The 57,671-nt window shown below is 42.5% G+C and carries 29 protein-coding genes (2 of these 29 cut by a window edge); 28 read left to right on the top strand and 1 reads right to left on the bottom strand.

Annotated elements, in window-relative coordinates:
• The 3 genes from SY85_RS24690 to SY85_RS24700 all read left to right on the top strand — a co-directional run.
• On the top strand, window positions 1-5,416 hold the 3' portion of the coding sequence (locus tag SY85_RS24690) for a T9SS type B sorting domain-containing protein (protein ID WP_066409026.1). 2,171 nt of this gene lie to the left of the window's left edge; 5,416 of the gene's 7,587 nt are visible here — the last part of the coding sequence; its start codon lies beyond the left edge, outside the window; the stop codon is at window positions 5,414-5,416.
• Between the two features lie 12 nt (window positions 5,417-5,428).
• Window positions 5,429-9,604, top strand: coding sequence for a PKD domain-containing protein (locus SY85_RS24695; protein WP_066409030.1), 4,176 nt, complete (start codon window positions 5,429-5,431; stop codon window positions 9,602-9,604).
• Window positions 9,605-9,764: 160 nt separating this feature from the next.
• The gene (locus SY85_RS24700) at window positions 9,765-13,103 is read left to right on the top strand and encodes a T9SS type B sorting domain-containing protein (protein WP_158513033.1); all 3,339 of its coding nucleotides are present in this window, start codon (window positions 9,765-9,767) and stop codon (window positions 13,101-13,103) included.
• A gap of 178 nt (window positions 13,104-13,281) precedes the next feature.
• Here SY85_RS24700 and SY85_RS24705 read toward each other — a convergent pair whose 3' ends face one another.
• A complete protein-coding gene (locus SY85_RS24705; protein ID WP_066409034.1) occupies window positions 13,282-14,322 on the bottom strand; it encodes an IS110 family RNA-guided transposase in 1,041 nt (346 codons plus the stop codon).
• Between the two features lie 933 nt (window positions 14,323-15,255).
• Here SY85_RS24705 and SY85_RS24710 point away from each other — a divergent pair.
• The 25 genes from SY85_RS24710 to SY85_RS24830 all read left to right on the top strand — a co-directional run.
• Window positions 15,256-16,260 (top strand): PorP/SprF family type IX secretion system membrane protein, encoded by a 1,005-nt coding sequence (locus SY85_RS24710; protein WP_066410145.1) that lies wholly within the window; start codon window positions 15,256-15,258, stop codon window positions 16,258-16,260.
• 65 nt (window positions 16,261-16,325) lie between these two features.
• On the top strand, window positions 16,326-18,317 hold the full coding sequence (locus SY85_RS24715; RefSeq protein WP_066409037.1) for an OmpA family protein: 1,992 nt from the start codon (window positions 16,326-16,328) through the stop codon (window positions 18,315-18,317).
• Window positions 18,318-18,436: 119 nt separating this feature from the next.
• Window positions 18,437-19,039, top strand: a complete 603-nt coding sequence (locus tag SY85_RS24720; protein ID WP_066409039.1) for a hypothetical protein — start codon at window positions 18,437-18,439, stop codon at window positions 19,037-19,039.
• 273 nt (window positions 19,040-19,312) lie between these two features.
• The gene (locus SY85_RS24725; protein WP_066409041.1) at window positions 19,313-20,326 is read left to right on the top strand and encodes a PorP/SprF family type IX secretion system membrane protein; all 1,014 of its coding nucleotides are present in this window, start codon (window positions 19,313-19,315) and stop codon (window positions 20,324-20,326) included.
• A gap of 748 nt (window positions 20,327-21,074) precedes the next feature.
• On the top strand, window positions 21,075-24,221 hold the full coding sequence (locus SY85_RS24730) for a SusC/RagA family TonB-linked outer membrane protein (protein WP_066409044.1): 3,147 nt from the start codon (window positions 21,075-21,077) through the stop codon (window positions 24,219-24,221).
• A 29-nt stretch (window positions 24,222-24,250) separates the two neighbouring features.
• Entirely contained in the window at window positions 24,251-25,606 is a 1,356-nt protein-coding gene (locus SY85_RS24735; protein ID WP_158513034.1) for a RagB/SusD family nutrient uptake outer membrane protein, read from the top strand.
• Between the two features lie 52 nt (window positions 25,607-25,658).
• A complete protein-coding gene (locus tag SY85_RS24740) occupies window positions 25,659-28,871 on the top strand; it encodes a SusC/RagA family TonB-linked outer membrane protein (RefSeq protein ID WP_158513035.1) in 3,213 nt (1,070 codons plus the stop codon).
• Window positions 28,872-28,880: 9 nt separating this feature from the next.
• Window positions 28,881-30,389, top strand: a complete 1,509-nt coding sequence (locus tag SY85_RS24745) for a RagB/SusD family nutrient uptake outer membrane protein (RefSeq protein ID WP_066409050.1) — start codon at window positions 28,881-28,883, stop codon at window positions 30,387-30,389.
• 36 nt (window positions 30,390-30,425) lie between these two features.
• Window positions 30,426-31,205 (top strand): DUF4843 domain-containing protein, encoded by a 780-nt coding sequence (locus SY85_RS24750; RefSeq protein ID WP_158513036.1) that lies wholly within the window; start codon window positions 30,426-30,428, stop codon window positions 31,203-31,205.
• A gap of 39 nt (window positions 31,206-31,244) precedes the next feature.
• Window positions 31,245-32,957, top strand: a complete 1,713-nt coding sequence (locus SY85_RS24755; RefSeq protein ID WP_066409054.1) for a PKD-like family lipoprotein — start codon at window positions 31,245-31,247, stop codon at window positions 32,955-32,957.
• A 991-nt stretch (window positions 32,958-33,948) separates the two neighbouring features.
• The gene (locus SY85_RS24760) at window positions 33,949-36,426 is read left to right on the top strand and encodes a zinc-dependent metalloprotease (RefSeq protein WP_066409056.1); all 2,478 of its coding nucleotides are present in this window, start codon (window positions 33,949-33,951) and stop codon (window positions 36,424-36,426) included.
• Between the two features lie 88 nt (window positions 36,427-36,514).
• Window positions 36,515-38,977: a zinc-dependent metalloprotease gene (locus SY85_RS24765; RefSeq protein WP_226999103.1), complete on the top strand. Its 2,463-nt coding sequence runs from the start codon at window positions 36,515-36,517 to the stop codon at window positions 38,975-38,977.
• A 189-nt stretch (window positions 38,978-39,166) separates the two neighbouring features.
• Window positions 39,167-40,591, top strand: a complete 1,425-nt coding sequence (locus tag SY85_RS24770; RefSeq protein ID WP_066409060.1) for a TlpA family protein disulfide reductase — start codon at window positions 39,167-39,169, stop codon at window positions 40,589-40,591.
• Window positions 40,575-42,353, top strand: coding sequence for a TlpA family protein disulfide reductase (locus SY85_RS24775; protein ID WP_066409067.1), 1,779 nt, complete (start codon window positions 40,575-40,577; stop codon window positions 42,351-42,353). Before SY85_RS24770 ends, SY85_RS24775 begins: the two co-directional genes overlap by 17 nt.
• Window positions 42,354-42,880: 527 nt before the next feature.
• On the top strand, window positions 42,881-43,483 hold the full coding sequence (locus SY85_RS24780; protein WP_066409069.1) for an RNA polymerase sigma factor: 603 nt from the start codon (window positions 42,881-42,883) through the stop codon (window positions 43,481-43,483).
• Between the two features lie 105 nt (window positions 43,484-43,588).
• Complete coding sequence (locus SY85_RS24785; protein WP_066409071.1) at window positions 43,589-44,788, top strand: FecR family protein; 1,200 nt, start codon at window positions 43,589-43,591, stop codon at window positions 44,786-44,788.
• 114 nt (window positions 44,789-44,902) lie between these two features.
• Window positions 44,903-48,289, top strand: coding sequence for a SusC/RagA family TonB-linked outer membrane protein (locus SY85_RS24790; RefSeq protein ID WP_082886692.1), 3,387 nt, complete (start codon window positions 44,903-44,905; stop codon window positions 48,287-48,289).
• Window positions 48,290-48,325: 36 nt separating this feature from the next.
• Complete coding sequence (locus tag SY85_RS24795; RefSeq protein ID WP_066409073.1) at window positions 48,326-49,750, top strand: RagB/SusD family nutrient uptake outer membrane protein; 1,425 nt, start codon at window positions 48,326-48,328, stop codon at window positions 49,748-49,750.
• A 41-nt stretch (window positions 49,751-49,791) separates the two neighbouring features.
• Window positions 49,792-50,532, top strand: a complete 741-nt coding sequence (locus SY85_RS24800) for a DUF4843 domain-containing protein (protein ID WP_066409075.1) — start codon at window positions 49,792-49,794, stop codon at window positions 50,530-50,532.
• 47 nt (window positions 50,533-50,579) lie between these two features.
• A complete protein-coding gene (locus SY85_RS24805; protein WP_066409078.1) occupies window positions 50,580-52,094 on the top strand; it encodes a PKD-like family lipoprotein in 1,515 nt (504 codons plus the stop codon).
• 82 nt (window positions 52,095-52,176) lie between these two features.
• Complete coding sequence (locus SY85_RS24810; RefSeq protein WP_066409080.1) at window positions 52,177-53,280, top strand: TlpA disulfide reductase family protein; 1,104 nt, start codon at window positions 52,177-52,179, stop codon at window positions 53,278-53,280.
• 115 nt (window positions 53,281-53,395) lie between these two features.
• Complete coding sequence (locus SY85_RS24815) at window positions 53,396-55,543, top strand: S46 family peptidase (protein ID WP_066409086.1); 2,148 nt, start codon at window positions 53,396-53,398, stop codon at window positions 55,541-55,543.
• A 168-nt stretch (window positions 55,544-55,711) separates the two neighbouring features.
• Window positions 55,712-56,839, top strand: a complete 1,128-nt coding sequence (locus SY85_RS24820) for a TlpA disulfide reductase family protein (RefSeq protein ID WP_066409089.1) — start codon at window positions 55,712-55,714, stop codon at window positions 56,837-56,839.
• A gap of 297 nt (window positions 56,840-57,136) precedes the next feature.
• Window positions 57,137-57,589: a protein-disulfide reductase DsbD domain-containing protein gene (locus SY85_RS24825; RefSeq protein ID WP_066409091.1), complete on the top strand. Its 453-nt coding sequence runs from the start codon at window positions 57,137-57,139 to the stop codon at window positions 57,587-57,589.
• A 14-nt stretch (window positions 57,590-57,603) separates the two neighbouring features.
• Window positions 57,604-57,671 carry the beginning of a protein-disulfide reductase DsbD family protein gene (locus tag SY85_RS24830; RefSeq protein WP_066409093.1) on the top strand. 1,951 nt of this gene lie beyond the right edge of the window, so the window shows 68 of its 2,019 coding nt (coding positions 1-68); the start codon lies at window positions 57,604-57,606; its stop codon lies off the right edge, out of view.

Genomic DNA, 57,671 nt, shown 5'->3' on the forward strand with positions numbered 1-57,671 from the left:
TGATAGCTTGGATTATAACAACTATTACATGGGTTCAAATCCAACATACGCAATCGGTTTTTATAACGGTACTACGTATAATACGCTTGCAACTTGGAGTGCTGCTGCTAAAATTGATGTTCATTCGTTGAGTGTAAACCCGCTTTACACAGATGCTGCAGCTGGTAATTTCAAGCCTCTTTCCAATATATTAAATGATAAAGGAGCACCGGTAGGCATTGCAAATGATATATTGCTAACAGTCCGTAGTAGCAGTACACCTGATATTGGTGCGTATGAATATTCACTGGCAGGTTGTTTAACCAATTTTGCTCCTGGTAATGCATTTTCCAATGTAGGCCAAACCACTTGCCCTAATAAATCGGTTACACTAAACCTGAAAAATTATGATGCAGGCTCTGGTCTTACTTTCAAATGGGAATCAGCACCTTCTGGCAGTGGACCCTGGACCGCAATCAGTGGTAACCTGGGCGACCCTGTATTTACCTTTACTATGGGCGCATCCACCCTTTATTATCGTGCTGCAGTAAGCTGTAATGGCGGATCGCCAAGGTATAGCGATGTGATTCAAATTGTTTCAGGTGCAGCCTTCCCGGCAGGTAATTATACCATTGATAATTCACAGCCTACAGATCCATCTGGTACAAAGAATTTTAATTCATTTAAAGAGGCGGTAGACGCTATTACCTGTGGTATTGCAGGCCCTGTGGTCTTTAATGTAAAACCGGGTAATACCGCTGGTTTATATACTGAGCAGATCCGTATCCCTGCTATTAATGGTACATCTGCTGTGAATACAGTAACGTTTAAAAGCTTTGATGATAACGTTGCTACAGCCGAATTGAAGTTCTCTCCCTCTGGCCCCGGCTCTAACTATGTGGTACTGTTGGATAGTGCGCGTCACATTAATTTCAAGAAGCTGACTGTTACTTCTACCAATGCCTTATATGGACGTGTAATAGAGGTTGCAGGAACTGTATATAGTGATAGTATCGTTAACTGTCTGATCAAAGCACCTGTGCCTGCCACTAATGATACCACAACGAAAATGGCTGCTATCTACGGTGGTACAAATTTACAAGGAGGTAGCCTTGTGTTCAAAGGAAATACCATTACCAATGGTGCCAAAGGAATTTACCTGGCTGGTCCTTCTGCAGCTGTATTTACCAATAATAACGTAATAGAGGAAAATACGTTTACGGGTACCTATCATCAGCCAATTTTTGCATTGAACACCAGCAATATCAGGATCAATAAGAATGTAATAACATTAAATACGTCGTTTTCAACCACCTCGTTCAACCAAGCCATATATGGTATTTACACCAATAATTGCGATAGTGCATTACAGATAATAGGTAACCAGGTTACCGTCAGCAATAATGCAGGTAACTTATATGGTATCTATATGACGTTAAATGAGGCAACGGCATCTAACCGGGCTAAGGTGATGAATAATAAAATCATAGCTAACTCCGGTTTGACTGGATCCTCCGTTAGACAAATTGGTATGGCTACTGACAATATTTATAATACGGATATTGTCAATAACGTCATTTCCGTTTCAGCAGCAGTTCCAGGTACAAGTAATAGTGCTTATTGTGCTGCCTTTCGTTCAGCTAATGCCTTTAATGTAAATATTTATAACAATTCACTGCTGAATACCTCGCCAGCAACTGGAGCTACCAATGTATACAATGTGGCCTTGGAAATAGACATGCAGTCTGGTAAGCAAGCATCTTCATTGTATGGCGGTATTCAAAGGATCTATAACAATGTTATCGCTAACCGCGGTGGCGGTCCGGCAATGTCTCACCTGTATACGGTGGGTTTTGTAAAAAGTGATTATAACCTGATTTATGCAGCTGGGCCTGTTTTAGTGAATACACTTCCTACCTCTGTGCCTTTTGGAAAAAAATATACTGCATGGGCTGCGTGGCGTGATTCGTCTGGAATAGAGATCAATTCAATTGTAGCAGATCCTGCATTTATTAGTAATAATGATTTACAACCGAATACCGCTGATCCTAACTCCTGGATTATGCATGGGCGTGGTATTCAGATTAGCGGTAATACCACGGATTATAATGGTAATCCAAGAGCCGTTAACTTAACCGATGGCGTACCCGATTTAGGTGCGTATGAATTCCCTGCTCCAGCAGTAGCGCCTCCATACTTAACCGCAACGCCTGCTACACCGGCACCGGGAGTTACACAAATCTTTTCATTGGCTACCGATACTGTGGCCCGTATTACCTGGGCACCAGGATCTACGGTACCAACCAATGTTAAGTTGAAACGCTATTCAGGTGTATTGCCAGCAGGAATGGCTGCTACAGAAAAATCGCTGTACTATTATGTAGATGCAGAAGTTACTGGCAGCGGAACCTACAAATATGATACAAAGCAATACTTCTATAACTCTTGGCTAAACAACTTACCTATTAAGTCGTTTATTAAGCTGGGTAAAACAAATGCTGCTGGCACATGGGCAGCTAATGCTACCAGTACAATAGATTCATTTAACAATATTATTAGTGATACCGTACAGACATATATCGGGAAGTTTACCGGTATGACAGATGGATTGGCTCCAGCCCAACCTGTATATGTAACTACTGCGGATAGTTCTAATAAAGGAACCCGTTTCTGGTTGCCATATGCATTGTATGCCGATTTCTTAAATAGCAACGCTCAAAAACTGAAAATCTACCTGGCTTCTGATAAACCAGCCCAGGTTACAGTGAAGGTTAATGGAACGGCTTACAGCAAAACCTATACGGTTGCTGCTAATACAACTGTACTGACGGATGAAATACCAAAAACAGGTCCAAATGATGCCCGCATAACCGATGAAGGTTGGTTTAAAACAGGCGTTAGCATTGAAAGTACAGAACCTATTACGGCCTATATGTCTTTACAAACAAACCTTGGTTATAATTTGGGTAGTGCTATGTTGTTACCAACTGGTGCATATGGAACGGCTTACCAGGCGCTTGGTTACAGACAGCATTCAGGTTATCCTGGTCCACAGCAGGGCGCATCGTGGGTTAACATTGTTGCTGATAATGATAATACGGTTATCGAAATCACACCTTCTAATCCTACCAGGGGTGGACGTTCAGCTGGTGTTCCATTCCGGGTAACGCTTAACAGAGGAGAGGTTTACCAATTGATAGGTGCATACAAAAGATCGTATACGCAGGCAGAACATGGCGGACCATTTAATACGACATCGTATGAAGGATATGAGCTGTCGGGTACTACTGTACTAGCAGTTCCAAACTCAGAGGGCAAATGCTTACCTATAGGCGTATTCTCGGGAAGTTCAAATACCACCATTACCTGTGATGAAAATAATCATCAGCCAGGGTCAGATAAATATCTATTCCAGCAAAACTATTCAGACCAGGCTTGGGGTAAATATTATCTAACGGCACCACTTTCTACCATAAATTATGTTAATGAGCGCTTTTATCATGTTTATAGAGTAATGGTAAAAGATCCAGCCACTGTGGTAAAACGCAATGGTGTAGTGTTAACGAATAAGATTAATAACTGGTATGAATTCAGCAGTAACGTTGCAGAATATATTGAAGCAGATAAGCCTGTGATGATGGCGCAGTATAATCCTTATAATCTCTCTTGTTTTAATGATACGTATGCTGCTCCAAGAATGAGCGAAAGCATGATCTACCTGACGCCATTAGGGCATGGTATTAAGAAGACCACCTTCTACAGGAGTACAGTAGGTGTGACTGGCAGTGTTACTCCTTATGCTTATCTGACAGTGATCATTCCTGATCAAGGGCTTTCTTCACTGAAGATTGACGGAAGTGCAACAATTGACTCTGTTTACGCGCATCCGAATAAGCCTGGTTATTCTGTTGTAACAAAGCGTCTTGCCAATGCTGATGCAATTTCATCAGTTGAAAGTGACACCACCTTTACAGCAACAGTGCATGCTCCGGGTCAAAATGGTTTCTATTTTTATAATGTTGGTATGCAGATACCTAGAATTAAGTTTGAAGGTCAGGCTATCAAAAACGTGCAAAACGTAAGCACGCCATCAAATGCTTATACCTGCGCCAAAACACCATTCAAGGCTACTGTTTTACTGCCTGTAAAAGCTAAAACGTTGACTTGGAAATTGAGTGAAGCAACTGGTGTAACACCATCTACCAATGTAACAGAATCGAATCCCGTACCTGTTAATAAAGTAGAGATCAACTTCCAGGAATACTATGTATATACACTAGACCAGTCTATCAGTTTTGCTAACATTGGAAATTATACGATCCCGGTTAGTGCTACTTATGCTCAAGATGCCAACTCTTGTGATAAGAATGTAGATGGCAAGATCGATATTACAGTGATTGATGCGCCAACAGTAGACTATACGAAAACGTATACGGGTTGTATCGACGCTACTGCAGGTTTTGCCGGTACTGGTTCTGGCAGTAATGGTGTAGCGTTGGATCGTTGGAGCTGGAGCTTTGGTGATAATACCACTGCCGCTACACAAAACGCTACGAAAAAATTCAATGCGCCAGGAACCTTTAATGTAGCCTTACAAGCTATTGCTACGGATGGTTGCGTAGGTAACGTGAAGAAAGATGTAGTGGTAAATGCTTTACCAACGGTAAGCTTTGTAAAAGATAGCTTAGCCATCTGTACGGGTACCAATGCTACACTTGCTATTAGCAATCCGGCTACTAATGCTACATATAGCTGGTACGATCAGCCTACTGGTGGTACGGCTACTGCTACTGGAGTATCGTACACCAATAGCTATACCGCCAAGAAATACTTCTATGTAGGTGCTGTACTAAATGGTTGTTCTTCTGTAGGCCGTACAAAGGCAGTGGTAGCTATCAAGCCTGATGTTACCGCACCAACAGTAGCTGTAAATAATGTTGGAATCAACACTGTAAGCTTTACTTGGGAAGCTGTGGCCAATGCCAATGGTTACGAGGTGTCTACTGATGGTGGCGCTACCTGGACAACACCTTCTTCAGGAAGTACAGGCTTATCGCATACCATCAATGGCTTACGTTCCTTCCAAACCGTTTCATTACAAGTACGTAGCATAGGCGATTGTAACACAGTGAAGTCAAACGTAGCATCTGCTACCACGCTTTCAGACAAAGTATATGTACCTAACAGCTTTACACCAAATGCCGATGGCCTGAACGATGTATTACAGGTATACGTAACCGGTGCTAAAGAAGTACAGTTGATGGTTTTCAACCAGTGGGGCCAGAAAGTATTCGAGTCCAACAGCGTTTCAAAAGGATGGGATGGAACGGTTAATGGTAAAAAGCAACCATCGGGCGTATACCTATATACTTGTAAAGTAGTATTGGCCAATGGTGAAGTGGTTGAAAAACATGGTTCTGTAAACCTGGTACGTTAAGCATAAATTCCTATGACTAGAATACGCCAACACCTAATTATTCTTATACTGGTCCTATCCAGTGTGTCTGTAGCTGCCCAAAACTTCAGTAATCGAGGAAAGGAGTTTTGGGTGGGCTATGGCCATACGGTTCAAATGGAAGATTTACCTTTACCGATTGAGTCTCAGGAAATGGTATTGTATTTCAGTGCAGAGGAAGCAGCACATGTAACGGTAACCATTAAGGGGACAAGCTATAAAGAAGAATATGATGTGCCGGCTAATTCGGTGATAACCAGTAAGATCATTCCTCGTGGAAAATATGGGCCGCCACCAACCAGTGTCGATGCGCGTTTATGGTCGCCAGATGTTACATTAGGCGGTACAAATTCTCAGGGCCTATTTAATAGACATGGAATCCACATAGTAAGTACAGTGCCTATTGTAGCGTATGCTCATATATATTTGAGTAATAGTTCTGCAGCTACGATGTTAATGCCAGTAGAATCCTGGGGCTATGCTTACAGCGTCTTGGCGCCAAGAATGGCAACGAATTATGGATATGCACCAGGTTCTAAATTAAGTGCTTATTCCTGGATGTATGTAGTAGCTAAAGAAGATGATACAAAGATCCGTATAACACCATCTGCCCCTATCAGGAGCGGACAAGCGCCTGGTGTGCCCTTTGATGTAACCCTTCAGAAAGGAGATATTTACCAGATCATGGCAGATAAAACTGGGTATCCTCTATTTCAATACGACCTGGGAGGTACTACGGTTAGATCCATTGCCAACAGTAAGGGAGAATGCCTACCTATTGCCACTTTTATGGGTAGCAGTTCTCAGTTTATTTTTTGCCGGGGAGGTCTTCCTTCTAATGGTACCTATTTTCCTGAAGATATCCTGTTTCAACAAATTTTTCCGGAGCATGCCTGGGGCAGGCGGTATGCGACCATTCCAACCTGTGTTGATGCTGATCCTATGCGACACAATGTCAACTTTTACCTGGTAAAAGTAAATGACCCTGCCACTGTGGTAAAAAGAAATGGGGTCATTATACCCAGCGCTAGTTTGTTACAAGGAAACTACTATGAGTTTTCTAGTAATACAGCGGATTACATTGAAGCTGATCAGCCTATTCTAGTAGCGCAAATGCAGCCTTCCGAAGGTGCCTGTGGATATTTAGGAAGGGGGGATCCTGATTTTGTGTTTTTAAGTCCTATTGAACAAGGTATTAAGCACACGGGATTTTACCGTACTAATAAAGTCACGGTCGCATGGAACTACTTATTACTAAATATACCTACCGAAGGCTTAAAAAGTCTTAAAATAGACGGCCAGCAAAATTTTTCTAACGTATATCCCAACCCCAATCTTCCGGGTTATTCGGTAGTGGTGCAGCAATGGAGAACGACGCTGGCTCCACGTGCGCCGGCACAAGCCATTGTAGAGAGTGATTCCGCATTCACCGCTATGACGTATGGTTTTGGTGTTTCTGAAAGTTACATGTACAATGCTGGAGCTTACATCAACAATTTAAGTGGATATCCATTTATTAAGAACCAATATAATACCGCAGATACGGCCAACAAGTATACCTGTGTCAACACACCGGTGGAATTATCGGTATTAGTGCGGTATGAACCTACTAAAATTCAGTGGAAGCTAAGTAAGCTGGCCGGAACCATAGAGCCTGCTGTGGATGTAGTAGACAATGCACCTGTATCGAAAGGAATGCAAATGGTAAATGGCGTTCCCTATTATCGATACACGTTGCCTGGTTATTATAAATTTAAACAGGCAGGAAAATTTACAATTCCCGTGTTCACAACCCATCCATCTGTTAAAACCTGTGATAATACCGAGGAGATCTTTTACGAAGTAGAAGTAAAAGGTGAATTGAAATCTGATTTTACGATTGACTACCAAAACTGTAAAACCTCGGAGCTTATCAAATTTAACGGAGAAGACAATTTTAAAGATACCACCCCTATTAGAAGATGGGAGTGGAGTTTCTTAAATGGAACTACTCCTTCATCAGCATCCGGTAAAAATGTGCAGCAGACCTTCAATGCCGGTAGTCATTCCGCCCGATTAATTGCTATTGACGCTAATGCCTGTGTGGCCGATACGACTAAACTATTTACCCTGTCGGCTAACCCTGTTACGCCAGCCTTTGACGCCTTGCCAGCATTGATCTGCGAAGGCAGCACCATCAGTTTCTCAGAGAAAGCTCCGGAAGGTGGGGTGAAAAAATGGTACTGGGATTTTGGCGCTAAAGACACGGTGACCTTAACTACGGGCGGTACGCCAACGCGCACGTTCAGTAAGCCGGGCACTATAACGGTGAAGCACATGGTGAAGTTCTCCGACGTCTGCTACAGTGATACCGCGGTACAGCAGGTGGTGGTGTATGCCCGTCCTGACCTTTCCATCCAATACCCTGCGGGTTGTTTGCCTACGGATGGTAATGTGCAATTTACAAGTACTTCTAAAGCTCCCGATGGCCAAGCACTTTCCAGCTACAGCTGGAACTTTGGGGATGCTACTGCCAATGCTTCCAACCCCAACACATCTACTTTAGCCAACCCAACACATAAGTATACCAACTATGGCACTTATGATATTACCTATAAGGTAACTACCGAAAAAGGCTGCTATCGCGATACAGTGATCAAGGCTACGTTCAATGTGCGTCCGCAGTTTACGTTTGGCGCCTTAAGTGCCATTTGTGAAAACAGTGCTCCTATTTCTGTAGCAAAGGCTACGGTGACCAATGGCGTACCGGGCACCGGTATCTATAAAGGCAAGGGGGTGAGTGGTATTGGACAGTTTGATCCGGCTACAGCTGGCGCTGGTAACCAAACCATTTGGTATGTGTTTACCACCACTCAAGGTTGTACAGATTCTGTTTCTCAAACCATCAACGTACTGCCGAAGCCAAGAGCTGCCTTTACCGCTACTAACCAAATCTGTCTTGATGGCGCAGTAACCATCACCGATCAATCTACCATACCTACCGGTACCATCAGCAGCTGGAACTGGAATTATGGCAATGGCGTAAGTGAGGTGCGTAATGCGGCTGCGGCCTTTAACAAGCAATATAGTCAGGCAGGTACGTATACCATTCAACTCGTTGCTATAGGTAATAATGGCTGCAGCAGTGACACCACCAAACATGTGGTTACTGTTAATCCGCTGCCAACTGTCAACTTTGAACTGCCATCCATGGTGTGTATGCCAACTGGAAAGGCGCAGTTTACCAACGGGTCTACCATTAGTACTAACAGTGAATTAAGTTATGCCTGGAACTTTGGTGATAATTCCAGTTCCAATGAAGCTAGTCCGCTCCATATTTATACAAGAGCAGGAACCTACACGGTGTCATTAAAAACAACCTCGGCTGAAGGTTGTTCGGCAACGGCCAGTAAAACACTGAACAAGTTTTACAATCAACCGGTGGCAGCCTTTGCTGTAAGTGCCAATGAACTGTGCCAAGGCAATGCTTCCGTATTCAGTGATCAAAGTACGTCTTCCAATGGGGCGGTAGCTACCTGGCAGTGGGCCTTTGGTGATGGAACCAATAATAGCATTAGCAATCCTTCTAAAACGTATAGCCAACCGGGTACTTACACCGTGCAACTGGTGGTAAAGGATGGCGTGGGTTGTACTTCTGAGCCTGTTAGTAAAACGGTACAGGTGTACCTGCAACCAGTGATTGATGCGGGTCCAAACTTTACCGTGAAAGAAGGTACTACCATTCAATTCAAAGCCACGGCTAATTCGTCAAACCTCCTGTTTGTATGGACGCCAGGGCAGGAGTTAAGCAATGCCAACATCTTACAACCTAGCTTGCTGGTTAATAACGATGGTGTGTACAAGCTCACCGCTACCGGCGATCATAACTGTACGGCTACTGACGAATTAAAAGTAGTGGTGCAACGTCCTGTGGAAGCACCAAATGTGTTCTCTCCAAACGGCGATGGCATCAACGATACCTGGGTGATCAAAAACCTGGGGCTGTATCCAAACTCCCTTTTGGAAGTGTTCAACCGCTATGGCCAGAAAGTGTTCAGCACCAAGGGCAACGCCAAGTTGTGGGATGGTAAAATGAATGGCCAGCCGGTACCGATAGGAACCTATTACTATGTGATTGAATTAGGAAATGGAGATCCGGCTTTGAAAGGTTCGGTTACGGTACTTCGATAAGTTTATGAGTTTATGAGTTCACTTGTTCACGAGTTCCTGTTTTCAAACTCGCGAACTTGTGAACTTGTAAACCTGTGAACTTGTAAACTCAAGAACCCACTGATTAACTTAAAAGGGTATAACTCAATACTGCGGATAGTACGCAACCATGAAACATGAAATGAAAATAACATCGTTGCTGGTGTTATTGGTAAGCACCTATGCCTCTTTTGCTCAAACGCTTTCCAATAAAGGAAGGGAGTTTTATGTAGGCTATGGACATCACCAATTCATGGAAATGCAAACGACTGCCGTTCCTAAGAACGGCCAGGAAATGGTGCTTTACTTTAGTACAGAAGGCCGTGATGCGCACGTTACCGTATCCGTAAATGGAACGGCTTACAGCGAGCCCTACACGGTGCCCGCTAACTCCGTTATCCAAAGCAAGCCAATCCCTAAGGGACTGCCTTCATCTTCATATGACTTTCGCTTATACACACGACCTCCTACTTATGGAGGTACTTTCTCTGAAGGCCTTTTTACAAAACATGGTATTCATATAGAAAGTGATGTGCCTATTATAGTATATGCCCATATTTATGGAAATCAGGCTTCAGGATCTACTATGTTAATGCCAGTTGATACCTGGGGCTATTCTTATGTATCTATGAATACCAGGCAGATCTATAATACCAATGGCGCAAGGGATTGCTTTTCGTGGGTGTATGTGATAGCTAAAGAAAATAATACGCGGGTACGTATTATTCCATTGGCAGCAACAAGAGGTGGACAGGCAGCCAATGTGCCTATAGATGTAGATCTTCAAAAAGGAGAGATCTACCAGTTGCTGGGAGCATCTATTACAGATGATGAAGCCTACGATCTTACCGGAACTACCGTTACTTCCATTGCCAATAGCCAGGGCAAATGTTACCCGATCGCTGTTTTCTCGGGCAGTAGTCGTACGGCCATTTCCTGCAATGATGATAAAAATGGTGGTGATAATTTGATTCAGCAGCTATTCCCCTCACAAGCCTGGGGAAAACATTATCTAACAGCACCGACATCCGTTGATGCATCGGCCCAAACCAATAATATCAATGTCTATCGGATCATTGTAAAAGATCCCAGGACCATTGTAAAAAAGAATGGTATGCGATTGTTTGGCCTTCGGGGGTTTTACTACGAGTACCAGAGCGACCAGGCAGATTATATAGAGGCGGACCAGCCCATACAGGTGGCACAATATATTCCAACGGCCGGTTATTGCTCTTCAACAGGTAATGGTGATCCTGAACTGATGCTGATCAGCCCTATGGAGCAAGCGATCAAGCAGACAGGGTTTTATAGAAACACACAAGAAAAGATCGATGTCAACTATCTAACGTTAATCATTCCAACGAATGGACTGAAGACGCTAACCATAGATGGCGTAACCAATGCCTATAGCTATTCCTACCCGCATCCCAATCTAGCAGGCTACACCGTAGTGGTAAAGCGGTGGCGGGCCGAACAAAAGCAATGTGTAGTTCAAAGTGATTCTGCCTTTACGGGGATCACCTATGGAATAGGAGTAGCAGAAACCTATGGATATAATGTGGGCACCATGATCAATAACCTGAGTGGAATGCCTTTTTTACGAAATCTGTTCAATCCCAATCCGGGTGCCAACCTGTTTACCTGTTTAAATACACCGGTACAGTTATCTGTATTACTGCGCTATCAGCCCACTCGTTTGCAATGGAAATTGAGTGCGCTTAAAGATACCATAACACCAGCGATTGATGTAGATACGCCTCCGGTATTAGCAGGTATGGAAACCGTAAACGGCAACAGCTATTATAAATACACACTTCCTCAAACCTATATGTTTACGATACCTGGCATTCATAAAATAACAGTACTAGCCACACATGCCAGTGTAGAAAACTGTACCAATACAGAGGAGATACCCTATGTAGTCGAAGTTAGAGAGGCGTTGAAGACGGATTTTGATATTAACTATACAAATTGTCAACCGTCGGCCAACGTTCAATTTAAAGGTCAGCAAAAATTCATGGACAGTACCTCCATTTATAGTTGGAAGTGGACACTGGCCGATACAAAAGATACAATTAGAACAAGTGGCAAAGATGTAACACAAAACTTCAATGCCGGTGCTTATACGGCCCGTTTAACAGCTATTTCAAGCGAAGGCTGTGTGGCAGATACCACTAAACCCTTTGCCCTTTCTACAAAACCGGTAACACCCTTATTTGATTGGACCGCTTTGCCTTGTGAAGGGGAGAAAGTGACTTTCACAGATAAAACAACAGAAGCGGGTGTTGCAAAATGGTTTTGGGATTTTGGCAATAAGGACACGAGTACGACGAACACATATGCACCAAAGCAAAAGCTGTTTACCAGCTATGGTGAGTATACCGTAAAGCACGTGACCCAATTTCCAAACGGGTGCAGCAGTGATACGGCGCAACAAATCATTACCATTTATGCTAAACCTACACTTACCATTCAATACCCAGGTTCCTGCTTAAAAGATGGTGTGGTACAATTTAAGAGTTTGAGTGCAGCTGCTGACGGACAGGCGATGAACCCTGCTGGCTATAGGTGGGATTTTGGCGATAGTGAGGCCAGTGCTAGTAATTCGAATACATCAACACTAGCAGACCCCTCGCATCGATTTGGTGCCAACACCTATACCATCAGTTACAGTGCAAGTACAGTGAACGGTTGTAAAAAAGATACAATTCTTAAAACAACATTCAATATTCAACCCCAGTTAACCTATGCTGCTTTACCCAATATCTGTGAAACGGTGACAGGAACATTGTCTGTAGCCAATGCAGCTATAACCAATGGGGTAGGTGGTCTTGGTATTTATAAAGGCAAGGCTACTGACGCAACAGGCCATTTCACTCCTTCAATAGCCGGACCGGGTAAACATACCATCTGGTATATATATACGTCAACGGGTGGCTGTAGTGATTCTATTTCTCAAACCTTGACCGTTTATCCAAAACCTCTTATTGATGCCGGTGCTTCGTTTGTAGTGCCCATGGGTGAGACCATTCGCTTTCAGGCGCAGGCAACTGATTCTCTCAAGCTTTCCTATCAATGGTCACCAGTAATAGGACTAAGTGATCCCCGGATCTTACAACCTTCATTAGTAGTAGTGCAAGATCAACAATATGTATTGACCGCAACCAATGAATATGATTGCCAGGCCAGTGATTTCTTACGTGTGAAGATATTGAGACAGCTAAAGGTTCCTAATGTGTTCTCGCCAAACGGCGATGGTATCAATGATCGTTGGGAGATCGTGAACCTGGCGGATTACTCGGGAGCAACAGTGCAGGTTTTTAATCGATATGGGCAATTGGTGTTTTCTTCAATAGGTTATACAACGCCATGGGATGGTAGGCAAAACGGTAAACCGTTACCAATAGGTACTTATTATTATGTTATTGATTGCAAAGACGGTAGTGCACCTGTGAGTGGGGCGGTGACTATTTTGAAGTAGGGAAGGAAAGCTACACGCGTCAAGCTACAAGCTGCAAGCAGAGCGCGCCGGGGCGCGGAGAGGAAGGAACCACGGAGATTCTGTGTTAAATACCAATAGTTAATTCATTTATTTTTGTGTTTTAGGCGGCTTTAAGCCAGCCTGTTTGGGGTGGTCTGTTTATGACCACCCCAGTTTTTTAGGCGGCCGCCTGATTTTCTTCGGCTATTTTGGGTACATACTCTTTCTGGTAAGGCGTCTTGGTTTTATACATCACATACATGATCTCTAACAGTTTTCTTTGTACCGCTACGGCTGCCTTCATTTTTATGCCATGCCTTGCGACCAGCCTGGCATAGACGGCTTTAAATCGTGGGGCGTGGCGTATGGCCGCCAGTGCCGGCAGGTGCATGGCTTTTCGCAATTGCTTGTTTCCCTTTTTGGAGATCCGGGGCTTGCCTTTGACGGAAGTGCCCGATTGCTTTTCTTTTACATCCAGGCCGGCGTAGCTGCTTAATTGCCGTTTATTGCGGACCAGTTCAAAACCATTGGTCTCGGCCAGCACAATGGCGGCGGTTAAGGAACCCACGCCGGGCAGGGTGCTCATGATGTCAACAGCCTGGCTGACCTGTGGGTCGGCTTTTACCAGGGCCCTGATCTCTTCTTTGATTTCTTTTTCCTGCTTAGTGAAAAAGGCAATTTGTTTTTTCAACCGGGCCACTGTGTTTGGGCCAGGTTCCGCTTCAGCGGCCTCGGCATGCAGTTGATTCTTGGCCACGGTGCGGGCCTCAACAACCTGATCGCGCTCACGGGTTAACTGCCGGAGCTTTTTGAACACGGCGTTGGGCTTTTTCCAGTTATCGAGTTTCCGTTCCAATCCAAACCGGGCAATGGCTTCGGCGGCGGTGGTATCGGTAACCGATTTGACGTCAAGTGTTTTAAAATAGTTGCTGATCTTGCTGGGTAACACAATGGTGAGCGGGTGACCCTGGGCCTCCAGAAAATAAGCCAGCGCCTCATGATAGACCCCGGTCGCCTCCATGACATAACGCACGGCTTCAACCGCACCGGTCAGCTTCTTTACCCACAAAACCAGGCTTAGAAAGCCTTTTTGATTGTTGGCAAAGGACTTGCTGGCATAGATCTCGGGCGTCCAGTCATCATACATCCGTCCCAGGGTTACAACCAGCTCTTTGGCAGCGACATCAATGCCCGCTACCTGCTTTACAATTTTTCTCATAGACCACTGCATTTAAATAGGGGAAAGTGAAAAATCTCCCTTCGTTTTGTCTCCTGGCTGGATATTCTGGATATAGGCCTATAGCACTATTCCTTAGATTCTGTTCAAACTCGAAGAGATAAAAAAGAGTGAGGCCATTTCTCCGTGAGAACATACTTCAACAGTTGTTTAGACACCAAAGGCTCTCACTCCTTTTTCACTTTTTAAAACCAAATCTAGGGCTAGATCAACTCCTGACTCACCAAACAGTAAACGATCCGTTACAAACATAGGAGACACTGGGACAGGGAGTGGCACAGAGAATGTTTGGCCCGCAGATGGCGCAAATCGACGCAGAGATCGTTTCAAGTTTCAACTTACACTTACACCTGCAAGCTGTCAACTATCATAATGCCTCTTGCACTTGTCATCCTGAACGCAGTGAAGGATCTCAGAGACTTCGACTATAGAACAAACTGCTATTATAACATCTCTTGCTGTCTTCTTCACTTGTACCTTGATTATTGAGAGTTGAGCATTGAACATTTCCTCCCTTCATTATTCATCATTCCTTGTTCCTTGTTCAATATTCTCCCTTGCTCTGTGCGAAAAAAATCAGTCAACCAAGAAAAATCTCTTAAAAAAAGAAAAAAGTTTCGTGTGCCCTCCCCCATTTTAACTACTTCGATGTATTTAAATAGTCGGAATTCCTTCGGGAAGGATTGCTACACCTGTATAGCAGTACAAACCAAAGGGAAATGTGAGAAGAAATGTGGCACTACCAGGTACAACAAGGAAAAAATCTACTGAAAGAGAGTAAGCCCAATTGAGCTGGTTGCCACGAGTGTCTAATTGAAATAGAAAACCAAAATGGCTTTAACCCTACACGGTTCAATTCCCATTTTAAAATAATGTGACACTAAAAAATATTAAACACACAAAATGCCAACTGACATGAGAAAGAGCATTAAAGTTCTCGGTTTACTACTACTGTCTGGCCTTGCAGGAAAACAAATGCAGGCGCAGACCGATCCGCATTTTTCCCAGTACTATATGTACCCTTCCTGGCTGAACCCGGCATTGACGGGTGCATTTGATGGCGACTACCGTGTAACTGGTTTGTATCGTTCTCAATGGGGTGGTGTGAGCCCTTTTGTAACACCGGGTCTTTCTGTGGATGTAAATACAAATAAAAATATAAACCTGGGAGCTAGCATTCTCCGTCAGACTGTAAAAGATGCCGGTTATACTTACACTACTGCGTATGGCAACGTTGCCTACACGGGTGTAAAGTGGGGCAAAATGGATCAGCATCGTTTAACCTTTGGCTTACAGGCTGGCGTGATCGATCGTCGTTTTGATGTGTCTAAATTAAGTTTCGGTGACCAGTGGAATCCAACAACCGGTTATGTACCGGGTACAGCCTCTGGAGAAGCTCTAAGCCGTACGTCCTCTTCTTCGCTTGATGTAGGGGCTGGTGTATTATACTTTGATGCTACGCCGGGTAAGAAAGCCAACTTCTATGGCGGCTTTTCTGTATCGCATTTAACGCGTCCGGAAGACCGCTTTAGTGCCAGTGGTGATGCTAGAATGCCAATGCGTTATACCGTACACAGTGGTATAAGAATTCAACTTTCAGATGTGGTATCACTTACACCTAATGCGTTATATATGAAGCAGGGAACTGCCGAAGAAAAAATGCTGGGTGCTTATGCACAGTTAAAAGCGGCTCCAGGAACTGATTTATTATTAGGTGCCAACTACCGCTTTCAAGATGCGATTTCGCCGTATGTAGGCTTTACTTATAAGAACATGCTGTTGGGTGCCAGCTATGATGTTAACAGCTCTGACCTGGGTAAAATGACCAAGGGTGGCAACAGCTTTGAGATCTCTTTATCTATCACTGGCCGCAAGCGTGCCAAAACAGAAGAAGTAGATTTTGTGTGTCCACGATTATAATCAAAAGAAGAACAAAAACATCTGGCAATTCCTAAACCATTAAACATTCTCTAATCCGACATAGCATGAAGAAAATATTATTTACGGCGCTTGTTGTGTTCAGTTGTGAAGCCATGCACGCGCAGTATAGTTATGACTACCTGAAAGCTGCTGATAGTTACTATAAAAAAGGCGATTATTATTCCGCTACTCAATACTATGAAAAATGGCTGGAGGCGAACAAGAATAAGATCACTCAAGCCTCTTATAATCCATATACTTCACAAGCCAATGCGTCTGCCTCTAAAAAGAAGGGTGGTGCATTAAGCAGCCAGGAACAGGTGATCTATCACCTGGCAGAGAGCTATCGCTTACTGCATTTCCCTGGCAAGGCGGAAGCCTATTACCAGCAGGCGTTGAGTTTTGATAAGACGCAGTATCCGCTGGCGGGTTATTACTATGGTCTGACCTTGAAAGCCCTTCAAAAGTACGGAGAAGCTGAGCGTGCCTTTAGCGCGTTCCTGGATGGTTATACCCAGGCGGATGAATACAGCCAGGCCGCTAAAAGAGAAGTGGAAAGCCTGCGTTATATCGCCAGCGAGTTAAAGAAAAAGGATTTACACCTGTATGCTATCGATAAGGCCAATGGCTTAAACGCAAAAGGTGCCAACTATGCCCCTGTTTGGTTGGGTAATACGTTGTTGTTTACCTCTACTCGTATTGATAGTAATAAAGGAAAAGACCAGTCGTATATCAACCGTGTGTATGAGGCAACGTATAATGATAATGCTTTGGCGGGCATAAGCAAAACCAATTTGCCACAGGGCTCCGATATGCACCAAGGGGTGATCAGCCTGACGCCCAATGGCAACACGATGTTTTTAACGCGCTGGACCATCAACCACGGTAAGAAGACCGCGGCTCTTTACAGCAGCACTAAAACCAATACCGGCTGGAGCGAACCTGCTTTAGTAGGCGGTGATATCAATGCTGAAGGCTTCAGTTCACAGCAGCCTTTTGTAACACCGGATGGTAAACAACTTTATTATTCTAGTGATAAAGCGGGTGGTCAAGGCGGATTTGACATTTGGGTAGCAGACCTGGATGCCAATGGACAAACAACCAACTCTCGCAACTTAGGTGGCAGCATCAACTCTACTGGTGATGATCAGGCACCTTTCTACCATGCCGCCTCCAAGACCTTAGTATTCTCCAGCAATGGAAGAGTAGGCATGGGTGGTTATGACTTCTTTTATAGCAAGGGTACAGTTGGTAACTGGGCTACGCCTAAAAACTTTGGCTATCCTGTAAACTCTGTTAAAGACGATATCTATTTTGTAAGCCGTGGCAGCGCCAAAAACATTTTGGAAGATGCTATTTTAAGTTCTGACCGCGCCTCTGAGTGCTGCCTGGAACTGTTTGCTCTAAACAAGCAACGTCCGTTAAAGCAGGTGAGTGGGGTGGTGCTGAACTGCGAAAACCAACAACCTTTGGCTGGTATCAATGTACAAGTAATAGACCCATCTAACAATGCGGTGGTAACTACCCAAACTACAGGTGCAGATGGCCGTTATACTTTTAAATTGGAAGATTATAAGAACCTGAAAGCGGTTGCAACATCTGAAGGTTATATCTCTAATACATTAGCTATTTCCACACCAAACGATGAGGAAGCTGAAAGTCTTACTACGCCTGCCCTGTGTTTGAATCCTGTTCCTAAGGCGATCGTATTGGAGAATGTATACTACGATTACAACAAGGCCAGCCTGAAGCCAGCGTCTTATCCTTCATTGGATCAACTGGTTGACATGTTAGTGAAGAATCCAGCCATGGTGATCGAGATCGGCGCCCATACCGATAACAAGGGTACTGATACCTACAACCAAAAACTCTCTGAAGCTCGTGCTCAAAGCGTAGTGGCTTATTTAGTGAAAAAAGGTATTGAACAATCTCGCTTGCAGGCCAAAGGTTATGGTGCTACGCAACCAATTGCACCAAACACTAATGAAGATGGCACTGATAATGCAGAAGGCCGTCAGAAAAACCGTAGAACAGAATTTAAAGTGTTGAATAATTAATAACGAAGTAGAAGCGTGTTCTGGCTCTACTGCTGGAACACCTTTCTTTCCCCTTCCATCAGAAATTTATTAACCCCAAAAACAAACAAAAATTTCAACAAAAAAACAAAACGAACAACATGAAAAACAGAACAACAAACATGTGGAAACTTTTCAGCGGTTTAGCCCTGGTAGTGGCAATTGGTATTACATCCTGCGCAAAAGATGGTGAAGTAGGTCCTAAAGGTGACAAAGGTGATACTGGTGCAACAGGTGCAGCAGGTGCGCAAGGTCCTCAAGGTGCGGCGGGTCCAGTTGGTACAGCTAATGTGATCTATTCTGCATGGACAGATGTTCCATTCACTGCTATAACAAGTAGCGGTACAATTGTTGGTTATCAAGCCGAAATCAAGGATACAAAAATTACAGCAGATATTATTAACAAGGGTGTTGTTAAATTATATTGGAATGCAGGTACTGCTGCTGCTCCTGGCATTGTTGCATTACCATATATCGAAACAACTGGTTTGCTGTTTCCTGATGCTATAACAATCAATGCAGGTTTTACTATAGGATCCATCGTTATGAACGCAAACTTCAATGCAAGCAGTACAACCAATTCTAGTAATGCAAAGATTCGCCAATACCGCTATGTTTTGATCCCAGGTGGTGTTGCAGGTCGTACTGATATTAACTGGAACGATTATGCGCAGGTGAAGAAAGCCCTAAACTTGAAAGATTAATTCAACTTATGGATGCGAAGCTGTTATTCACACAAACAGAGCAGTTTTCGAATCCTTGGTCTTTAGGTTGGTTTCTTTATATGACCCCGGTGTAAAGCCGGGGTTATTCCCCCCCAACTAAACACACGTACAAACAACATTATTTAAAGGCAGAAACTAGTAAGGCTTACCTGTAATATAGAGTTTCTTCAGAATTGTTTAACGACTTCTATAAGACTCCCACTTCAAAAGCTTTTCGCTGTTTTAAGAAAAATATTTCAAAACCAAGATAGTATGAGAAAGATTGCGTTCGGGCTGCTGGGCATACTATTCTGCCACCTGGCTCAGGGACAACAAAAACCACATTACACACAATACATTTTAAACCAGTATGTTTTAAACCCGGCACTTACGGGGATTGAAAACTATACTGATGTAAAGATTGGCCACCGCCGCCAGTGGGAGGGCATTGAAGATGCTCCCGTAACTACCTATTTTACCATTCACACACCCATCCATAAATCGGACTATCGCACTACCGCCACCTCTTACCAGGTGCCTGGTGAAAACCCACGCGGCCAGCGTTATTGGGAAAATTATACGGCAGCCGAACCCCATCATGGTGTAGGCTTTCAGGTAATAAACGACCAGACCGGCCCTTTAAATTATTTATCGGCATACGCTACGTATGCTTATCACCTGGGTCTAAGCCCCAGAACGAGCCTCTCTGCCGGTTTTGGACTAGGTGCCACCAGCCTGACCTTAAATACCTCGAAACTACAGTTTGCTACACCGGGTGATCCGGTAGCTAACAGCAGGGGTAATGTTACCCGGATAAAACCGGATTTGAATGCAGGTCTTTACCTGTATTCGGCTGACTATTTTATTGGCATTTCCGCCCAACAGTTAATTCCGTCCACCGTGTCGTTTTCTGATAGAGGCACTACTCCGGGAGGACAATTGGTACCGCATTTCTTTGCCTCAGCCGGTTACCGGTTTTTAGTGGGCGAGGATTTTAACCTGATACCATCCGTATTAGTAAAATATGTGAATCCCACACCACCGCAAGTGGATGTAAACTTCAAGCTGCAGTACCATGACCTGCTGTGGGTAGGCGGGTCCTATCGCTCCCAGGATGGTTTTGCCGGTATGCTGGGCTTGAATGTCTCCAATACATTTAATATCGGATACTCGTATGACTATACTACTTCAAGACTTAACCAGTTTAGTAAAGGCAATCACGAGATTGTGCTGGGCTTTTTAATCGGAAATAAATATGATGATTCCTGTCCAAGGAACATCTGGTAACAGAAAAGGTGAGTGGTGAATGGTGAGTGGTGAGTGGTGAGTGGTGAGTAATGAGTGAGGAGTAGTGAGTGATGAGACAGGGTTCGAGGCAGGGATGAAATGAAGAAAAAAGAATAGCAATGAATTGAATATAAATTAAGTTTTCATGTGTACGTGGTGTTGAGCCAAAAACGAGGGGTGTTTCTACATCCCTCTCTCTTTTTATAGAAATACCAGGTTCATTTTCTTCCATCCTGATTGATGCCAATCAATTGTCAATTTGAAAGGAGTTGGTGCACAAAGCAGCGTAAAAGCGCAAAAAGGGTAAGAGATGTACTAACTACACATAAAAACTTGTTGAACAATGCATTACGAAAATGCTTCAATCGCGCTCTACGGTTAGGCGCGTTGACGAACATGACAATTTAAAGGACGAATTCATTTGGGCACTACACATTCATTATATCCATTGTTTTTAATCATTCGTCAACTCAACTTCTCAATACGTGTTATTCTTTCCAAAGCAGCTGAACTATAAAATAATTTAAAGGCGTTGATTTTGAATTCGCTATAACCCGGCCCTATCTAAGCCAACCCAAAAACAAGCGTAAGTCAGCGCTAGATGATATGTTTCTACCATCTCTATTTCTTTAAAAAGTAGAGATGAAATGCTGAAATAAACTTGTGTGAAAGGTAAAAGAATGATGGGCGGAAATAACCCTTCAAGGTTATTACAAGTAAAGCGGACATAAACCTTATAGTATTACACATGAGAAGCGTATTGTCGGGATCCACTGCAGCCCTTTGCCTTTTTTTATGCACAGCTCAATCTAGTTCTGCTCAAAAACTGCCCTCTTCCGGGCAACCAAGTAACGTCTCAGCTGTCTCAATACAAAAATTAAAACTCACTATACGTGATCTGGAAGATGGAGCCTTGTTGGACAGTGTATCTGTTGTTGTTGGTTCAAAAAAAGGCTATACCAATGATAAAGGATATATAGAACTGGATAGTGTGAGAACATATAACTCGGTTTCTATTTATAAAACGGGTTATTACCCTATTGTCAAAAAGCTAAAGACAGAGATGCAGGTATTTCTTTTAAAGAAAGAAAAGGCGTCTGGTGTTGCTATTATCAATAATGGTTTGTTTGAAAGGCCTGCAGAACATACGTCGGGCTCAACTGTTGTTGTTAGCGGGAATGAATTAAGAAAGGTCAATGCACTGGACTTTTCTGAAGCGTTACGATTCTATGCACCATCCTTTGTGGTTACACGAGATAATAATAATGGCAATGATCCTAATGCAAGTCCTGATATTAAAATCAGAGGCTCGTATAGTTTCCCGGCATCAGCAGCTGTGGCCGGCTCTGCAACTACTGAAAATATTGGTGTGCAGGTAAATCCCTCTTCCGGCGATTTTATGGCTAATACTATTGCCAATCCCAATCAACCGCTCTTTTTTGTAAATGGCGTTCAGGTGGCATTGCGTTCAGCCCTGGATATCGATATCAATCGTATTGAAAAAATAACCCTGTTAAAAGATGCGGCTGCAACAACTGTATATGGAATAAGAGGTGGTAACGGTGTTGTGCTTATTGAAACAGTACGTCCAGCAGAAGGCAAGATGCGGGTTAGCTACAATGGCCAGGTGCAGGTGACTGATGCTGATCTTTCCTCCTATAACTTAATGACAGCACAGGAAAAGCTGGCATTTGAGGAGCAAAATGGTTTATATGCCGCCAATCCTGAATTATACAAGGCTCGTCAAAACCAGGTGCTTAACAAAGGAGTACAAACCGATTGGTTGCGCTTGCCATTGCGTCAGGGCATTGGAAGTAAACATGCTTTGGCCCTTGACGGTGGAAGTGACGAAATGAGATATGGATTGGACTTTTCTTACAATGATGTAGAAGGGGCCATGAAAGGGAGCTATAGAAAAACAAGCAGCTTTGGTAGCTTTTTCAGCACCCGAATAAAGAATGTCTTTTTAAACAACTACCTGACCTTTAACAAAGTTAACGGTGCCAACTCTCCCTATGGAAGTTTCCAGAACTACGCTATGCAAAATGCCTACTGGAATCCATATGATAGCATTACCGGGAAGATGACCAAGCTGATGGAAGATGCTGGAGGAGGTAAGGTTTATAATCCCGCCTATAATGGTACATTATCAACGAAAGATGCTACAGATTATACTAGAATAGCCAATACCACCGATTGGGTTTGGCATATGGGTAGAGGTTTTAAAATGAACGGTAAAGTGGGGTATAGCCGGCAAGCGGATCAGATTGACTTTTTCCTGCCTCCAGGCCATACCGAATATGCCGATTATTCGCCGGAGCAGTTTTTCTCACGCGGCGAATATTTCCAGGTAAATAATACGTTCATTAATATAGAAGCAGCGTTAGGACTGAACTATCAAAAAAAGTTTGGACAGCATCAATTATATGTATCTACTGGTGCTACTGGTCAGCAAACCAACAGCGAGTCTGAGGAAATTTATGTAAGGGGATTCACCAGTGATAAACTGACCGATATTGCATTTGGTAATAGCTATGCCAATGCGCGTCCTACCTCCGGAAAGATCAATACAAAATTACTTTCGGGTTTTGGCAACATGGCTTATAGCTATGATAACCGTTACCAGGTAGAGGTTTCAGGCAATGCCGATGCCTCCTCTCAGTTTGGTAGCGATCAATTAATAGCACCCCATTGGAGTGCTGCTGCCAGCTGGAACTTACACCAGGAGCACTTCTTCCGTAGCAATAAAGTACTTGACCTGCTAAAATTGCGGGCCAGTGTAGGAACTACCGGTACGAATGCTTTCTTATCTTACCTGGGCCAAACCTCTTACAACTATTACACAGACAGGCAATATATACCAACGAATGGTGGATTCGGCACAAGAGGTATTGGTTTAGGTGCTTACTTAACTGGTTTTGCCAATGAGAATCTGAAGGCGCCACAAACATTTAAGCAAAATATTGGCCTGGATGCGGTATTGCTGCAAAAGCGCTTATCCATTCGCTTTGATGCATATCGTCAAAAAACAACCGATCTGATCCTGCCGGTGTATTCACCTGCTTATACCGGATTCCAGGACTTTGGGTACTACGAGAATGCTGGCATTATTGAAAATAAAGGATTTGAGTTTCAGGTAAACTATAGCATCATCCGCAATGCTAAAAAGTCTATTTACTGGAATTTGATCTTCAATGGCATCCATAATGAAGACCTTGTTTTAGAGACAAACGAATACCTTGATAGACTGAATGCGGAAAATGATCTTTCGCTTGATCAAACACGTCCACAACAGCGTTATGTAGTTGGTAAACCTCTGTCTGGTATTTGGGCGGTTCGCTCCATTGGTATCAAACAAGCAGGACAGGAGGTCTTTAAGAATCTTGGTGATACCTATTCCACCACCTGGAATGCCGCAAACAAGTTAATGGAAGGCGATAGGACGCCACATTTGCAGGGCACATTGGGTACATCTTTATCGATAAAGAACCTATCTGCAGGAATTTATTTTACTTATCAACTTGACGTTGAAGGATATAATCAAACATTGGCTGATAAAGTAGAGAATGCCAATCTATTCTACAATGTGGATAAGCGCGCTGCTGCTAATCGTTGGACACCAGCGGGTGGCGAAGCCTTGTACAAGCCTGTTATGGGCGCGACGCCAACCTATGCTACCACTCGTTTTATAGAGCGCAATGATCAAATTAATTGTTCTACAGTGTCATTGGCCTACACCTTACCACAAAGCTTTAGTGCAAGAATAAAAGCCCAAAATTTAAAGGTAGGATTAATGGGTAACAACCTATTTGGCTGGTATGCGATGAAGGCAGAGAGAGGCATCTATTCTCCTTTCCAGCGCCAGTATACTTTTTCAATTAACACCACCTTTTAAAGCTGATAACAAATTATAAGAGTATGAGAATGTCGAAATCAATATATATAGTGGCAGCTTTACTATCACTTTCAATAACCTCTTGTAAAAAGTTGCTGGAGGAATCCGCTCCATTACAAGTTGGTAAGGAGGAGATATTTTCCACTGAGCAGGGTTTTAAAGAAGTGATAAATGGTGTATACCTGCAAATGGGTACGCAGGACATGTATGGCCGGGACTTAAGTTATGGAATGCTATCTGTTTTGGGTAGAAGCTATGACACCACCATAAAGCCTGAGCTAGGCGAACTGTATTACCAGGCTGCTCAATACAATTTCCAGAATGGCAGTGTAAGATCGGTAATGAGCAACATCTGGAAAACATCCTATAGCAGCATTGCCAACATCAATTATATGCTGGAAAATATGGAAAGCCATAAAGCGCTGTTCACTGGCAATAACTATAATACGATCAAAGGGGAAGGGTTAGGACTGCGTGCGTTTTTGCATTTTGAATTATTGCGTTTATATGCACCATCGCCTGCCGCTTCAGGATTGACAGCACTTGCCATTCCATATATGACAAAGTTTAGCCCCTATGCTGTGGCCTCTTCTACAACAGGGGTCGTGTTGGATTCCTGCATTGCTGATCTGAAAAATGCTGAAGCGCTTTTAAGTGAGACGGATATGAATACATCTCGTTTCTCTGTATGGGCAGCAAAAGGATTATTAGCGAGACTGTATTTATATAAGGGCGATAACGTCAGCGCCTTGCAGTATGCGAAGGCGTTGATCAACAGCGGTAAGTTTCCATTGGCCACCGCCACCTCAGACTTCCTTTTTAGCAAAGAATATCTATTCTCTTTATATACGTTTCAAAACAATATTGGCTTACTGTATAAAACCGTCTTTAATACAAAGGCGCCGCTGGGTTTATCTGTTAATGGACAAACCGCCTTGTTTGTGACAGGTGCAGGTTCCGCCACTGCAGATTGGAGAAAATCCTTTGTTGACCCTGCAACAGGAAGTACCTTTTCGGGTACGCTAATACAACCGCGTAAGTTTGTCAACTCTGCAACTACCAATAATTACATCACTCCATTGATCAGAATGACCGAGATGTATTATATCGCTGCCGAATGTGCTGCTGGTAACAATGATCTTGGCTATGCTACTGATTTAATGGATACCGTTCGGGTTCACCGCAACCTGGCAAAGTATACGTTGGCAAGCTTACCTGCTGATAGCCTGAATACGGAGATCAAAAAAGAATACCAGAAAGAGTTCCTGGGAGAGGGACAGGCCTTCTATTATTTCAAACGTAAAAATCTACCGATCTCGGCCTTGCCCTTTACCAGGGTGCCAGTTGTAGCCGGTGCATCGTATGTTTTTGTAAGACCTGAATAATATGATTTCGGAAAAGAAATTTAGATATAACAATATAGCACAATCGATTTGTATGTTTCGTAGCAACAAAAATAGTCAACCTAACACTTTCTTCCTTTCAACAACTATTAAGTGTTGTTTATTGGCATTGACGCTGATATTGGGTGCTGTACAGGCAAAATCCCAGGAAAATATTATTGAGGAACTAAAAGGTGTAGTTAAAAGCGATAATGGTGATTTGTTGGCAGGAGCCAGTGTTTTTGTACAAGGTACCAGGCAAGTGACCACTGCAGGGAAGGATGGTTCTTTTATACTGAAAAATGTTGCAGCCAATGCCACCATCAGGGTGTCATTTGTTGGTCACACGCCTAGAGAAATTAAATTAAAATCTGGCCAAACCTTTATAGAAGTACGTTTGAGTAGTAATGCTGCTACTTTGTCTGATGTGGTAGTGAATGTGGGATTGTATAAGCGTCCAAAAGGAAACTTCACCGGTGCTGCCAAATCATTTAGCGGAGAAGAATTGAAATCCGTGAATCCTACCAACGTATTACAAGCTTTAGCAATAGTAGAGCCATCTATGCGTATTGTTGAAAACAATGCCTTGGGTAATGATCCTAACCAGTTGCCCATTTTGCAGCTTAGAGGTCAGAACAATTTACCCATTACAACACAGGGAACTACATCAAGTGCGGCAACCCCTGTATCAAATGGTGATATGATGTCAAGCTATTTGTTGAACCCCAATCAACCGCTCATTATTGTAGATGGATTTCAAGCAACCTTGCAATCGTTATACGATATGGACATTAACCGTATTGCCAGCATCACCGTTTTGAAAGATGCAGCAGCTACGGTAGCCTATGGCGCCAAAGCTGCCAACGGTGTTATTGTTGTAGAAACAAAACAACCTTTACCTGGAAAATTGCAAATCAGCTACTCTGTTAATGGAAGTGTTGAATTGGCTGACTTATCTTCCTATCGTTTGCTAAATGCCAAAGATTTTTTAGAGGCACAGCGCCTGGCAGGTATTTATAGCGATCCGGATAATCATTATAATGATGTGGCACTGAAGCAATGGTACGATTATCGTTTGAACCAGGTGCAAAGCGGTGTGAATACGTATTGGCTATCACAGCCTTTAACAACCGGGCATACATTGTCGCATAGCTTGTCAGTAGGAGGAGGATCCGGAAACTTCCGTTATGGTCTTTCTTTAAACTACAATGACGCTAGTGGTGTTATGAAAGGTTCAGGGAGAAAGAATTTTGGCTTGAATTACAACCTTAACTATGTATTGCCAAACTTTCGTTTTTCCAATACTTCTTCCATCAATTCCAGTAGAGGAAATAATTCGCCATGGGGCTCTTTTTCAGATTATGCGAAGCAGTTTCCTTACTTCCGCCCTTATGATGATGCTGGTAACATCGTTAAGCTATTTGAGCCAACAGCAGCCGAACTGGGTTTTTTAATACCTGCTCCTGGCGGTAAAACATATACGAATAGTATGTACAACGCCACGCTGAATATGGTTGATTATTCCAATTATTGGTCGTACTCCAATGCTACCAATATCGATTGGTCGATCAACAGCAACTTCAAGGTGCAAGCCAACTTCCGGTTGTCAACTAATTTGCCTCAATCTGAAAAGTTTTTGCCAGCTGACCATACCGATTTCGCTGACGATGTTTTAGGCCGGTTTGTCGATTTAGGCTCTTATACAAAATCAACAGGTAAGAATTCTGCCATAGATGGTAGAGTTGGTCTGACTTACAACAAAAGCATTGGTAAACATTTGATTCTTACTGCGCTTGGTATTTCGGGCCAGCAAACGAGCGGTAATTCTCTTACCCTAAAAACAACGGGAATCCCTAATGATTATTTAGGGGAATTGGGAGCTGCCAACGGCTATGGCCTTACTAGCAAGCCTTCTTCCTTGATTAATAACACACGCAGTCTTTCCCAGTTTTTAAGTGTTAGTTATAGTTACAATGATCGTTATACAGCTGAGGCAACGGCTAATGCCAGCGGCTCTTCCCAGTTTGGATCTAATAATCGTTTTGCCCCTTTCTGGGCGGGTGGCCTTTCCTGGAATGTAGATAAAGAAAAGTTTTTTAAGAAGAACTGGTTTATTCAACAATTAAAATTCAGGGGTAGTTCTGGTATTACAGGTAATCAAAACTTTGCAGCATCAATGGCTCAGCAAATTTATAATTACAATTTGTCGAATGAATACCGTGGCCAGTTGGGTGCTTACACCAATGCGTACGCAAATCCCAATTTAAAATGGCAACAAACACTGAAGAATAATTTGGGCGTGCAAACCTCTTTATTAAATGGGCACATCCTGTTGAATGCTGAACTGTTTGTTGAAAAGACAAACAACCTGATTCTGCCGCTTGATGTGGCGCCATCAACGGGCTTTGCTACTTACCAGGATAATTTGGGTGCTGTAGAAAGCAAAGGCTACGAGCTATCAGTAAGTATGCCGATCATTCGCAATAGGGCAAGGAATATTTTCTGGTCGCTTGCATTTAATACAGGCCACGCTACAACCATTATTACTAAGCTTTCTCCGGCTATTGATGCGATCAATAAGAAGAATAATGAGAAAGATAATACCATAGATGGTGCAAAGAAGCAACAAACACCATTGCCCCGTTTTGTGGTAGGGCAGTCTATGAGTACCATTTGGGCAGTACGGTCTTTAGGAATTGATCCGGCTACAGGTAAGGAAGTTTTTTTGAAATTGGATGGTAGTAAAACGTTTGATTGGGATGCTAATGATAAATACCCGGTGGCTGATGCTCAGGCTAAGTTTAAAGGTATGTTTGCGTCTAACCTGACTTTTAAAGCTTTCACGTTCAACATAAACCTTTCTTACCAGCTTGGTGGATATAAATACAACCAAACCCTGGCAGACAAAATAGAAAACGTTGATCTGAAAAGTACCAACGCAGATATACGTGTTTTAACGGAGCGATGGAAGCAACCTGGTGATGTAACCTCGTATAAGGCCTTGACGGCAAATGGTAACACAGGGGTTTTAATGACCAATGCTACTTCCCGTTTTGTGCAACGCGATAACTTTATTGAAGCGTCCAGTATTACAGTAGGTTACAATTTCCCCAATAACTTAAACTGGGTGAAACGATTGAAGTTATCAACGCCTAAACTATTTATTACTCAAAACCAGGTCTTTCGTTGGGGAACCATAGAGGTGGAAAGAGGTACCGCTTATCCATTCACCCGCCGATTCAATTTAGGGTTAACCTCGACTTTTTAAAATGACAATATGAAACGGATTCATTTCAATATAAAACACTTGCGAAATACAGGTATGAATACAAGGTTATGGAAGGTGGCTATTGGGTTACTACTATTGGCACCTGGCATTACTGGTTGTAAAAAGTTTCTGGATGTGCAACCAAAAGACAAGGTGCCTGAATCCATCCTGTTTAATGATGAACAGGGATTTAAGGATGCCATGTTGGGCGTATACCTGGCTTTAGATAAGCCGCAAAACGGTGGAACCTATGGATTATATACGACCAACCTTACGATGGGCATGCTTTCTACATTAGCCTATAATTATGATAATGCAAAAACGGTTTCTGTAGGAAATAATGGATTTTATAGCAATGTAGTATCCTATAATTATGCTGATGCTGGAGTTAAGGCTGAAATGGCAGGTATCTGGGGCGGTATGTACAATACCATTTCCAATATCAATAACCTATTAAGCAAGATTGATAATAAAAGAGATGTGTTTACCAGGGATAATTATTTCCGGGTAAAAGGTGAAGCTATAGGTGCACGTGCAATGCTGCATTTTGACTTACTACGTTTATTCGGTCAATCGCCAGCTACAGGGCTCAATGAAAAAGCCATTCCCTATGTGCGCCATTTTGATATACGTCCAACTTCTTTTTCTACGGTAAGTGAAGCATTGGATTCTTGTATTCAAGATCTGCACCTGGCTAAAGGTTTGTTGGCATTAACTGATACGTCAGCGTTATCCCATGCTTCATATGACTTGTTTACCGGCTATACCCAAAACCATATCAATTACTGGGCTGTTGAAGCCTTACTGGCCAGGGCACATATGTACAAGGGCAACCTGGATAGCGCTAATTATTATGCAGCGGCAGTAATTGGTAGTAATAAATTCCCCTTAATTACATCCAATGTGGCGGCAGCTACTAACCTTACACGCGATCGCCTGTTTTCTCAAGAACTATTGTTCTCTGTGTACTCCAAAAATGTTAAGAACTACAATGGATTGTTTGATGTCAGTTCAGGTACGCCATTTCGCTTAATGCCGGCAGGTAAGACGGCGTTGTATACAACAGGAAGTGGAAGCGCTAATGATTATCGTAACATTTCCTGGTTCGACAATAACCAGGCAGGTGTACAGGTGCCTTCCAAGTTTTTCCAGGATAATAACCTGCCCTATCAGTTGCAAAGTAATGTGCCCATCTTGAGGGTATCGGAAATGTACTATATAGCTGCAGAAGCTGCTAACAGTAAGGGCGATATTGGTACTGGCGTTTCCCTGTTGAACCAGGTTCGTTTGAGTCGCGGTTTAGCTGCTTTAAATGCATCAGGCATAAGTACTACCGATAGCGTTTCAACAGAGATTATGCGCGAATATCAAAAAGAATTTATGCAGGAAGGACAAACGTTCTTTTATTATAAGCGATTGAACAAAGATCTATCAAAGGTTACTTCTACTACATCTGTCATACCTGCCAATGTGTACGTATTCCCATTGCCGGACAAAGAACTGGAGTACAACCATTGATAAATGCTTAATAAAGACAATTTTAAATTACACGATATGAAAAAATGGACCGCTTCCATTTTAGTAGCTGGGATTCTAAGTGTGTTTACTTCTTGTGAACCGGATAAACCCCTGCGATTTGAAACAGCTGACGGTATTTACTTTAATGCCGCTGCTGATAGTATTATTTATTCATTTGCTAAATATCCTAACCGGTTAGTTGATACGATAAACATTCCCGTTTCAGTGTTAGGCAAACCTGCTACGCAGGATCGCGAAATAGGAGTAATGGCTGTTGCTGATACAGAGGGAAATGCAATAGAAAATACACATTATAAGCTATTGCCACCCTATAAGATTTTAGCCAATAGTACTACGGCACTGATGCCTGTCGTAATATATCGTTCAGCTGATTTAGATAATGCACCGGCTGTTTTAAAGTTGCAGCTAAAAGAAAATGACCAATTCCAGCTAGGGATTTCTGCTAAGTCATCTATAAAACTCAAAGTGGGTTACTTACAAAAGCCACCATCTTGGGGCGATCCGACCGGTTTTCCCTGGGCAGGTGCTAGTACCAATTTTGGTACCTGGACCAAAACAAAATATAAATTAATCCTGGAGGCGTTGTATGATCCGATTAGCGGCACTACTGTTACGGAATTTGCAGGTAATCGTACCGTCGGACAGTTTCCTGCTATAAATACACAATACTTGCAAGCAGTAATAAACTATATCCGAACAAAATATCCAGGCAACTATACTGGTACGGGTGCTACACTTACCGATCCAGATATACCCAATAACCCTGTTATCAAGGTAGGACCTGCCAATTATTAATTCGTTTCTCTTGAAAACATTCATTCACGAAGAAAAAATATGAAAAAGCACTTTATACCTGCAAGCATATCTGTACTGATCTTATTTGCATTTGTTGCCTGTAAAAAAGATTTAGGCAATTATAAGTATACAGACGTCAACACCATTACAATTACCACGGACATGGCAAATGTTGATCCGCAAGTGGTAGTTACGAATGACTCCATTGTTTTAAGGCAAAATGATAGTCTGAAACTGGATATCCTATTGTCGCAAACGCAGCAAAGTGATGATCTATCGTATCAATGGCTCATTACACAGTCTTCATCAAGTGAGGTCAATCCAGCGCAATACATTTTAGGGAACGAAAAACAATTGCGGACAAAGATCACTGTGCCACCCAATATTTATCGATTGGTTTTAAAAGTGACCGATAAGAAAACCGGCGTGTCGTTTTATAAATATTATAGCATCAATGTTGATACCTCACCTTGGGGTGGTGAAGGTTGGTTAGTATTACAGGAACAACCTACTCAAGCAGGTTGTGATTTATCGATCATTACAGATCGTGATGGCAAAGGAAATGGAACAGTATACAATAATTTATATTTCCAGGCGAACGGTCATAAATTACCTCTAGGGACATATAAAACAGCCGTACTAAACTATAGCAGCACATTGCGTATTCAGAAAGTTTCATTTTTTTATCCTAACGGGGGAACGCAGGTACGTTCTTTGGATTACCTTGATTCTAGTAATCATAACGGTTGGTTTTACCTTCCTCCTTCTGTAGTAAATATTAAGGAGAATAATGTATTCCCGGCTACAGGGCAATATGAATATGTTATCAATAACGGCCAGATTCATTTCCAGCAGGTAAATGCCACATCAATAAAAACCCCGCCTATAAAATTAAGCGTACCCTTTTTGGGCACATGGTCCGAATTACATCCTTCTGTACTTATGGGTAATGCAGATGGTACGTTTACCGTTTTTGATAAGGTCAACCGTTGCTTCTTCACCATTTGGAACAATAGTGGAACGCCGACACTTGTTCCGTCTGCCAGAGCGGATACGGCTAATCGCCATTATGCCCCTTATCCAGCAGCCAGCGCTGCTAACTTATTGCCAACAGGCAAAGGCTTTGATTTGAACAATATGAGACATAACCTCGTATATGCCGAAAATGTAAGCCCAATGACAACAACTCCCATTTATTACGATTGTATTTTCAGAAATACACCTGGTGATTCTACCTTTCTATACCAGTTTCCGGGAGCAAATTCAGGAGCCGGTGGCGGATATGCCAATAATTTTGCGACAGGCCGTTTTTACTTAAGTGAAAGCAAGGTTCCTGGAATCACTACTGCTTCCATTTTTGCCATGCCTACATTTTTAACCATATTGGCAACGACCTACGGTGTGTTTTACTATGTACATGGTACGAATAAAAACAGTATTTATGTCTGTTCGCCATCTTATACGGGTACTATGCCTGCTACCACTACTTCTAGTTTGGGTCATAGTTTCCCAGTTGGAACTATAATCAAAGCCATGAAGGTATTTAAGTCAGGTTATAGCGCTACTGGTTTGCCTTCAACAGAAAGCAAAGTACTGGTGGTAGCTACCGATGAAACGGCTATTGGTAATGGCAATAATGTCTATTTCTTTAACCTGACAAATGCAGGAGGAATAATTACAACTCCATTCAAGGTATATTCCGGATTTGATAATATTGTGGATATCACCTTTAAGAAAGGTTTAGGTCTATAAGTTATATAAACTTACGCTTGCTATTAACCTGCTTCTGTTATGGGAGCAGGTTTTTTGTTTGAACCAGGATTTGGGGAGATTAAGGGATTAGGAAGAAATGGGTTGACAGGTTGACTAGTTGACAAGTTGATAAGTTGACAGAAAGGAGAATAATGAACAAGGAACAAGGAATGAAGAAAGAAGGGGAGGGGAATGGTCAATGCGCAATGTTCAAGTGGAGGAAATGACCACAACATGTAATGCCTTTTGCTGTAAGGCGTAACTCGTTTCAGCATCTGTTTTCACATTAAAGAAAGCCTAAACCCCACAGGAACACATACCCTAAAATCCCAATATCTCTTCTCCCAAATCCCTAAATCTCCCCAAATCCCGGTTCAGCCATCCTTCCTCCACTGCCACTCGGCCGCTCCTCCTATGCCATGCCGCTGCTCCTCCTTGGTTACTCCGTTACCCCCCAATAGTTACTCCGTATCCACCCCTCAGTAACTCCGTACCACCACCGTACTACATCCGGTCTACCTGCCCTCCCAGGTCCGTACACTAACTAGGCAACCTACTTACAAACAATTAGAAATAGTAGAGAAAAGCGTAATAAGAAGAACAGGAAATGTGCTAAAAGAGAAGAGGCTAAAGATACAAAAAAGCAACAGGTACTGCTAACCTAAGGCCAGGTATTCTAATAAGCGGCTTGGCGTTTAGCTTGCAGCTTGCAGCGTGAAGCCTATCGCTTGCAGCTTGTAGCTTGTAGCTGTCTCCTCACAGCTCGCAGCTCATAGCTCACGGCTCATGGCTTTTCCCTGCGTGCAGCGTATAGCTTACAGCGTGCAGCTCTCACTGCCGTTAACATCTCTACAACACTAAATCCTGATTCTCAAACTTGTCAACCATTTTCTATAGTTGGTGTAATATGTTTTAGATACGCATAAAGTAACTGGTAGCTTTAAAGGCATTTATTTAAAGCCTAATGCGATCATTGAAAAAGTCAACTAATATGCAATCAAAACGTATTGTTCTCTCCTTGTTTGTGGGTTTGCTGGTAGGTACAGCAGTGGCACAGGATACGGCTTCAGTAAAGAAGCCGGAAGCAGCGAAAGTAAAATCTTATGGGGAAGTGATCACTTCGAAAGCGGTAAGCACCCAAGGTTTGTTTACTGTACATAAGGTGGATGAAAAATATTATTTTGAAATTCCGGATGATTTATTGTCACGGGAGTTTTTATTTACCACACGTTTATCTAAGGTTGCTACTGGTAGCCCATTGTTTGGTGGAGAGCTTATGAACGGGATGATTGTATCATTTGAAAAAGCGCCAGGTGATAAATTATTTGTGCGTGCGGTAACCAGCGTAGCCGTATGTGATACATCAGATGCACTTTATCGTGCTGTAAAAAATGCAACGGTTGATCCTATTATTATGGTGCTCGATATAAAAGCACGAGGAAAAGACAATAAATCATCCGTTATTGATTTTACTGACTTCTATCTTAAAGAAAACCTGATTTCGGGCTTCAGTGCTGAAGCTAAAAAAATAATCAGAACAGGAGCGCCTGCGGCTGATAGATCATTTATCCTGTCAATGGATGCCTATCCGCAAAACATTGAGATTAAAACAATGAAAACTTACGGCCTCAGTGGTGGAGCTCCAAAAGAGGGTGAAGCTACTCCAGCTGTTTCATCTTTTGTCGGGGTTACATTTGAAATTAGCAACTCGGTATCGATCTTACCTAAAACTCCAATGGCGGCCCAGGTATATGATCCTCGCGTAGGCTTCTTCTCCGATAGTTATCAAGTGTTCTCTGATGCGCAACAGCGTGTAGAAGAAAAACGTTTTATTATACGTAACAGACTTGAGGTTAAACCAGAAGACCTGCAACGATACAAAGCTGGTGAACTTGTGGAGCCTAAAGAGCCTTTGGTATATTATGTTGATCCGGCAACGCCTAAGCAATGGCGTAAATATATTATTGCAGGAATTAATGATTGGAATGAAGCCTTTAAAGCGGCTGGCTTTAAAAATGCAATCATTGGAAAAGAATGGCCAGAGAATGATCCTTCAATGAGTTTGGAAGATGCACGTTACAGAGTAGTGCGTTATTTTCCTGCTGTAACTCCTTTCTCTTATGGACCAAAGTTGAATGATCCACGTACCGGCGAAATTTTACAATCCTATATCGGTTGGTCACATAGCCAGATTAAAACCTTGCATGATTGGTACATGGTTCAAGCAGGTGCCAGTGATCCTGGAGGAAGAACGATGAAATTTGATGAGGAGTTAATGGGTGCATTGATACGTGCTGATATTAGCCGAACGGTAGGTTTTACACTTGGTTTACGTGAAAACTTGGGTAGCAGCTCAACTATTCCGGTTGAAAAATTAAGAGATAAAAATTGGCTGGCTACTCATCCGTTTAACCACTCCATTATGGATTACAACCATTACAACTACGTAGCACAACCTGGTGATCAGGTTTCGCGTACGGGATTGATCCCTCAAATAGGTGAGTACGATAAATGGGCCATTAAATGGGCTTATACCTATACAGGTGTTACTGATTTTGAAGCGGACAAAAAAATTCGTTTGAAGTGGATCACTGATAACGTAAAGCCAGGTTCAAAATTAATCTTTATGGGAGATCAGGGTGGAAATCCAAGTGATCCGATCAATCCAGCTGCACAATGGGAAGATTTGAGTAATGATGGCGTTAAAGCAAGTGAGTATGGCGTTAAAAATTTAAAAATAGCAATGGCCAACCTGCTTAAATGGACTAAGACCGAAAATGGCACTTATTATACTACATCAGACCTGTATTATACTATATGTGATCAGTTCTCTTTTCTTATTCGTCAGGCGTATTCACAAATTGGTGGCGTTCGTGAAAACATCGCGAATTCAGGACAAGGCGATGTTTATGCTCCGGTTCCTAAAGCGACTCAAAAAGCGGCGGTGGCATTTTTAAATAAAGAAGTGTTTAATACGCCTACTTGGTTATATGATCCGAATGTATTGAATAAGTGGGCAAAGCCTGCCAAAAAAGAAAACTATCAAAAATTCCAGGATAATACCCTAATGTATGTAATTAATGAGGATCGTCTATTAAGAATGCATACCGCAGAAATGCGTTTTGGTAAAGAGAAGGTTTATACGGTTGATGAATTTATCACTGATTTGAATAAAGGTCTTTTTGCTGAATTGCAAACCCGCCAATCTGTTGATAGTTATAAACGCTTTGTGCAAAAACAGGCTGTAGGCTATATGCTTAAAATTGCACAATTGGGCGATAAACTTCCTGATGGGAAAACAGATAATTTAACTACCACTGATGTTCCTGTAGTGATGCGTTCTCACTTAAAAAATATTTTGGTTCAAATTAAGGCAGCTATTCCATCGTACACAGATCCAGTAATGGTTGCACACCTTAAATATATGTCGCAAAAAATCGACAGTTATTTAAATCCAAAGAACAATTAATTAGACTTTTATTAGAACGATAATAAAGCCGGTAATGAAATTAAAAATAACGTTTATAGTGTTTTTGGGGCTGTGCAGTAGTACGCTAATGGCACAATCCAAAAAGGTTCAGCAACCTATGGTTAAAGCTGATACCGTTAAAAAAGCTTCGCCGTTAAGTAACATCATAACAAAGAATACAGAGAGCAAAATAGGGTTAATCAGTATTCATAAAACGGGTGATAAGTATTATTTCGAAATTCCTGATTCAATATTAAAACGAGAGTTATTAGTAACTAACTGGTTGGTAAAAGTGCCGGGTGGTAGTCCAAAGTTTGGTGGTGAGATGATGGGCCAAAAAACGATCTGTTTTGAAAAAGGATTCAATAATAAGCTGATGTTGCGAGTGGTAGATGTCTTTACCAAGGCCGACTCAAGCAATGCCATTTCAAAAGCCGTTGAAAATTCAAATGTTAACCCTATTGCAACGCTTTATGATATCAAAGCAAGAGGTGAAAGTGGTAAAAGCTCAATCATTGAGGCGACAGATTTTCTGAAAAATGAAAATTCTTTCACAATGATAGGACCTGAGGTTAAAAGCAGGTTGGGACTTAGCTCAATGGCTGCAGATAGAAGCTGGGTGAAAAGTGTAGCTGCGTATCCTATTAATGTGGAATTAAGAATGGTACGTACCTATGGAGCTTCAGGTGCACCTACGAAAGGCCCGGGCGGTCGTGATATTCCTGCTACAGAAGCGGCCAGAATCGCAGGAGCCGTAACACTTGAAGTATCAACTTCTATTTTACTAATGCCGGAAAAGCCAATGATGGGTCGCCATTTCGATATGCGCGTAGGCTATTTTGCTGATAATGCTGGCTACATTCCAATCGCTGATGATCAACAAAAAATTGACGGTAAAACGTTTATTGTTCGTTATCGTCTGGAGCCTAAAGCTGAGGATATGGAAAAATACAAAAGAGGTGAATTGGTTGAGCCAAAAGAGCCAATTGTGTATTACATCGATCCGGCTACACCTAAACAATGGCGACCGTATCTGATTGCAGGTATCAACGACTGGAATGTCGCATTTGAAGCTGCCGGTTTCAAAAATGCCATTATTGGTAAAGAATGGCCTGAAAATGATACCACCATGAGCCTGGAAGACAAACGTTATAAAGTGTTGCGCTATTTGCCTTCAGATGTTGCTAATGCATATGGCCCGAATATCCATGACCCAAGAAGTGGAGAGATTTTAGAAGGTTACATTGGTTGGTTCCACAACGTAATGAGCTTGGTGCATGATTGGTATATGATACAGGCAGGTCCAAATGATCCCAGAGCGCGTACAATGAAATTTAGCGATGAGTTAATGGGTGAGTTGATCCGATTTGTATCCTCGCATGAAGTGGGCCACACCTTAGGTTTACGCCACAACATGGGTAGCAGCAGCTTAACTCCTGTTGAAAAATTAAGAGACAAAGAATGGGTTGAAAAACACGGTCATTGTAACTCAATTATGGATTATGCCCGTTTCAATTATGTTGCTCAGCCAGAAGACAGCATTGGCTCTGCAGGGATTATGCCGCGTATTAATGATTATGACAAATGGGCCATTAAATGGGGATATACCTACATTGGTGCCAAAGATGATGAAGAGGATAAGAAAATTGTATCAAAATGGATTGTTGACAGCTTGGCTGCCAACCCTAGATTATGGTTTGGTGGTGAAGGAATGAATCATGATGGGCGTTGTCAAACGGAAGATATGGGTGATAACAGCATGAAGGCGAGTGAATACGGTATTAAAAATTTGAAATACGTAATAGCTCACCTTCCTGAATGGACTAAGGAGGAAAATGATTTAAATAAAAATCTAACCCAAATGTACATTCAGGTTGTAACTCAATATAGACGCTACGTGCAACATGTTGTTGGAAACATAGCCAGCACGTACGAAACCATTAAAACGCCTGATCAACCTGGTGATTGTTATGCTCCGGCTCCAAGAGAAACACAAAAGGAAGCGGTGGCTTTTTTAAACAAACAGGTTTTTGAAACCCCAAATTGGTTGCTGGATGAAAACTTGCTAAATAAAATTGGCAGCCCTGCTCGTATCGGCTCTGTTAGTACGGTTCAGGAAAGTACGATAATGCAGTTGACAAGTGATAGGGTGTTCAATACCTTAAACATGGCGGAACAGCGTTTCGGTAAAGGAAAGACCTATTCGATGGTTGAGTATTTGTCGGATTTAAAAGCTGGCATTTTCAGCGAATTAAAAACCAATAAACCAATCGAGATTTTCCGTCGTGATGTACAGAAGTTTTATATCCAGGGTCTTTTTAGAGCATTGCAGGAATCTGAAAAAGGAGAGAATATCGTTGCTCTGTTAATGATGCCGAATGCAGCGGAAGAGCAGCCTGTTACTGTGGGTACTGACGTTGGTCCTATACTGCGTTTGCACTTGGAGAATTTACGAAAAGAGATATTAGCTGCTGTTCCAACTATAAAAGATAAAGACTCAAAAGAGCATTTGTTGTTTGTAGCTGAGAGAATTAAAAAAGCTTTAAAATAATCCTCCAATAAACCTTAATTAATGCCCGGCCGTAAGGCCGGGATAAATTAAATCTAGGAGAAGAAATAGTAAGATGAAATTGTTGCTGCCATTCCAATGGTTTCAGATAAGAAAACAAGAGACCATTGGAACTACGTGGTGTAGCAGATCAAATCAGGACTGGAAAAACGTTTCTAAAAATTGAAAAGGATGTTTAAATTCAAAAGCATAACGGCCATAGTGTTGACTACACTAGTCAGCCTAGCGGGAAATGCGGCACCTAAAAACACGACCCTTACCTGTAAGGTTTATAATCATGCCGGAAGCGCTGTTTCTCTATATAAAGTGGAAAACGGCGAAGCAAAGCGCCTGGAGTTTAGACGTCCCGGTAACATGGATACCTGTCGGTTTTCAATCGACATGGAAAAAGAAGGTATTTACTTGATTCGTAAAGGGGCCTCCAAGCAATCAGCTTTTAACTATGTTATTTACCTGAAACCGGGAGATAATAAAACCGTAACTATTTATAATAGTTTTGTGGCAGTTGATTTCGACAGTTGCAAAGTGATCAGCCCCAATAGTGAAACTGTGTCTTTGCAAAAATGGACTGACTTGTTTAACAACTACTGTAAGCAAGGGCTCTTCAGAAACAAACGCGACCAATATGTTGCAGATTATAGCATCTTGGTAAAGCAGGCAGAGGAGTTAAAAAGAAAGGCGGTATCCAAAAATCAGTACTTTAATTATTTATTTGCTTCTAAAGTAAATGCAGAACTCCTATATGCTAAAGCCGCGGCTTTTTTCAATTACGGAGAACGCATGAATGGTGATGTTGACACCAACTCACTAAATAAGACTTTTTACCAGGCCTTAGGTAAACAAAAGTTCACAAATGCCTGTGTATTGCAGTCAGAGCATGGTTTACAATTGGTGAAATACTGGTTAGGTTATAAACTGTTTTTGAAACTAGGGCAACAGGAAAAAATGTTAGCCGCTTCTTTTATTGAAAAGGCGAATGCTATTAGTAATGATTCCATAAGAAGGGCTTTTATTCTTGACCATATGGAAGGAGTTACCAATTACGAGCAGTTTAAAGCCGATATACAGCCCTTTAAAAAGCTTTTTAATACGGCAGAGACGAAATTAGTTTATCAGCATAAAGAAGATGAACTAACGGTATATGCCAAGGGGGCGCCTGCCTATAACTTTTCGTTAACTGATACAAAAGACAAAACCGTTTCTCTATCAGATTTTAAAGGAAAGGTAGTGGTATTAGATATATGGGCTATGTGGTGTGCACCATGCCTGCAGGAAAAGCCTTTCTTCCAAAAGATAGAAGAAGAATATAAGGACAGGGGTGATATCGTTTTTATTGGCGTATCGCATGATGGAGTAGCAAGAAAAGAAAATTGGAAACAATTTGTTGCCAGGAAAGGATGGGAGGGGATAGAGTTGATTGCTAATTATAACGAGTCAATTGGCAAGTATTATAAAGTTGAAGGAATACCTCGCTTAATGATATTTGACAAAGAGGGCAAAATTGTAACCGTAGATGCTCCCCGTCCTTCCAGTCCGGAGTTTAAAAAATTAATTGATCAAACACTGAAAACTTCTGATCGTGTTACCAATCCTTAAAAAATTTTTATCCTTTATCATTTGTTTGGCTATTGTTACTGCTGCTAATGCGCAAGACAATATCCACTTTTTAACTGGAACGATTACTGAAAAGGTAAATGCTGAGCTTCATGTTTTTAAGATCGTAGATAACAAGCTGCAACGGTTGGCGCAATATCCTATTACGCCAGATAATAAGAGTTTTGTATTTGCTATACCAAAAAATGCAGACGCTGCTTACCGGTTTCAATTGAATCTGCTAAAGCCGAATGGCAGGCATATGAAGGTTGAAAAGATCTTTGTTCTTCCATTGTCGCTTAATGCCAATCAAAACTACCTATTAAACATTACGCCGTCTAAAATTGATACGGCTAAAAAAGTGGGATGGGTATTAAAACAGGATTTCACAAAACCGACTACTGCTTTAATAAGCGGGAGAATAGTGAACCTGAAAATGAATACGACGCTTTCTCTACAAAAAGTAGTGAATGGTGAGTTAGAAGAGATTGGCAGTTTTGCTACAACGGGTGATAATCATTTTGAAATTGGCTGCCAGGTGAAACAAGAAGGGTTTTATTATCTTTCTACACTTCGTTCTCGTACCAGGATTTATATAAAGCCCGCCGATAAACTGGAAGTAACTATTGATAATAAAACGGGTGAGCTGTCTTACGCTAACGGATCACCAGAAATGCAGCAGCTATATAAATGGCAACAACTGATTTTACCAATCACTAACTATGGCTATAATATTTCCATGCCACCTTCAGACTCTATTGATCTGAATGCCTATATCAATACTAATGAAAAGTTGCAGCCGGCTTTGAATGCTTTTTCTAAGAACTTAGATCAAACAAATCCTCGTTTCTTAAAAGCATTTAATTATGCTATGCAAGTAGACAGGGAGTTGGCTCCCATGAACTTGTTATATTATTTATCTGTTCCAAAAGTAAAAGGGTTTAGGCCAAGGCCAAAAGAGTTTAATGAGGTGCCACCTTTTTATACGCAATTGATTCAGCCGGGCAAATTCGGAAATGCCTCTATTTTAGTGCTTGGAGAGGCAAGGCAATTCATGAATTTATATGCTAAACTCAACCTTGCGCTATTGTCTAAAGAGGAGAGAGGAAAGCTATCGCAAAGCGAAAAGCTTAGATTGATGATGAATAGCATATCCAATGATACGCTGAAATCAGTTTTATTTACTGATCTAATGGGGCAAATAGAAGTAAATAATCTTAGTGAGTTTAGGGAAACTTTTGAGCCGTTTAAGAAGTACGCAAAAACGGGAGAGGCTAAAGCTACTTATCAAAGTATCTATAACTTATTCAGTGACGATACGGCCTTCATTGGTAAATCGTCTTACAACTTTACGCTTCCCGATACCAGTGGACGGATGGTGAATATGAAGGATTTTAAAGGTAAAGTGGTGTTTATTGATGTATGGGCAACCTGGTGCGGCCCCTGTAAGGAACAGTTCCCTTTCTACAAAGAGATCGAAGAAGAATATAAAGACAATAAGAATATTGTTTTTGTGGGTATTTCTATTGACCGTGAAAAAGATCGTGAAAAATGGCTCAATATGATTAAAAAAGAAAGCCTGGGTGGTTTACAACTACTGGATGATACAGGGAAAGCATTTGCCAGACCTTATCAAATTAACGCTATACCACGGTTCCTGTTGATAGATAAACAAGGCAAGTGGATTGAAATACGTTGTCCTAGACCTGAGTCAAAAGAAAACCTGAAAAGATACCTGGATAAAGCATTAAGTGAAAAACCATAAGCTAATATGCCCGAGAAGATATACAGTAAAGTTTTAAGCAGCGTGTTGTGTAATAGGTAGTGCTAGCATCTTTTTATTTAACTTGATCCATGTGAACGGGCCCTTTTAATGGGCCCGTTTTTTATGAAACATATCTGCACAATTGTACTATCTATCATCATTCTCATAGCTCACAACTCACCACTTATCCCTGCATTTCCCTTCTTTAAACTGTCATCTGCCAACTGCCAACTCCTCTTATGGCTGTTTTGCTTGCAGCTTGTGGCTTATAGCTTGCAGCTTCTCACGTTTCACCTTTTCAAAAAAAGTTCTGAAAAGAATGTGACGTTTTCAATCGAGCGGGTTCTTACTAATGCCATAGGTAAATCCTGTAAAAATTTGGTCATTTAAATTGATGCATTGGTCAATTGCTTTGTGAGGTTTGTCCCATCGTTAAATTCTGAGACCAGTGTTAGTCTAATTTAAGTTCTATGCATCCAATGGGATAACAACAGGTGCGCCTATCCAAATCTTTAGAAACAAAGTCGGTGTTAACAACGGAAAAAATAAATGATGATAAAAAGCTACTTGAAAGCATTGCCGAAGGTGATGAACAAGCGTTTCTGATGCTTTTTAAAAGATTTGCGCCCCTGATACGGCCCTTTGCCCGTCACATTACCCATTGTGAGAAAGGGGCCGAAGATATTTTACAAGAGACCTTTATGCGGGTTTGGCTGTACCGGGATAAACTACCTGAAATTCATAATCTTAAAAGCTGGATTTTTACAGTAGCGGCGCATGAATGTATGCGGTACATGCGCCAAAAATTAACGTACGAGAAAAAAGTCAAAGAGTCGGAAACGCACTCCTTAAAATCGGAGAACACTTCTCCTTTAGATTTTGTCCAACTAAACGAAATTAACGGGGTTGTAAAAAAGGTTGTAAATGCAATGCCGCCACAACGAAAGTTGATTTTTCAGATGAGTCGGGATCAAGGTCTTAAGCCATCAGCCATTGCAAACCATTTAGAACTGTCAGTAGGTACAGTAAAAAATGTTTTGTCCTTAGCACTTAAAGAAATACGTGAACATCTGGTACGTTCCGGTATTCCATTAAGTATCCTTCTTTACCACTTCTATTATTTTTTTTGAAAATCTTATTTCAGGATGTGACGTTTTTCTTTTAGCCGGTTCTTATCAATAAGTATGGGCTGTACAAATAAGCATAGTCGCTTTTTAAAGCCCAGACGCTAAAGAATGGAACCACAGAAAATACACTATTTACTAGAACAATATATTGCAGGCCAATTAACGGTAAATGAGCAAAGCGAGCTTTATCAACAACTACTGTTGCCTGAAAACAATGACTTGGAAAAAGTCTTTCTTGATTATATAGAGAAAGGGGCACAGTGCCCTGAACCGCTAGATGATGACCAGCTTTTAAGCATATTCAGACAAATAGTAAGTACAGATAGGTTAGGAGAGGCTGATGCTGAATTAAGTAAAGTAATATCCCTCTATCACATTCCCCTATGGCGCCATTGGTGGGCCGCTGCTTCCATCATCATTTTATTGGGCATCGGGCTATACTTCTTTATGTCTGACTCCTATTCCAAGACAAGAGATAATAAGGCATTAATACAGCCAGTAATTCCACCGGGTAAGGAGGGTGCCATTCTTACTTTGGCTAATGGGCATCAGGTATTACTCGATAGCCTAGGGGGCGGAGTAGTGGCCTATCAGAACGGTATGGCAGTGGTACTGGAAAAAGGACAGTTGACCTATGATGCGAACGGATTGAACAATGCCGAAACTGTTTTTAATACGATGACCACCCCTAAGGGGCGACATTTTATGCTGATGCTGCAAGACGGTACCAAAGTTTGGCTGAATTCTGCCAGCTCCTTGCGGTATCCTACTTCATTTACCGGTTCAGAACGTAAGGTCTTTATTACAGGTGAAGCCTATTTTGAAGTAGCTAAGGATGCAACCAAGCCTTTCCGCGTAATGGTGAACGGTAAGGCGGAAGTAGAAGTGATCGGAACGCATTTCAATATCAATGCCTATGAGGATGAAAGTATTCTTAAAACCACGCTACTGGAAGGTGCTGTAAAAATATCGCCAAGCGTACTGTCAACGTCTGCTGTGGTGCTGAAGCCTGGGCAGCAGGCACAGCTTATTCAAGCACAAATAAACGTAGTGGACGATGTAAATGTAAGTAGCGTAGTGGCCTGGAAAGACGGCTTGTTCAACTTTGAAAATATGTCCCTCTCCGAAGTGATGAAGCAGCTGGAACGATGGTATGATATAGAGGTAGTCTTTGAGGGTGCTGTTCCGGATGTAGAGTTCTATGGGGAACTAAGTCGAACAAATACATTGACCGAAATCCTGGAAGCTTTCAAGGAAGCCGATATAAAATTCAGATTAGAAGGAAGAAAGTTAGTGATACTCAAATAAGGCACTGAATCCCCAACAAACGACAATCACAGGGAAGCCTAATCGGGAATGGTCCGTTAGGATCAATTAATTAACAGAACTAACATCTATTAATAAACCACAAACCAAACGTCTATGCAAAAAATTGCTTGTTGGTGCAGTATGGTCAATGGAAAGCTGCGAAGTCCCTTTAAAAGACTGAGTGGCGTGAAGTTGGCTGTTCTGCTGCTCACTGCTGTACTCTTTAGTGTGTGCGGTCCACTTCGCGCGCAGTCGGTAAGTCTTTCCGGACAGAACTTGCCGCTCAAAAAGGTATTTGCCGAAATCAAAAAACAAACCGATTATACGGTTTTTGGCCGAAAGGAGTTGTTCCGTGAAGCCAAGCCCGTAACTATATCGGTTCAACTAATGCCGCTGTCAGCTTTCCTGGACCTGATCCTGAAGGACCAGCCCCTGCAATACCGGATCAATGGAAAAGAAATTTTTTTATCCCGAAAAACAACCACGGCTGCTGTTCTACCGCAAGAGCACCCGGCTAATAAGTCTGTAACCATAGGCGACCCCATTACGGTTACAGGTACTGTTTATGATGCTGAAGGCTTGCCCCTTCCCGGCGTTTCTATTCTTCTGAAGAACGCTAAAGGGTCCACTATAGGTATGGCTGATGGTAATTTCAGCATTCAGGCACATACAGGGGACGTATTGCAGGTAAGCTATGTAGGGCATGCGCCGCAGGAAGTTACTATTTCCGGAAGCCGTCCATTATCCATAAGGCTGAAGCCCTTGGGTGAACAGATGGGAGGAGTGGTAGTAACAGGTATCTTTAACCGTCGTTACGAAAGCTTTACCGGGGCTAGCACCCGCATTACCCGCCAGGAGCTGATGCGCAATGGTACACTGAATGTATTTCAGAGCTTGAAAAGCATTGATCCTTCACTCAATATTTTCGATAACCTGTTGACAGGTTCCAACCCTAATAAGATGCCCGAGATGCAGATTCGTGGTACGTCTTCTTTTCCCGATCTGAAAGGCCAGTATACCTCCAACCCCAACCAGCCGTTGTTCATCGTGGATGGTTTTGAAATGACCATCGAAAAAGTGAACGACCTGAACATCAATCGCATTGAGTCCATTACCATCCTGAAGGATGCTTCCGCCAAAGCTCTTTACGGTTCTCGGGCGGCCAATGGGGTAGTGGTGATTGAAACGGTTAAGGTAAAACCTGGCGAGTTGCGTGTGAGCTACACCGGTACTTATGGTGTGGAAATGCCCGACCTGACCAGTTACCACTTGACCAATGCCCGCGAAAAGCTGGAACTGGAAAAACAGCTGGGAGCATACGACCGTACCCAGCCTGCAGCAGAACTGATTCTCGACAGCCTTTACTACGCTAACTTGAAAGAAGTTGAAAGTGGTGTGAATACTTACTGGCTGGCACAACCGGTGCGCATGGGTTTCAACCATAAACAAACAGTTGGTTTAGAAGCTGGTGATGAGCGCCTGCGTGCAGGGCTTACTTTCTTTACCGGAAATACTGAGGGGGTAATGAAAGGCAGTGAGCGTCGTAATATCGGAGGTGCTTTTTCATTAGTGTATCGTCATGGTAAGGTGCTGTTTCGCAACCTGTTTCAATACACAGGGGTAAAGGCGGCCAACTCGCCCTATGGCGACTTTTCTGATTATGCCCGCTTGAATCCTTATTGGAGAAAAGATAACGAAGACGGGACTATCCGTAAGTTCCTCGGCATTGGACCAGTATACACAGAATCAGTGTACAATCCTATGTATAATGCTACACTGAATACTTCTTCTACCTCAGAGTATACCGATGTAACCAATAATACTTATTTGGAATGGACGGCTAACCGCAACTTCAAGGTGGTAGGCCGTATTGGTTTTGTAAATACCGTTAAGGGATCGGAGGAGTTTTTCCCAGGTAGCCATACCAAGTTCCTTAGCCTTACCGGCGATAATCTTTTCCTCCGTGGTACCTATGATAAAGGAACAGGAAAGGCCTCTATGGTCAGTGGTGATCTGAATATGAACTATTCAAAAAGTTGGGGTAAGCACCTGGTATTTACCAACGTAGGTGCCAACATCCGTGAAGACAATGAGGAGAGCTACTTGTTTTCGGCTACTGGTTTTCCCAATGACCGCATGAACAATATCATTTTTGCCAAGCAGTATGCTCAAAACGGCAAACCAACAGGAAGTGAATCCATCAACCGCGAGATCGGTGCACTGGGCTTGGCCAACTATTCGTATGACAACCGCTACTTTGCTGACCTGTCGGTGCGCACCAGTGCCTCTTCTCAGTTTGGTGACCAAAGCCGCTGGGGTTCATTCTGGGCTGCTGGAGCGGGATGGAATCTCCATCGCGAGTCGTTTTTAAAGAACATCCGTTCTCTCGATATGTTGAAGCTGAGAGGCTCAGTAGGGTATACCGGTTCGCAGAATTTCAACTCCTACCAGGCCATGCTGCTATACAACTATTTTGTAGATAATTCCTACCAGGGCTTACTGGGTACCTACCTCAATGGGCTTTCAAACCCCGCCCTGAAATGGCAGGAAAAACTGGACTATAACGTAGGTGTCGATGCCAGCTTGAAGAACCGCCTGAACCTGCGCCTTGACCTATACCGCTCTATCACTACCAACCTGTTAACGGATATTACTACGCCCCCGTCCCTTGGCTTCGATTCATATAAGGCCAACCTTGGCGAGTTGGAGAATACCGGTGTGGAGTTTAAGGTAAACTACCGTATGCTGGTGAACAACGCCAACCGTCAATCACTGAACTTGTTTGTTACCGGTATTTCCAATAAAAACAAGATCCAGAAGATATCTAATTCACTGAAAAGCCTGACCAGTTCTCAGGACTCATTATCTAAAACGGTGAATCGTCCGGTGATCCGCTTTGAAGAAGGCCAATCAATGGATGCCATCTGGGCTGTACGCTCCATGGGGATTGATCCGGCAACCGGCAAAGAGATTTTCGTGAAAAAAGATGGTACGCTAACTGAACTCTGGGATCCTGCTGATAAAGTGGTAGTTGGGATCAATCAGCCCAAGCTACTAGGCAACTTCGGCGCCAACTTCGAATACAAAGGCTTTACAGCTTCGGTGGTAGCAGGCTTCCGTATAGGTGGACAGATCTACAACCAAACATTGGTTGACAAAGTAGAGAACGCCAAGTTGAATTATAATGTGGACGAGCGGGCGTATTACAATAGTTGGAAGAAGCCTGGCGACAAAGTATTGTTCAAAAATATTGGAACTGTTAATGCAACTACGCTGGCCACATCACGCTTTGTACAGGACCTGAGTGAACTGAATATTTCGGCAGTTAATGTAGGCTACGACTTTTACCGCCATGCTTTTGTGAAAAAACTCAAAATGCAGCGCCTGCAGGTGATGGTGAACATGAATGACATCCATCAGTTTTCCACCGTGCGCATCGAAAGAGGAACCTCTTATCCATTTGCCCGATTCGGTTCCGTTACCGTAATGGCCAATTTTTAAGAGAGAATATTCAATTAATAAAAAGAACTGGTTAACATGAGAAATAAATTAATCGTAGGTTTCTTGGCAGTACTGGTGGTACTATCGTCCACCTCCTGCAAAAAATGGCTGGATGTACAGCCCCGCACTAAGATCAAGTCCGATGTGCTGCTGCAAACCGAGCAGGGTTATCGCGATGCACTGATCGGCTGCTACACGTTGATGAAGTCACAGTCGCTCTATGGTCGAGAACTGACCTTTGGCTTTATGGACGCCGTAGCCGCGCAGTACGACGTATTCAACAACAAGACATACAACAGTGTGTCGCAGTTCCGATACACTACTGACGCCAACGTGCGCACACAGATCGACAATATGTGGTTACGGATGTATAATGTAGTAGCCAATGTAAACAACATCTTGGATCACATCGATCAAGATAAGGCCATCTTTACTGGCAGCAATTACGATATCATTAAAGGTGAAGCGTTGGCCTTGCGTGCGTTTATTCATTTCGACCTGTTGCGACTGTTTGCCTCCGTCGATTTAACAAAGCCTGCCATCCCATATGTAAAAACGTTATCTACACAGGTCGTAAGTTCTTCAACCGGAGACGAAGTAGTGTCCCTGGTGCTGCAAGACCTGGAGGCAGCTGCCGCAAGACTAAACGCCGATCCTATTCGCCAGGGTAACAAGTTGGTGTATGGTGCTGACGAGTTTATGAATAACCGTCATCAACGTCTTAACTACTTTGCCGTAAAAGCCTTGGCTGCTCGCGCCTACTTGTGGAAGGGCGACAAAATCAAAGCATTAGAGAACGCAATGGAAGTGATCAATGTGGCAGACCAGGTTTTCCCATGGATCAAAACTTCCAACATTTCAGCCACCAACGACAAGGACAAAGATTTTACCTTTTCTACCGAGAACATTTTTGCCTTGAACGTGTATGACATACGCACCATTGCCAATGCCTGGTTTATATCAGCATTCCCTGATGTTCAGTTGCAGCGCAGTTCGTTCAACTACGAGCAGATGTTTGAGAAAACCACCGTGGGTGCTAACGATTACCGCCTGCTATTTACATCAAAGCTGGTAGGTTCCAACTACATCGTGTACAAGTATTACCAACCCGATAATTATACTGCCAGCTATGCCTCTATGATCCCGTTGATGCGTCGATCTGAGATGAATTATATCGCTGCCGAGTGTAACGTAGGAGTGAATAACCAAAAGGCCATCGATTTCCTGAACACCGTGCGTGCCAACAGGGGTATCACTACGCCGCTAGCCAGTACCCTGACTGATGCACAGATTACCGCCGAGATACTGAAAGAATACCGCAAGGAGTTTCAGGGTGAAGGACAGCTTTTTCACTACTGTAAGCGAACTAAGCAGGCCAAGTTCCCGGCCGCTTTTACAACGCTTACCGACGTACACTACGTGCTACCAAAGCCCACCAATGAAATTGAATTTGGAGGATAGGTAGTAGTCAACCCATTTCTAACATTAAATCGATTCTATTTATGAGAACGGTATTACAATCACTGACAGGATTGCTTTTGGGTGGGATGTTATTCAGCTCCTGCGCCAAAAAAGATATAGCCATTTACAGCAATGACCCCCGGTTATTTTTCCAGATTCCCGGTTCGGGAAGTATTGCCCTGCGCGATTCGCTGATGTATTCCTTTCCGGCTAAGCCCAATGTGGGCGAACAGGATACGCTGTGGTTCAAGGCCTGCATTATGGGAGAAACTGCTCCCTACGACCGTGAGATCGGTATTAAGATTAACCCTTCCTCTACCGCTCGTGAAGGAGAGCATTTTAAGTTTGAGCGCAAAGTGTTACCGGCCGATTCTTTCTCGGTAAGGTTACCTCTCGTGGTTTACCGTAAGGGTTTAAAAAACACGTCGGTGCGCTTGGAGATTGAAGTGGCTGAGAACAAGGACTTCAAGGTGGGTTACGAACGCTACAAGAAAGCCATCTTTATCTGGGGCGATATGTTCTTGAAGCCCGATATCTGGGATAAGTCTAATTATAAAACAGCCTTTGGTGAATTTACCCAAACACGCTACGCATTTATTCTAAAGGCTTGTAACATCACCGAACTACCCGACCCGCTGAACCTGCCCATGTTGGGTTATTATAATGCAATGGTGCGTAAAGCCTTGCTCGATTACAACAACACCCCAGGCAACACTCCGCTAACCGATGAACTAGGCACGGTAGCGTTCCCAATTTATAGCGGTATCGGCGGAGCAGGCTAAAATCACAGAGAGAGAGATCAAACATTCCCAATCGAAAACTCTAAACAATGAATAAACTAAAACATATACTGGTGCTTCTGCTGTCTTCCTGCCTGTTGCTAATGGCCTGCATGAAAGACGAAGGGAACTACAACTATCAAAATTCAAGTTCTTATTTTGTGGACACCACTTCGGTGCCCCGAACTATAGTGATCAAGCAAAACGATGTGGTGACCATCACGCCGGCTAATACGACAGCTGCTAATGGGCTCAACCTTTCTTATGAGTGGAAGTTGGTACAGGCCAGTTTTGCCGCCGATCCAGCCACCGGCACCTACTTCGAAAAGAAGATAGGTACGGAAAAGAACCTAACCTACAAGGTAACAGAGACTCCGGCCGATTATATCCTGATCCTTTATGTGACCGATAAGGGCCACGGAAATATTACGCAAATGATCAAAGTGCCTTTCAATGTCAGCTCCTACGCCTCACAGGGATGGATGGTGCTACACGGTGGTGCTGCAGGCAGCGATATTAGTATTGTGGTGAACAGTAAGATGAACACCTTGCTACCAGCCTCGACCGATTATGTGCAGGCCAATGTATTTTCTGAAACCAACGGCAAAAAGATCGAAGGCGAAGGCGCGGCCTTGAACTACGTAGGTCAGCACTGGGTAGATGTATATACTAAAACCAATATGGGCGGCTACCGGGCCAGTGGTAATGACCTTCGCATACTGAACACTTACAGCGATATGTTCATTAGCCCCATGCAGGCCAGTGACATCCAGTTCCAGGGCTATGGATTGTGGAGCTATAACCAACTTCTGGTTAACAAAGGCGACCTGTATTTTATTCCCCAGCCTACACCTAACACCTACAACAAATTTGGCGTGAAGTGCTTCGGCGAGGACTATGTAGCATCACCCTACATTGCTACTATTATGCTGGGTTCCTACTATGGGGTGATTTATGATACCAAGAATAAGCGCTTCCTGTATATCGATTTCCAGCGGACAGTAAAGCCGTTTAAAGCACCCGGTGCTACGGCTGCCTTTAACATGACTAACGTAGGTAAGGAAATGGTCTATGCTGAGCATGGCTTCGACTCGCGCTGGTTCTGTGTAATGCAAAATGATGCTGCTCCCTCCAGCCGCGAGCTGTTTGTCTGTAAGTTCAATGTAGCGGACGACGGTAACCGTGCCGTGGCTCGCTATAACATCAGTGCGGCTACCGAACTGGCAAATGCCAAATACTTTGCTTTTGGCAACCGTGGCAATATCATGTATTATGCTACCGATACTAAGATCTATCAGAACGATTATGCCGGTAGCCTGGCCTCAACAGAGCGATTAAACCTGGCAACTAACTACCCTGGCTACGTGATCACCAGCATGAAAGTGTTCAAGGTGACCAATCACGCCAACGATGGAAAGATCCTGTACGTGGCCCTGTACAACCCTTCCAATCAGCAGGGTGTTGTGCTGCAGATCGATATCGATGAGGTAAGCGGTGTGTTTAAAACTACAAAGGCTTATACCGGGTTTGGCCAGGTCTATGGCATGAACTATAAAGCCAAATAATATCTAATTAAGTCTCATAGAAGGATGTCGGCCCTTTGGGGCCAGACTCCTTTCATTTTCAATATTTAAACATAAAACAAGAATGAAACGGATAAAATGGCTCTGCACGTTGGCAAGTCTCCTGGTGTTCCAAGGGCAGCTACTGGCAACAGAAATAAATTGTGCGGTTAACGGCCAGATCAATGGCCTCGGGAAAGATGTGACATTAACAGTAGTGCAGCGTTCAGGAGAACATGGCTCCCAGACAGTGAAAACGACGAAAACAAAAGAGAAAGGGGAGTTTTCCTTTACGCTACCTGCTACGCTATTTAACCAGATGCTGGAAATACGCGTTGAAGGCGTACGCTACGCGATCTCATTTTTTGCCGAAAAAGGTATGGTGCAAATTACCAGCGATAAAAACAAGCTGTATGTAGCTGATATTAAAGGCACTGCCGAAAACGAACGCTGGGATGCATACCAAAAATACGCTTTGGCCATTACCCTCAAGAGAAATAGCCTGAATATGAATATGGGCTCAACCAGCAAAGAAGAACGCATCCGTTTGTTCACTGAGTTGGATGCGCAGCAAAAGCACTTCGAAGATTCGATCATTCAACACTATCCCAACTCGGTCGTAGCCCTGTACCTGGCTAAAGTACCGTTGCCTATGCTAAAGTACTACCAGATCGATTCGCTGCTTACCCACTTCAAGCCTTATTTCGCTACGCACAACTATTACTTGGCAATGAAGAAGCAGGCCGATGTATTGCGCAAAGTGGCGCCGGGCGCTATGGCACCAGATTTTACAGTGGTTCAACCGGACGGCGTTACAAAAATTTCCTTGTCTTCTTTAAGAGGGAAATACGTAATGCTGGATTTCTGGGCTTCCTGGTGTGTGCCCTGCCGTGCTGAAAATGTACATACCAAAGAACTATATGAAAAATATCATCCTTATGGATTGGAGATTCTTTCCTTTTCTCTGGATTCCGACCGGGACGCCTGGAAAAAAGCTGTAGAAAAAGATGGCTTGGTATGGCACAATGCTTCAGACCTGGTAGGAGGTAAATTATCTCCAGTGGCACAGAAGTATGGTATTGATGGTTTGCCGGCTGTTTGGATCATTGATCCCAAGGGTAAAATCGTTGCGGAAGGCGTTAGAGGAGAGAGCTTGGATAAATTACTATCATCCCTGTTTGTTCATTAATATAAACTTCGGCTGCGGTTATGCTGGGTACGTTCAGGCATAACCGCTTTTTTAAAGCCATATAGCCAGGAAGTAGATCCTGCCTGATTTCTAAACGATCGAATAAAATTTAATTATGTTGAAGAAGTCCATTATAAAATGGTCATTGCTCTTTATTTACATGCTATGCTGTTCTGCCCAGTTAAGAGCTGATGATGGGATGTGGCTGCTGGCACTGTTGAAGCAATACAATGCAAAGGAATTGAAGGCAATGGGATTGAACATTCCTATTGAAAAACTTACCGGTGAAAGCGAAGATGCACTGAGTGAAGCTGTAATAGGTTTTGATAAAGGGTGCACCGGTTCAATTATTTCCAGCACCGGATTGATCTTAACCAACTATCATTGTTCTTATAGTGCAATCCAGCAGTATGTTGGTCCAGATAATGATATTTTTAATACGGGTTTTTGGGCCAATGCGGCCGAACAGGAATTACCAGTCAGAGGACTTTCCATCACGATTAATAAAAAGATCCTGGATATAACAGATGAAGTAAATAGCCAGGTTACTAATAAAAATTCATCTGCCAATAACATGCGAAGTGTATTGGCAGCGGAAACAAAAAAGTACCAACAGAAATACCCGCAATACAATGTATTGATCAAACCCTATAAGAATAACAGTGTCTTTATATTGTACCTGCAGCAACAGTTCAGTGATGTGCGTCTGGTGGGCGTTCCTCCAAAGAATGTAGCCAAGTTTGGAGGGGAGACCGACAATTGGATGTGGCCACGTCAAAGCGCTGACTTTGCTTTCTTCAGGGTCTATGGAGATAAGAACGGGGCACCGGCTACCTATTCAAAATCCAATCTGCCCCTGACAGTAAAGGCTTATCTCCATATATCAAAAGAGGGATATAAGAAGGGGGATTTTGCTATGTCTATGGGCTACCCGGCCCAGTCCAACCGAGAAGCCACATCCTACCAGGTATGGGATAAGGCTCAGACCTTAAATAGCCCACTGATTGCGGTGCGCAAACTGCGTCAGGCTGTTTTAGAAGATGAAATGAATAAGAGTCCTCAGATCAAACAGCTCTATTTTGAGAAATATGCTACTTCAGCCAACTATTACAAAAACGCGGTGGGCATGAATGCCTGGATTGACAAATTACACGTTCTATCTAAGAAAGAAGCTTTTGAAAGGGAATGGATGAATTGGGTAATGCAGGATGAAACCAAAAAGTTAACTTATGCTACAACCTTCCATGATCTGAAAATAGCATTGGAAACGAACGCTAAATATAAGCGGGCACTAACTTATTATTCTGAGAGCTTTTCGACCGCTTGTGAAGTAATCCAATTCATTAGTGCTTTTGGCAACGCATTTAAAACCTATACAGACGAAGTTAAAAAGAGACCTTCCCTGTCAAAAGATCTTTTAAGTAATACCAGGTATTACTACAAAGGTTTTAATATGGATGTTGATAAACGTGTGACCAAAGAAATTCTAAAGCTTTTGAATGATAGTTTGCCGCCAGACCTTTTGCCGGATATATATACGGTAAAAAACCTTCAGTCCGCAGCAACTATTGATCAATATGTGGAGGATATATACCGCACTTCTATTTTTTGTGATTCGGTTAAGTTGAAAAACTGGTTGAAGAATCCATCCGGAACTTTGGAGAAGGACCCCTTAATGCAATTAAGTAAGTCAATCCAAAATAAGCAGTGGGAACTATTTCAAACCTCCCAATCCAATACAGACAAAGCTAATAGGATTATTTACGCTTATTACAACAGTGTTTCTGATTTTAAAGCAGGTCGGTACTACCCTGATGCTGATAGAACCATCCGGCTGTCTTACGGTACAATTTCGGATCTGAAAGTGGATGATAAAACCATTCCTTACCAAACTACTCTAAATAGTTTGATAGCAAAGGCTGACACAGTCAATAAGGACTACCTGTTAAATAAAAAACTACAGGATATCTGGAAAACCAAAGACTATGGGTCTTATGCCTTAAATGGAGATATGCCTGTTTGTTTTATTACCAATGGTGATGTGACTGGTGGAAATTCAGGAAGCCCTATGATGAATGCAGAAGGAAAGATCATCGGCCTGGTATTCGACTGCAACTGGGAATCCATGACAAGGGAGTTTAACTATGAGGCAAATCTGCATAAAGTGATTTGTGTGGATGTACGTTATATAATGTTAGTCACACAAAAGTTTTCTGGATCCAATAGGGTCATTAGTGAGATAGAAAAGGCCAATGAAGGATAACAGGATGATAAAAGAAATAAATGGTCAAAACACATTGGCTCTTTCATTGATACGGATGTGCCTGTTAGAAGAGCTGTCACACTATTCGTTTTTAGTATCTGCCTCAGCAATTATTGTTAAGTCAGGGCTAATTGAGTTGATAAAATCTTAAACGCATAAAATTTTAAAATGAAAAAACTAGCATTATTATTAATGATGCCCACTTTTATTCTAACCCGGGCGTCCGCACAGGAATTCAAAATGGATGGTAGGCTGAACTCTTTTAAGCCTATTGAAAAAATCTACTTTACTTACAACAACGGGGAAGGTTCCATTTTCGACAGTATACAGGTAAAAAATGGTGTTTTTCAAATAAAAGGAAAATTAGCAGAGCCTGTTATAGCTTTTATGTCGATCAAATATGTACTTAATGCAGGAGAAACAGCTACTGACGATTTTTTGCAGTTCTATTTAGAACCTGCAAAGATTAATTTGACTGCCACTTCCTCTTTAAAGAACGCAAAGATTACCGGTTCAAAAGGCCAGCCCGATTTTGAAAGAATAAAGAAGAAGGAAAAAGAATACAATCAAAGTTTGGAAAAAGCGCAGAATAATTATGCCGCTGCCCGCAGAGCCGGAGACAAGAACGAAATGGAAAAGTTAGAAGCGGATATGGACCAGATTAAACAGGCCTATGCCGAGAATGTTTACGCAGACTTCCTTAAGAAAAACCCTCAAACACCAATAGGCTTATATCTTGTAAGTATGTACAGGAGTTTTAGACACGATCCAGACAAGACAGAAGCATTATTTAAAAAATTGCCTGCTAACCTTCAGCAGTATCCATCTGGTGTCGCCCTAAAGGATAGAATAAAAGTTGACCAAAACACATCGATTGGCCGTTATGCTATGGACTTTACACAAAACGACACATCGGGAAATCCTGTTTCACTTTCTTCTTTTAAGGGCAAGTATGTGTTGGTTGACTTCTGGGCCAGCTGGTGCAAACCCTGCCGGGCAGAAAACCCCAATCTCGTAAAAGCCTATAACAAATACAAGGATAAAAACTTTACGATCCTAGGTGTCTCCCTTGATGCCCCAGAAGGCAAAGGCAGGTGGATAAAAGCTATTCATGATGATGGCCTAACCTGGAATCATGTAAGTGACCTGAAGTTTTGGAAAAATGAAGTGGCTGTCCAGTACGGTATCAATTCCGTGCCCCAAAACCTATTGATAGATCCACAAGGGAAAATTGTGGCTAAAAATTTAAGAGGCGAGGCACTTGAAGAAAAATTAACAGAGCTGATCAAACTTTAATACAAAAGTAAAAGTCTAAAAGGCCGTCGATATTAACCGACGGCCTTTTAGACTTAAGAAAGTTTAGCTTGAAATCAAATGGATAAAGTACTTCTATTTGTTAATAAAGTCCAGTGGAAGCCGGTTTGGTAAGTTTTTTTGCCTCGTTGGTGTAATTCTTTTTATCTGTTTTAAAAATGCAAGTTGCTTTGAATAGTAAAGGAGTAAAAATCTTCCAAGGGTTCTTGAAAAATATTTCTAATTGGGATGGGGTAAAATTTCCTATCCAGTGATCTTAAATAAATCAAACGCTCTAATATGAAAAAGTTAATTGCTTTAAGCTTTTGTCTTGCAATTCTGAATATAGTAAGCGCCCAGGTAAAAGATCCTGTGGCATGGAGTTTTACTTCTAAGAAAATAAATGAAACAACCTACGAGGTGAGCTTGACTGCTACGCTACAAAAAAGCTGGCACCTGTATTCCCAGACAACACCAGAAGGTGGGCCTTTTCCTACAGCCATCAACTTTGCTAAAAATCCATTGCTCTCTTTAGATGGTGATATAAAAGAAGTGGGCAAACTAGAGCAAAAGAATGAGCCCTTATTTGGTGTAGATGTAAAGCAATTTTCCAACACAGTGTCGTTTGTGCAGGTAGTAAAAGTGAAAGGCAAAGCAAAAACATTTTTGAGCGGTAGTCTTGAATTCATGACCTGTAATAACCAGGAGTGTTTGCCTCCTCAAACAAAGAAGTTTTCCATTGCCCTTAAGTAATTTCTCCCGTTCCAATGAAAAAGTTTCTTTGTTGTAGTTTGTGTCTGTGCTTGCTGTTTCTTAGCATTTGTCTTCATGCAAA

Source organism: Flavisolibacter tropicus, from assembly GCF_001644645.1.
Lineage (GTDB): Bacteria > Bacteroidota > Bacteroidia > Chitinophagales > Chitinophagaceae > Flavisolibacter > Flavisolibacter tropicus.

Bases quoted from the DNA above. Each gene is read 5' to 3' on its own strand.
- SY85_RS24765 (WP_226999103.1), top strand. From the start codon at position 36,515: ATGGCACAATCCAAAAAGGTTCAGCAACCTATGGTTAAAGCTGATACC.
- SY85_RS24700 (WP_158513033.1), top strand. From the start codon at position 9,765: ATGAAAATAACATCGTTGCTGGTGTTATTGGTAAGCACCTATGCCTCT.
- SY85_RS24760 (WP_066409056.1), top strand. From the start codon at position 33,949: ATGCAATCAAAACGTATTGTTCTCTCCTTGTTTGTGGGTTTGCTGGTA.
- SY85_RS24740 (WP_158513035.1), top strand. From the start codon at position 25,659: ATGTTTCGTAGCAACAAAAATAGTCAACCTAACACTTTCTTCCTTTCA.
- SY85_RS24750 (WP_158513036.1), top strand. From the start codon at position 30,426: ATGAAAAAATGGACCGCTTCCATTTTAGTAGCTGGGATTCTAAGTGTG.
- SY85_RS24715 (WP_066409037.1), top strand. From the start codon at position 16,326: ATGAAGAAAATATTATTTACGGCGCTTGTTGTGTTCAGTTGTGAAGCC.
- SY85_RS24710 (WP_066410145.1), top strand. From the start codon at position 15,256: ATGAGAAAGAGCATTAAAGTTCTCGGTTTACTACTACTGTCTGGCCTT.
- SY85_RS24815 (WP_066409086.1), top strand. From the start codon at position 53,396: ATGTTGAAGAAGTCCATTATAAAATGGTCATTGCTCTTTATTTACATG.
- SY85_RS24725 (WP_066409041.1), top strand. From the start codon at position 19,313: ATGAGAAAGATTGCGTTCGGGCTGCTGGGCATACTATTCTGCCACCTG.
- SY85_RS24755 (WP_066409054.1), top strand. From the start codon at position 31,245: ATGAAAAAGCACTTTATACCTGCAAGCATATCTGTACTGATCTTATTT.
- SY85_RS24820 (WP_066409089.1), top strand. From the start codon at position 55,712: ATGAAAAAACTAGCATTATTATTAATGATGCCCACTTTTATTCTAACC.
- SY85_RS24770 (WP_066409060.1), top strand. From the start codon at position 39,167: ATGTTTAAATTCAAAAGCATAACGGCCATAGTGTTGACTACACTAGTC.
- SY85_RS24735 (WP_158513034.1), top strand. From the start codon at position 24,251: ATGTCGAAATCAATATATATAGTGGCAGCTTTACTATCACTTTCAATA.
- SY85_RS24800 (WP_066409075.1), top strand. From the start codon at position 49,792: ATGAGAACGGTATTACAATCACTGACAGGATTGCTTTTGGGTGGGATG.
- SY85_RS24720 (WP_066409039.1), top strand. From the start codon at position 18,437: ATGAAAAACAGAACAACAAACATGTGGAAACTTTTCAGCGGTTTAGCC.
- SY85_RS24805 (WP_066409078.1), top strand. From the start codon at position 50,580: ATGAATAAACTAAAACATATACTGGTGCTTCTGCTGTCTTCCTGCCTG.
- SY85_RS24695 (WP_066409030.1), top strand. From the start codon at position 5,429: ATGACTAGAATACGCCAACACCTAATTATTCTTATACTGGTCCTATCC.
- SY85_RS24795 (WP_066409073.1), top strand. From the start codon at position 48,326: ATGAGAAATAAATTAATCGTAGGTTTCTTGGCAGTACTGGTGGTACTA.
- SY85_RS24810 (WP_066409080.1), top strand. From the start codon at position 52,177: ATGAAACGGATAAAATGGCTCTGCACGTTGGCAAGTCTCCTGGTGTTC.
- SY85_RS24730 (WP_066409044.1), top strand. From the start codon at position 21,075: ATGAGAAGCGTATTGTCGGGATCCACTGCAGCCCTTTGCCTTTTTTTA.
- SY85_RS24745 (WP_066409050.1), top strand. From the start codon at position 28,881: ATGAAACGGATTCATTTCAATATAAAACACTTGCGAAATACAGGTATG.
- SY85_RS24790 (WP_082886692.1), top strand. From the start codon at position 44,903: ATGCAAAAAATTGCTTGTTGGTGCAGTATGGTCAATGGAAAGCTGCGA.
- SY85_RS24785 (WP_066409071.1), top strand. From the start codon at position 43,589: ATGGAACCACAGAAAATACACTATTTACTAGAACAATATATTGCAGGC.
- SY85_RS24705 (WP_066409034.1), bottom strand. From the start codon at position 14,322: ATGAGAAAAATTGTAAAGCAGGTAGCGGGCATTGATGTCGCTGCCAAA.
- SY85_RS24825 (WP_066409091.1), top strand. From the start codon at position 57,137: ATGAAAAAGTTAATTGCTTTAAGCTTTTGTCTTGCAATTCTGAATATA.